At 72.4% G+C, this 55377-nt stretch carries 52 protein-coding genes and 4 pseudogenes (2 of these 56 cut by a window edge); 21 read left to right on the forward strand and 35 right to left on the reverse strand.

Annotation, left to right across the window (positions count from 1 at the left end; genetic code table 11):
• From G3I77_RS30910 to G3I77_RS30925, 4 genes and pseudogenes are all read right to left on the reverse strand, one after another.
• Positions 1-684, reverse strand: a pseudogene (locus tag G3I77_RS30910) (D-alanyl-D-alanine carboxypeptidase family protein); its annotated part reaches 153 nt to the left of the window's first position; the annotation flags it as partial.
• A 97-nt stretch (positions 685-781) separates the two neighbouring features.
• Positions 782-1924 carry a transcription termination factor Rho gene (rho, locus tag G3I77_RS30915; RefSeq protein ID WP_248508814.1) on the reverse strand — a complete coding sequence of 381 codons (1143 nt, stop codon included), beginning with the start codon at positions 1922-1924 and terminating at the stop codon, positions 782-784.
• A gap of 251 nt (positions 1925-2175) precedes the next feature.
• The gene (locus G3I77_RS30920; protein WP_248508816.1) at positions 2176-3003 is read right to left on the reverse strand and encodes a class I SAM-dependent methyltransferase; all 828 of its coding nucleotides are present in this window, start codon (positions 3001-3003) and stop codon (positions 2176-2178) included.
• Positions 3004-3073: 70 nt separating this feature from the next.
• Entirely contained in the window at positions 3074-3472 is a 399-nt protein-coding gene (locus tag G3I77_RS30925; protein ID WP_248508818.1) for a nuclear transport factor 2 family protein, read from the reverse strand.
• Between the two features lie 69 nt (positions 3473-3541).
• Here G3I77_RS30925 and G3I77_RS30930 point away from each other — a divergent pair, with 69 nt between their 5' ends.
• From G3I77_RS30930 to G3I77_RS30940, 3 genes are all read left to right on the forward strand, one after another.
• Entirely contained in the window at positions 3542-4105 is a 564-nt protein-coding gene (locus tag G3I77_RS30930; protein ID WP_248508820.1) for a PadR family transcriptional regulator, read from the forward strand.
• A 4-nt stretch (positions 4106-4109) separates the two neighbouring features.
• A complete protein-coding gene (locus G3I77_RS30935; protein ID WP_248508822.1) occupies positions 4110-4835 on the forward strand; it encodes a class I SAM-dependent methyltransferase in 726 nt (241 codons plus the stop codon).
• Positions 4836-5190: 355 nt separating this feature from the next.
• Positions 5191-6108 carry a MerR family transcriptional regulator gene (locus G3I77_RS30940; RefSeq protein ID WP_248508956.1) on the forward strand — a complete coding sequence of 306 codons (918 nt, stop codon included), beginning with the start codon at positions 5191-5193 and terminating at the stop codon, positions 6106-6108.
• Positions 6109-6135: 27 nt separating this feature from the next.
• Here the strand turns inward: G3I77_RS30940 and G3I77_RS30945 are convergent, their stop codons facing one another.
• The 8 genes and pseudogenes from G3I77_RS30945 to G3I77_RS30980 form a co-directional block, all read right to left on the reverse strand.
• On the reverse strand, positions 6136-6957 hold the full coding sequence (locus G3I77_RS30945; protein WP_248508823.1) for an alpha/beta fold hydrolase: 822 nt from the start codon (positions 6955-6957) through the stop codon (positions 6136-6138).
• 55 nt (positions 6958-7012) lie between these two features.
• Positions 7013-7854 (reverse strand): annotated as a pseudogene (locus G3I77_RS30950) (GntR family transcriptional regulator).
• 42 nt (positions 7855-7896) lie between these two features.
• Positions 7897-9063 carry a serine hydrolase domain-containing protein gene (locus G3I77_RS30955; protein ID WP_248508826.1) on the reverse strand — a complete coding sequence of 389 codons (1167 nt, stop codon included), beginning with the start codon at positions 9061-9063 and terminating at the stop codon, positions 7897-7899.
• 111 nt (positions 9064-9174) lie between these two features.
• On the reverse strand, positions 9175-10143 hold the full coding sequence (locus G3I77_RS30960) for an acetylxylan esterase (protein WP_248508828.1): 969 nt from the start codon (positions 10141-10143) through the stop codon (positions 9175-9177).
• A gap of 252 nt (positions 10144-10395) precedes the next feature.
• On the reverse strand, positions 10396-10980 hold the full coding sequence (locus G3I77_RS30965) for a hypothetical protein (protein WP_248508830.1): 585 nt from the start codon (positions 10978-10980) through the stop codon (positions 10396-10398).
• Between the two features lie 93 nt (positions 10981-11073).
• Positions 11074-11829 carry a ferredoxin reductase gene (locus tag G3I77_RS30970; protein ID WP_248508832.1) on the reverse strand — a complete coding sequence of 252 codons (756 nt, stop codon included), beginning with the start codon at positions 11827-11829 and terminating at the stop codon, positions 11074-11076.
• Positions 11822-12427 (reverse strand): sulfite oxidase-like oxidoreductase, encoded by a 606-nt coding sequence (locus G3I77_RS30975; protein ID WP_248508834.1) that lies wholly within the window; start codon positions 12425-12427, stop codon positions 11822-11824. The genes G3I77_RS30970 and G3I77_RS30975 overlap by 8 nt, the downstream gene beginning before the upstream one ends.
• A 52-nt stretch (positions 12428-12479) precedes the next feature.
• Positions 12480-12911 (reverse strand): MarR family winged helix-turn-helix transcriptional regulator, encoded by a 432-nt coding sequence (locus G3I77_RS30980; protein ID WP_282574174.1) that lies wholly within the window; start codon positions 12909-12911, stop codon positions 12480-12482.
• 315 nt (positions 12912-13226) lie between these two features.
• Here G3I77_RS30980 and G3I77_RS30985 point away from each other — a divergent pair, with 315 nt between their 5' ends.
• Positions 13227-14048, forward strand: coding sequence for a putative protein N(5)-glutamine methyltransferase (locus G3I77_RS30985; RefSeq protein WP_248508837.1), 822 nt, complete (start codon positions 13227-13229; stop codon positions 14046-14048).
• Positions 14049-14086: 38 nt separating this feature from the next.
• Here the strand turns inward: G3I77_RS30985 and G3I77_RS30990 are convergent, their stop codons facing one another.
• Complete coding sequence (locus G3I77_RS30990; RefSeq protein ID WP_248508838.1) at positions 14087-16165, reverse strand: SpoIIE family protein phosphatase; 2079 nt, start codon at positions 16163-16165, stop codon at positions 14087-14089.
• A 249-nt stretch (positions 16166-16414) separates the two neighbouring features.
• Between G3I77_RS30990 and G3I77_RS30995 the strand changes: the two genes are divergently transcribed.
• Positions 16415-16783 carry a hypothetical protein gene (locus tag G3I77_RS30995; protein WP_248508957.1) on the forward strand — a complete coding sequence of 123 codons (369 nt, stop codon included), beginning with the start codon at positions 16415-16417 and terminating at the stop codon, positions 16781-16783.
• Between the two features lie 7 nt (positions 16784-16790).
• Here G3I77_RS30995 and G3I77_RS31000 read toward each other — a convergent pair whose 3' ends face one another.
• Positions 16791-17960 carry a M20 family metallopeptidase gene (locus G3I77_RS31000; RefSeq protein ID WP_248508840.1) on the reverse strand — a complete coding sequence of 390 codons (1170 nt, stop codon included), beginning with the start codon at positions 17958-17960 and terminating at the stop codon, positions 16791-16793.
• A 97-nt stretch (positions 17961-18057) separates the two neighbouring features.
• On the opposite strand from G3I77_RS31000, the gene G3I77_RS31005 reads away from it, so the two are divergent.
• On the forward strand, positions 18058-20073 hold the full coding sequence (locus G3I77_RS31005; RefSeq protein WP_248508842.1) for an NADPH-dependent 2,4-dienoyl-CoA reductase: 2016 nt from the start codon (positions 18058-18060) through the stop codon (positions 20071-20073).
• A gap of 28 nt (positions 20074-20101) precedes the next feature.
• The gene (locus G3I77_RS31010) at positions 20102-20662 is read left to right on the forward strand and encodes a PadR family transcriptional regulator (RefSeq protein ID WP_248508844.1); all 561 of its coding nucleotides are present in this window, start codon (positions 20102-20104) and stop codon (positions 20660-20662) included.
• 124 nt (positions 20663-20786) lie between these two features.
• On the opposite strand, the gene G3I77_RS31015 is transcribed toward G3I77_RS31010, so the two are convergent.
• Together G3I77_RS31015 and G3I77_RS31020 are read right to left on the reverse strand one after the other, a co-directional pair.
• Positions 20787-21335 carry a hypothetical protein gene (locus G3I77_RS31015; protein WP_248508846.1) on the reverse strand — a complete coding sequence of 183 codons (549 nt, stop codon included), beginning with the start codon at positions 21333-21335 and terminating at the stop codon, positions 20787-20789.
• A gap of 169 nt (positions 21336-21504) precedes the next feature.
• The gene (locus G3I77_RS31020; RefSeq protein ID WP_248508848.1) at positions 21505-22491 is read right to left on the reverse strand and encodes a fibronectin type III domain-containing protein; all 987 of its coding nucleotides are present in this window, start codon (positions 22489-22491) and stop codon (positions 21505-21507) included.
• Positions 22492-22901: 410 nt separating this feature from the next.
• Here G3I77_RS31020 and G3I77_RS31025 point away from each other — a divergent pair, with 410 nt between their 5' ends.
• Positions 22902-23600, forward strand: a complete 699-nt coding sequence (locus G3I77_RS31025; RefSeq protein WP_248508849.1) for a glycoside hydrolase family 75 protein — start codon at positions 22902-22904, stop codon at positions 23598-23600.
• Between the two features lie 77 nt (positions 23601-23677).
• On the opposite strand, the gene G3I77_RS31030 is transcribed toward G3I77_RS31025, so the two are convergent.
• The 4 genes from G3I77_RS31030 to G3I77_RS31045 form a co-directional block, all read right to left on the reverse strand.
• Positions 23678-24088: a PTS fructose transporter subunit IIA gene (locus G3I77_RS31030; protein ID WP_248508850.1), complete on the reverse strand. Its 411-nt coding sequence runs from the start codon at positions 24086-24088 to the stop codon at positions 23678-23680.
• Positions 24081-24680 carry a dihydroxyacetone kinase subunit DhaL gene (gene dhaL / locus G3I77_RS31035; protein ID WP_248508852.1) on the reverse strand — a complete coding sequence of 200 codons (600 nt, stop codon included), beginning with the start codon at positions 24678-24680 and terminating at the stop codon, positions 24081-24083. The genes G3I77_RS31030 and dhaL overlap by 8 nt, the downstream gene beginning before the upstream one ends.
• A gap of 49 nt (positions 24681-24729) precedes the next feature.
• A complete protein-coding gene (dhaK, locus tag G3I77_RS31040) occupies positions 24730-25722 on the reverse strand; it encodes a dihydroxyacetone kinase subunit DhaK (RefSeq protein WP_248508853.1) in 993 nt (330 codons plus the stop codon).
• 280 nt (positions 25723-26002) lie between these two features.
• The gene (locus tag G3I77_RS31045; RefSeq protein ID WP_248508854.1) at positions 26003-26461 is read right to left on the reverse strand and encodes a pyridoxamine 5'-phosphate oxidase family protein; all 459 of its coding nucleotides are present in this window, start codon (positions 26459-26461) and stop codon (positions 26003-26005) included.
• 282 nt (positions 26462-26743) lie between these two features.
• Between G3I77_RS31045 and G3I77_RS31050 the strand changes: the two genes are divergently transcribed.
• The 4 genes and pseudogenes from G3I77_RS31050 (at position 26744) to G3I77_RS31065 (ending at position 29626) form a co-directional block, all read left to right on the forward strand.
• On the forward strand, positions 26744-27652 hold the full coding sequence (locus G3I77_RS31050) for a universal stress protein (protein WP_248508855.1): 909 nt from the start codon (positions 26744-26746) through the stop codon (positions 27650-27652).
• Positions 27653-27740: 88 nt separating this feature from the next.
• A pseudogene (locus G3I77_RS31055) lies at positions 27741-28034 on the forward strand (HAD-IA family hydrolase); the annotation flags it as partial.
• A 20-nt stretch (positions 28035-28054) separates the two neighbouring features.
• A pseudogene (locus tag G3I77_RS31060) lies at positions 28055-28481 on the forward strand (universal stress protein); the annotation flags it as partial.
• A gap of 119 nt (positions 28482-28600) precedes the next feature.
• On the forward strand, positions 28601-29626 hold the full coding sequence (locus tag G3I77_RS31065; RefSeq protein ID WP_248508856.1) for a 6-phosphofructokinase: 1026 nt from the start codon (positions 28601-28603) through the stop codon (positions 29624-29626).
• A gap of 47 nt (positions 29627-29673) precedes the next feature.
• Here G3I77_RS31065 and G3I77_RS31070 read toward each other — a convergent pair whose 3' ends face one another.
• A complete protein-coding gene (locus G3I77_RS31070; RefSeq protein WP_248508857.1) occupies positions 29674-30564 on the reverse strand; it encodes a universal stress protein in 891 nt (296 codons plus the stop codon).
• A 272-nt stretch (positions 30565-30836) separates the two neighbouring features.
• Between G3I77_RS31070 and G3I77_RS31075 the strand changes: the two genes are divergently transcribed.
• Together G3I77_RS31075 and G3I77_RS31080 are read left to right on the forward strand one after the other, a co-directional pair.
• Positions 30837-31889 carry a class I fructose-bisphosphate aldolase gene (locus G3I77_RS31075; RefSeq protein WP_248508859.1) on the forward strand — a complete coding sequence of 351 codons (1053 nt, stop codon included), beginning with the start codon at positions 30837-30839 and terminating at the stop codon, positions 31887-31889.
• 116 nt (positions 31890-32005) lie between these two features.
• Entirely contained in the window at positions 32006-33148 is a 1143-nt protein-coding gene (locus G3I77_RS31080) for a site-2 protease family protein (RefSeq protein WP_248508861.1), read from the forward strand.
• 83 nt (positions 33149-33231) lie between these two features.
• On the opposite strand, the gene G3I77_RS31085 is transcribed toward G3I77_RS31080, so the two are convergent.
• The 3 genes from G3I77_RS31085 to G3I77_RS31095 are packed head-to-tail and all read right to left on the reverse strand — an operon-like array spanning position 33232 to position 35387.
• Positions 33232-34116, reverse strand: a complete 885-nt coding sequence (locus tag G3I77_RS31085) for a universal stress protein (RefSeq protein WP_248508862.1) — start codon at positions 34114-34116, stop codon at positions 33232-33234.
• Entirely contained in the window at positions 34113-34628 is a 516-nt protein-coding gene (locus G3I77_RS31090) for a flavodoxin domain-containing protein (protein ID WP_248508863.1), read from the reverse strand. Before G3I77_RS31090 ends, G3I77_RS31085 begins: the two co-directional genes overlap by 4 nt.
• 15 nt (positions 34629-34643) lie before the next feature.
• Positions 34644-35387, reverse strand: a complete 744-nt coding sequence (locus tag G3I77_RS31095; RefSeq protein WP_248508959.1) for a CBS domain-containing protein — start codon at positions 35385-35387, stop codon at positions 34644-34646.
• A 486-nt stretch (positions 35388-35873) separates the two neighbouring features.
• Here G3I77_RS31095 and ppdK point away from each other — a divergent pair, with 486 nt between their 5' ends.
• A complete protein-coding gene (ppdK, locus tag G3I77_RS31100; RefSeq protein WP_248508865.1) occupies positions 35874-38558 on the forward strand; it encodes a pyruvate, phosphate dikinase in 2685 nt (894 codons plus the stop codon).
• Between the two features lie 19 nt (positions 38559-38577).
• Here the strand turns inward: ppdK and G3I77_RS31105 are convergent, their stop codons facing one another.
• The 10 genes from G3I77_RS31105 to G3I77_RS31150 all read right to left on the reverse strand — a co-directional run bounded on the left by G3I77_RS31105 (position 38578) and on the right by G3I77_RS31150 (position 50262).
• Positions 38578-39597 carry a nitroreductase family protein gene (locus G3I77_RS31105; protein ID WP_248508867.1) on the reverse strand — a complete coding sequence of 340 codons (1020 nt, stop codon included), beginning with the start codon at positions 39595-39597 and terminating at the stop codon, positions 38578-38580.
• 22 nt (positions 39598-39619) lie between these two features.
• Entirely contained in the window at positions 39620-39865 is a 246-nt protein-coding gene (locus G3I77_RS31110) for a phosphopantetheine-binding protein (protein WP_248508869.1), read from the reverse strand.
• Complete coding sequence (locus G3I77_RS31115) at positions 39862-41265, reverse strand: 2-oxo acid dehydrogenase subunit E2 (RefSeq protein WP_248508871.1); 1404 nt, start codon at positions 41263-41265, stop codon at positions 39862-39864. The genes G3I77_RS31110 and G3I77_RS31115 overlap by 4 nt, the downstream gene beginning before the upstream one ends.
• 2 nt (positions 41266-41267) lie before the next feature.
• Positions 41268-42263: an alpha-ketoacid dehydrogenase subunit beta gene (locus G3I77_RS31120; protein ID WP_248508873.1), complete on the reverse strand. Its 996-nt coding sequence runs from the start codon at positions 42261-42263 to the stop codon at positions 41268-41270.
• A gap of 7 nt (positions 42264-42270) precedes the next feature.
• The gene (gene pdhA, locus G3I77_RS31125) at positions 42271-43218 is read right to left on the reverse strand and encodes a pyruvate dehydrogenase (acetyl-transferring) E1 component subunit alpha (RefSeq protein ID WP_248508875.1); all 948 of its coding nucleotides are present in this window, start codon (positions 43216-43218) and stop codon (positions 42271-42273) included.
• A 137-nt stretch (positions 43219-43355) separates the two neighbouring features.
• Positions 43356-45146 carry an acetate--CoA ligase gene (acsA, locus tag G3I77_RS31130; RefSeq protein WP_248508876.1) on the reverse strand — a complete coding sequence of 597 codons (1791 nt, stop codon included), beginning with the start codon at positions 45144-45146 and terminating at the stop codon, positions 43356-43358.
• Positions 45147-45475: 329 nt separating this feature from the next.
• Complete coding sequence (locus G3I77_RS31135; protein ID WP_248508877.1) at positions 45476-47080, reverse strand: FAD-dependent monooxygenase; 1605 nt, start codon at positions 47078-47080, stop codon at positions 45476-45478.
• Positions 47077-47652: a hypothetical protein gene (locus tag G3I77_RS31140; protein WP_248508878.1), complete on the reverse strand. Its 576-nt coding sequence runs from the start codon at positions 47650-47652 to the stop codon at positions 47077-47079. The genes G3I77_RS31135 and G3I77_RS31140 overlap by 4 nt, the downstream gene beginning before the upstream one ends.
• A 179-nt stretch (positions 47653-47831) precedes the next feature.
• The gene (locus G3I77_RS31145; protein ID WP_248508967.1) at positions 47832-49307 is read right to left on the reverse strand and encodes a bifunctional aminoglycoside phosphotransferase/ATP-binding protein; all 1476 of its coding nucleotides are present in this window, start codon (positions 49305-49307) and stop codon (positions 47832-47834) included.
• Positions 49308-49386: 79 nt separating this feature from the next.
• Complete coding sequence (locus G3I77_RS31150) at positions 49387-50262, reverse strand: universal stress protein (protein WP_248508879.1); 876 nt, start codon at positions 50260-50262, stop codon at positions 49387-49389.
• Positions 50263-50444: 182 nt separating this feature from the next.
• Between G3I77_RS31150 and G3I77_RS31155 the strand changes: the two genes are divergently transcribed.
• From G3I77_RS31155 to G3I77_RS31175, 5 genes are all read left to right on the forward strand, one after another.
• The gene (locus G3I77_RS31155) at positions 50445-51263 is read left to right on the forward strand and encodes a universal stress protein (protein ID WP_248508880.1); all 819 of its coding nucleotides are present in this window, start codon (positions 50445-50447) and stop codon (positions 51261-51263) included.
• A gap of 232 nt (positions 51264-51495) precedes the next feature.
• Entirely contained in the window at positions 51496-52032 is a 537-nt protein-coding gene (locus G3I77_RS31160) for a hypothetical protein (protein WP_248508881.1), read from the forward strand.
• A gap of 51 nt (positions 52033-52083) precedes the next feature.
• Positions 52084-53481, forward strand: a complete 1398-nt coding sequence (locus tag G3I77_RS31165; RefSeq protein WP_248508883.1) for a nicotinate phosphoribosyltransferase — start codon at positions 52084-52086, stop codon at positions 53479-53481.
• 11 nt (positions 53482-53492) lie between these two features.
• Positions 53493-53804, forward strand: coding sequence for a DUF1876 domain-containing protein (locus tag G3I77_RS31170; RefSeq protein WP_248508885.1), 312 nt, complete (start codon positions 53493-53495; stop codon positions 53802-53804).
• 3 nt (positions 53805-53807) lie between these two features.
• Complete coding sequence (locus G3I77_RS31175) at positions 53808-54266, forward strand: Hsp20/alpha crystallin family protein (RefSeq protein WP_248508887.1); 459 nt, start codon at positions 53808-53810, stop codon at positions 54264-54266.
• Between the two features lie 50 nt (positions 54267-54316).
• Here G3I77_RS31175 and G3I77_RS31180 read toward each other — a convergent pair whose 3' ends face one another.
• Positions 54317-54988, reverse strand: coding sequence for a CBS domain-containing protein (locus tag G3I77_RS31180; RefSeq protein WP_248508891.1), 672 nt, complete (start codon positions 54986-54988; stop codon positions 54317-54319).
• An 85-nt stretch (positions 54989-55073) separates the two neighbouring features.
• On the opposite strand from G3I77_RS31180, the gene G3I77_RS31185 reads away from it, so the two are divergent.
• Positions 55074-55377: the 5' end (the start) of a DUF1918 domain-containing protein gene (locus G3I77_RS31185; RefSeq protein ID WP_248508892.1), read on the forward strand. 626 nt of this gene lie beyond the right edge of the window; only the first 304 of its 930 coding nucleotides appear in the window; it begins with the start codon at positions 55074-55076; the stop codon falls past the right edge of the window.

A 55377-nucleotide genomic window follows, 5' to 3' on the forward strand; every position in this document is an offset into this window, starting at 1 on the left:
CCGGGCGAAGTCGGGGTTGCGCAGTCCCACCCGGCCGAACACCGCCAGGTCGTACGCCGACGACACCTGGCCGGGCGCGTCGTAGCCGTCGGGCGACACCACGCGGGTGTCGAGGGCGCCGAGGGCCCGGGCTGTGGCCTGCATCCGCTGGGCCGTGACCCGCCAGCCGCCGTTGAGCTCGGCCAGGACGTGCACGGCGTCGTTGCCCGAGTTGAGGAAGACACCGCGCCACAGGTCGGCGATCCGGTAGGTACGGCCCTCGGCGACCCCGACCAGGCTGCTGCCGGCACCGATGCCCCGGAGCTCCCGCTCGCGGACCGTGTGCCGGATGCCCGCCGGCAGTGCGGGCAGCACGGTGAGGGCGAACAGGGTCTTCAGGGTGCTGGCCGGGGGCAGCTTGCGGTGCGCGTTGTGGGCGGCGAGCACCTCGCCGGTACGGGCGTCGGCCACCACCCAGGACAGCGCGGAAACCTCCGGGACGCGAGGCACCCCGGCGCGCGGGCGGACCTGGGTGCCGGAACGGTAGAGCAGCGAGGGGTGCGGTGCCGCGGCCCTCGGCCCGCCCGGCGGAGTGGGCTCCGCCCCGCCGGGGTCGGCCGCCGCCGCGGGCATCAGCGCCAGGAGCCCCGCACAACAGAGCGCACCGGCCGACACGGCCACCCGGGAAGAGAATCCGTTGATCATATGATCAACGTAGGAACGGACCTGCTCCGCGCGGCGACGACGGGGCCGCACTCCACGCGCTGGCACCCGGATGGATGATCCCCTTGTGACCGACGCGTCAGCCCTGCGGCAGGGTCGGCTGGATGCGCCGCAGGAACGTCGCGTTGTCCGGTGTCTCGCGCATCCGCTCCAGGAGGGTCTCCAGACCGCCCTGCCCGTCCCGGCCCTGCAGCACGCGCCGCAGCCCCTGGACGGCCGCCACCTCGGCCGTATTCAGCAGGAGTTCCTCGCGGCGGGTGCCCGAGGGAGTGATGTCGACGGCCGGGAACACGCGGCGGGAGGCCGGGTCCCGGCTCAGGCGGAGCTCCATGTTGCCGGTGCTCTTCAGCTCCTCGAAGTAGAAGTCGTCGGCCCGGGAACCGGTTTCCACCAGGGCGGTCGCGAGGATCGTGAGGGAACCGCCCTCCTCGGCCGACCGGGCGGCGCCGAAGAACCGCTTGGGGCCGGTCAGCGCGGACGCGTCGACGCCCCCGGTGAGGATGCGGCCACCTGAAGCGGCCGCGTTGTTGTGCGCCCGGCACAGCCGGGTCAGCGAGTCGAGCAGGACCACGACGTCCTCGCCGGCCTCGACGCGCCGCTTGGCGCGCTCGATCACGAGGTCGGCGAGCGCGACGTGCTGCTTGGCGCTGCGGTCGAAGGTCGAGGCGTACACCTCGCCCCGCACGCAGCGCTGCATGTCGGTGACCTCCTCGGGCCGCTCGTCGAGCAGCAGCATCATCAGCCGGCTCTCGGGATGGTTGCCGGTGACGGCGGCGGCGAACTGCTGGAGGAGGACGGTCTTGCCGGTCTTGGGCGGGGCCACGATGAGCCCGCGCTGGCCCTTGCCCACCGGCGCGATCAGGTCGACGACGCGTCCGGCCAGTCCGGCGGCCGGGTGCTCGAGCCGCAGCCGCTCGTGCGGATGCAGCGGCGTCAGGTCCCGGAAGTGGCGCCGGTCGCGCAGGTTCCCGGGCGTACGGCCGTCGATGCGTACGACGTCGGTGAGGCCGCTCCGGTCGCCGCGCACGCCCTGGACGAGGTCGCCCTTGCGCAGGCCGTACCGGCGGATCAGCGCGGGGGAGACCGCGGCGTCGGCGGGCGAGGGCAGGCAGTTCCCGGCGCGCAGGTGCCCCTTCCCGCTCGCGTCGATGTCGAGGACACCGGCCACGGTCCGGGCCGGGGACTGCTGCCGGACGGGTGGGTTTTCGAGTGTGGTGGTCATGGTGGTGTGTGTCCTTTCACGGACGGCAGGCATGGGACATGCGAAGGGAGGGGGAGAGGGCCGCGAAGGGAGGGCCTGTGGCACGACTCCGGGCGGCGGGGGAACAGCACCTCGGATACGACGGAACGCGTCGTGGTGCTGGAAATGAAGGAGAGAGAGGATGAACTGGCACCGGCGCCCGCAAAGAGGGGCGTGCACGAATGCTGCTCGCACTTTACCACCGATGGCGGTGGATGGGGGCCGACTCTACCTCAGCGAGTGGCCAGCAGCCCGTACAACAGCGGGATCCGCGGCTCGGGCAGCCGCCACCAGCCGGACTCCGTACGGACCATCTGAGGCCAGCGCGGCCAGGGAAGTTCGTCGCCTTCCCGCAGTCGCCGCACGGCGAGTCCCGCGTCCGTCAACGCGTTGACGACCTCGCCCATTCCGTGCATCCACTCGTAACTGTCCGTGGTGCCCTCGACGGCGGGCCCGTCCGTGTAGGTGTGGGTCCCGTTGCGGTGCACCGGGCCGGCGCCGCCCAGGTAGTCGTGGCGCAGGAGCAGCTCCGGTCCCTCGCCCGGGGCGGGCTTGGGGCCGAGCGAGTTGAGCAGGGGATGGAACTCGACGACGTACAACCGGCCGCCGGGACGCAGGAGCCGGCCGACGATCTCCGCCCACCGGTGCAGGTCGGGGAGGTAGCACAGGGCGCCCTTGCCGGTGTAGACGACGTCGAACCGCCGCCCGTCCAGGGCCTCGACGGCGTCGTACACGTTCGCCCGTACGTACGTCACGTCCGCGCCGGCCTGCGCCGCGATGTCCTGGGCGGCCGCCACGGACGCCGCGGAGAAATCCAGGCCGACGGCCCGGGCGCCGCGCCGCGCGAAGGCGATCGTCTCCGTGCCGAGATGACACTGGAGATGCAGCACCTCACGCCCGGCCAGCTCGCCGAGGTCCTCCCACTCGAACGGGGCGAACCAGCGCTCGGGGTCGAGGTCCTGGTCGAGACCGTAGAAGCGGCTGGCGAGATGGACGGGCGTGCGGGCGTCCCAGTTCGCCTGGTTGGCCCGCATCAGCCGGTCGTGCTCGGCGGACGTCATGAGGACATCCAACCGTCAACCGGCCGTGGGTGCCGGGAGAACGCGCGAAACGGATCTCCGGACGTGTCGCTCAGACCGAGCGGGCCCGCGCCTCCTCGGCGATCCGCTCGAACTGCTCGCCCATGGCCGCCGCGAGGGCCTGGGCCCCCGACAACGGGCGCACCATCACCGTGAATTCGTCGATGAGCCCGTCCTCGTCGAGGTGGATGAAGTCGCAGCCGTTGATCTCCCGGTCGCCCACACGCGCGGTGAAGACCAGGGCGTGGTCGCGGCCGTTCACGTCGTTGATCTCGCGCACGTAGCGGAAGTCCTGGAAGACCCCGGAGACGGCGCGCAGGATCGCGGCCGTGATCGCCTTTCCGGCGTACGGCTTGAACACGACCGGGCTGGTGAAGACGACGTCCGGCGCCAGCAGCGCCTCGGCGGCGTCGAGGTCGAGCTTCTCGACCGCCTCACGGAATGCACGCATCGAACCCGCCTTAGTCAATTTGTTGAGTAGGTGCGGAATAGATTAGTCAACCGTTGATACGGTGTCCACATGTCTCTCAAGTACGCCGTTCTGGCGGCGCTCCTGGAGGGCGAGGCCTCGGGGTACGAGCTGTCGAAGGTGTTCGACGTGTCGCTGGCCAACTTCTGGGCCTCGACCCCGCAGCAGCTCTACCGGGAACTGGAACGCCTCGCCCGGGACGGACTGATCGAGGCCAGGATGGTGCGCCAGGAACGGCGTCCCGACAAGCGCATGTTCACGCTGACCGAGGCCGGCCGCCAGGACCTGCACGCGTTCGCCGCCACGCCGCCCCGGCGGCCCACCGCCATCCGCGACGAACTCCTCATCAAGATCCAGGCCATGGACGGCGCGGAACCGGGTGCGACCCGTGCGCTGGTCGAGGAGCGCGAGGCGTGGGCCCGCGGCAAGCTCGCCCGCTACCGGCGCGTGCGCGAGCGCCTCCTGGCCGGCCGCGGCGAGGAGGAGTACCTCCGGGAGGCCGACCGCGTCGGCCCGTACCTCACCCTGATGGGAGGCATCGCCTTCGAGGAGGAGAACGTCCGCTGGTGCGAGCGCGTACTCGCCGTCCTGAAGCAACGCGCTCCCCTAGGCTGAGCCGATGTTCAGCCCCGAAGGCCCCAGTCTGCGCGAGCTCGCCGTCCAGGCGTTGTCGTCCGTCGAGCGCGGCTACGACCTCCTCGCGCCGAAGTTCGACCACACGCCCTTCCGGACACCCGACGCGGTCCTCGACGCCGTCGGCTCGGCACTGCGGCGGACGGGGCCCTTCGGCGCCGGACTCGACCTGTGCTGCGGCACCGGAGCGGGCATCGGGGTGCTGGCGGGGGTGTGCCGGGAGCGGGTCACCGGCGTCGACTTCAGCGCGGGCATGCTCGACGTCGCTCGGGAGCAGGTCAGGCCGAAGGGCCCGCCGGTCTCCTGGGTCCGGGCCGACGCCCGCGCCCTGCCCTTCGCGCCCGCCTTCGACCTGGTGGTGAGCTTCGGCGCCTTCGGGCACTTCCTGCCCCGCGAACTGCCCGGGCTGTTCGCGCAGGTCCGGTCCGTGCTGCGGCCGGGCGGCTGCTTCGCGTTCCCACTGGTCGCCCCGCCCCGCCCGGGCTCGCTCGGCTACTGGATGCTGCTCGGCTTCGACACTGTGATGCGGGTGCGCAACGCGCTCTGGCGGCCTCCGTTCGTCATGTACTACCGCGCGTTCCGCCTCGGGGACGTGCAGCGCGAACTCGCGGAGGCCGGCTTCCGGGTGGAGCTCCACCCGCTCCCGGAGTTCGGGCGGCGACCGGACGGCAGCCCCCGGGTGCGGCTCGTCATGGCCCGGCTGCCGGGCTAGGTGTATTGAGTCGCAGCAGTGGTCGGTGCCGGAGTCGTTGCTGCCTGCGGTGGGCATAAGTCGCGGGTGGCCTGGCTGTCGGCGGCTGATAGACGGTGTGCGGTGGCGGGTTCGGACCGGAGTTCCGTGGCGGGACCTGCCGTACGGTTCAGGTCGCGGCGGTTCATCAGTGGCTGTGAACCCTCAGCCTGCCGTCGTACGGATGCCGCAGCAGGAAGGGACGGCCCTGCGGTCGTTACGGAGGAAGGGCGCATTTCTTGGCATCGGGCGGAGCGGTGTGTGGGGTTGCACCTTCCGTAGCGGCATGTGGTCCGGTGGACTTACGTCCCGATGCCTTGAGGAAAGGTCCCTGCTCATGCATTCGTCTTTCATGCCACCCCGCCAGGTCAAGATCGGTGACGCGGCGGCCTTCGCCGGCAGCACGCCACGGGCGATTCGCCATTACCACGAGATCGGGCTGCTCCCCGAGCCTGAGCGGGGCGGCGATGACCGCCGCCGCTACGGGTACGAGGACATGATCCGCCTGCTGTGGATTCGCAAGATGGCCGATGCCGGGATCGCCCTGGACGACATCCGTGACGCCTTTACCACCGGCACGGCTTCCGCCGGTGCGGACAGCGGAGAAGGTATCGAGGGCATCCTGGAGCGGTTGGAGGAAACCCTCGCCGAGCAGGAGGCGGAATTGCGGCGGCAACGGACCGCCGTGCAGCGGATGCGCACCGAAGGCAGCCGGATGGGCCTGCTCTCCGACTTCGTCACCGAACGCCTCAAGAGCCTGCCCGAGGGCTCCCTGCGTCAGGCGGACCTGGACAGTCTGCTGGTCACTGAGCGGATCTTCGGCCCGCTCGGGGCGGCCGTCCAGGCCACCCGCTTCGTCGTCCTGGCCACGCATCCCACTCTGCGGGAGGAATCCGACCGCATCGATGACGCCGAGGAGGCACTCGATGACAGTGTCGCCGTCGATGATCCACGGGTGGCTCAAGTGGCCGTCGAGCGGCACGCCTTCGAAAGCGCCCTGCAGGCCGTCATCGAGGAGTCCGGCCTGGGTAAGGACGACGATGACCTCTTCGACGCCTGGGACACTTTGCACCCTGCCACCGCCGATGACGTCGAGGGCGAGGGCGAGGGCGACCTCAGCTCTGGCAGGCGGGAGGCTGACTCCATGAGCGAGTTCGAAGCCACCGGCAAGATGCCCTACGACTTCTCCCCAGCCCGCCTGCGCTGTATGGAACTGGCCGAAGAACTCTCCGCCCAAGACTCACCCGCTACCTGAAACACGGCCCTGGCGCCGGGGCACTGGTCAGCCGTGCAGGAAGTTCAGCAGATCGTCGTTGAACGCCTTCTCGAAGTCACCGACCAGGCCGTGCGGGGCGCCCGGATACACCTTCAGCGTCGCGTCCTTGACGAGCTGGGAGGTCCGGTGGGCCGAGGCGGCGATCGGCACGATCTGGTCGTCGTCCCCGTGCGCGACGAGCGTCGGCACGTCGATGCGCCGCAGGTCCTCCGTGAAGTCGGTCTCCGAGAACTGTGCGACGCAGTCGTAGGCGCCCTTCAGCCCGGCCTGCATGCTCCACATCCAGAAGGCCCGCCGTACGCCCTCCGACACGGCGGCGCCGGGCCGGTTGAAACCGTAGAAGCTCTCGCTCAGCTCCCAGTAGAACCGCGAACGGTCCGCCGCGACGCCGGCGCGGATCCCGTCGAAGGCGTCCTTCGGCGTGCCCTCCGGGTTGGCCTCCGTCCGCAGCATCAGTGGCGGCACCGCACCCAGCAGCACGGCCTTCGCGACCCGCGCGGTCCCGTGCCGCCCGATGTAGCGGGCCACCTCGCCGCCGCCGGTCGAATGGCCCACCAGGACCGCGTCACGGAGGTCCAGCGCCTCGATCAGCTCGGCCAGGTCGTCGGCGTACCGGTCCATGTGGTTGCCCTGCCATGGCTGGCCCGAGCGGCCGTGGCCGCGGCGGTCGTGTGCGATCGCCCGGAAACCGTGCTCGGCGACCAGCCGGGCCTGCCCGTCCCACGCGTCCGCGTTGAGGGGCCAGCCGTGGCTGAACACCACGGGCTGCCCGTCGCCCCAGTCCTTGTAGTAGAGCTCGGTTCCGTCGGAGGTCGTGAACGTGGTCATGGGGATCCTCTCGGGGGTCGCCTGGGGCAGCCGTGCCGTGTCTCGATGATCTCCGTCATCTCCGGGAGCCCGCGTCAGAAGTCCGCCGAACGAGTGACCGACGGCCGTCGGCCCGCGCCTGGGGGCTCCCCGCGGCGGCGGGCGGTACAGCCCGGCCCGGAAGGATGAACTCGTAGACGAGGGCGTCCTGTCGGGCGTCCACGACGAGGTCGGTGATCTCCAGCGGGCGCGCGTACTGGTCGTGCACCCGCCGGGTGACCCGCACCGACGGGGTGCTCGCGAGACGGGTGATGGCGTCGCGGTGGTGCAGGGTCAGGCCGGGCCCGGCGCATCCAGTCGTAGCCCGCCGCAGCTGGGCGGCGCCGGTACCGTCGGCCCGGTCGCGGATGGGGCACCTCCCACGCCGTTCAGGCAGTGGGGGAGGGCCGGCTCCTCCACCTCCGCCGGCGCCACGGCGGAGAACGAGGTCACGGCGGTCCGCAGGCCCTGCCCCTCAGCGGTCGCGTACAGGTGGCGGTGGATCAGGGCCGGGCGGCCGGGGCCCGGCCCCAGGGCCTCGGCGTGCGGCCGGGGGTGTCTCCCGGGTGACGGTGGCGCGGGCGACGCTGCCCGGTGTCGCGGCCCGGGCGCCGACCGGGAAGGTGAGCGACGCCGGGGTCTCGACCGGCAGGCCGGGCAGGGTGGCGTGGCTGCCGCGCCGGTCGGTGGCGACGAGACCGTCGTGGCGCAACAGCTCCAGCGCCTGCCGTACGGCCCCCGGCTGATCCCGAAGTGCCCGGCCAACCGCCGTTGCCCCGGCTGCCGTTCACCGGGCGGGATCGTGCCGTCGCGCAGCTCGCCGAGCAACTCCGTCGCGATCCGCCGGTACAGGGGCTCGCTGGCATTGGTCTCAACCAACGGGAAGGGCTGCCGGACGGTTCGGCCGAAACCGGCCCGCCCTCACAGCGCGCCGTACAGGGCGTCGATCAGGGCCATCTTCCGCGGGTCGTTGGCGATACGGGGCCCCATCCGGTTCATCACATAGCCCAGGGACACCCCCGCCTCCGGGTCGGCGAGCCCGCAGGAGCCGCCGAAGCCGTCGTGTCCGAAAGCGCGCGGGTCGGGTCCGTACGACCCGTCGGGTCCGCTGAGCCAGAGCCCGAGCCCCACCTCCGTCTCGTGCTCGAAGCCGGCGCCGAGTACCAGGTCCCGGCAACTGCCCTGCCCCTCGCGCACCCGCTCGGCCGACTCGGGGGACAGCAGGCGGTGGCCCCCGAACGACCCGCGACCCGCGAAGACGCCGTACAGCGCGGCGACGGCACGCGCGGTGCCGTGCCCGTTCGCCGCGGGGATCTCGGCGGCCCGCCACCCGGGGGTGTTGGCCCCGGCGGCGGACACCGCCGGGTTGGTCAGTGCGGCGATCGCCGCGGGCGCCAACTGGGCGAAGACCGCTGCCTGTTCACTGCTCGCCGTGACCGCCGGCTGGACCAGCTCGGCCGCCCGGCCGAAGTCCCGCACCGGCAGACCGATACGGAAATCGATGCCGAGCGGCCCCGTCACCTCCCGCGCCAGGAAGGCCCCCGGCCGCAGCCCCGACACCCGCCGCACGACCTCGCCGACCAGATGGCCGTAGGTCAGCGCGTGATAGCCGGACCGGGTGCCCGGCTCCCACCAGGGTTCGGTCGCCGCGAGCCGCTGCGTGGTCAGCTCCCAGTCGCAGAGCTGCTCCAGCGAGTGCGGCTCACGCAGGCCGGCCAGTCCGGCGCGGTGGGACAGCAGATGCCGTACGAGGACCTTCTCCTTGCCCGCGGCGGCGAACTCGGGCCAGTACGCGGCCACCGGCGCGTCCAGGTCCAGCAGCCCCCGGTCGGCGAGGATGTGCGCGCACAGTGCCACCGGTCCCTTGGTCGTGGACCACACGTTGACCAGCGTGTCCCGCTCCCACGGCCGGGAGCGCGCCGCGTCCGCCCAGCCGCCCCACAGATCCACCACGGTCCTGCCGCCGACGGTGACGGCCACCGCGGCGCCCAGTTCGCCCCGCTCCCGGAAGTTCTCCTCGAACGCCGCGCGTATCGCCGTGAAGCGCGCGTCGCAGTGACCGCGCACCTGAGTCTCGTTCTCGGACATGAGCCCCTCCGCCGACCGTCCCGGGCCCGGCACGCCGCGTCGCGGCCCGGGCGCGATGAACATACCGACTGGTCGGACCGGGGGGAAGTCCGCCGGAGGGGAACGGCCGGATCAGATGTACGAACCCATCCAGCGCAGCTTGGCCGCCTGCTGGTAGGGGCCGCCGCCCTCGTGGTCGTTGAAGTCGTAGACCTCGATGGTCTTGTCCTCGTGGCTCCAGGCGTTGAAGGCCGCGAACACGGTCGAGGGCGGGCAGGTCTGGTCCTCCAGGGCGGCCGAGAAGAGCGCGGGGGCCCGGCCGCGGGAGGCGAAGTGGACACCGTCGAAGTAGGACACCGTGCGCAGCGCGTCCTCGGTGCGGCCGCGGTGGGTCTTGAGGAAGAGGCCGATCTCCCGGTACGGGTGCCGGTCCGTGATCGTCGCCGCGCGCGGGAAGTCGCACAGGAAGGGCACGTCCGGCGCGATGCCGGCCAGGTCCGGGACCAGGCCGCCGACCGCGATCGTGATGCCGCCGCCCTGGCTGGAGCCGACGGCCACCGTGCGCGCCGGGTCGGTGAGGGGGTGCGAGCGGGCCGCTTCGACGGCACGCACCGCGTCCGTGTAGACCCGGCGGTAGTAGTAGTTCTCCGGGGCGTCGATGCCGCGCGTCATGAAACCGGGGAACGCGGGCGCACCGCCCACCGGGTCCGCCGTGCCGCCGCCCCCGCCCCAGGCGCTGCCCTGCCCGCGGGTGTCCATCACGAAGTGCGCCCGGCCCGAGGACGCCCACAGCAGGTGCTCGTGGGGGAGGCCGCGCCCGCCGCCGTAGCCGATGAACTCCACGACCAGCGGCAGCGGTCCGTCCGCCCCGGCCGGGAGCGTCAGCCAGCCCTTGACCGGGTGACCGCCGAAACCGGCGAACGTCACGTCGAGCACCTGCACGGTGGACAGGCCCGTGTCGACCGGTTCGAAGCGGGCGTCCAGATCGTGAAGGCGCGCCTCCTGCAGGGTCTTGGACCAGAACGCGTCGAAGTCCTCGGGCTCGGTGGCCGCACTGCGGTACTCGCGGAGTTCGTCGAGAGGAAGGTCGAACAGGGCCATGCAGGACCGCCTTGGGTGAGAAGCCGCTACGGGGCAGTGCAGATGATCACACTACGTGAGTGGTCGGAGGACTGGCCAGGCTTTTGTTCCGGTCCGTCTCCGGGCCGCTGTCGCTCGGGGCGGGTGATGTGCTGGTCACGGACGTGAGAGTGCGATCGGGGTGATGGCCCCGGGGAGAGCGTCACGCGCAGGTGGTCGGGTCACCTGGGGTTCAGGGGTGCCTGCGGTCCTCCGGGCGACCGCCGGCGGGTCTCACGCGTGGCGGTGCGTCCACTCCGGTTCCGTACGGGCCCATGCCCGGTCCCACTCGGCCATCCGCCGGCGCAGCGCCACCCGGCGTACGAGGGAATGGCCGAAGAGCACCACGAGCACCGCACCGCCCGCGGCGCAGGTACCGATCGTGAGGGTGTGCTGCCAGACCGCCGACTCGTCCACCGGCGGCGTCACACTCCGCCCCTGGCTGTCGAACCAGACGTCCACGGTCTCGCCCCGCCGGGTGTCCGAGGGAACCCGGGCCGTCGCGGTGCGCGTGCCTTGCCCCGGTTCCGTCCAGCGCACGGTCGCCCGGTACACGTGCTGCCCGCCGGCCTGCACCGACGGCAGCGAGTCGCCCTTCCTGCCGACCACCTCGGCCCGGACGCGATGCCGCTCGGCCCGCTGCTCCAGCGACACCGAGTTGGCCTCGCCATGGGCCCACCGGGCGGCGGCCGCCCCCGCCAGGGGCGCACCCACCAGGATGAGGACGGCGGCCACCAGTACCGTCCACGCCTCGACGACATCCGACCGGCGCCGCAGCGGACTGCGCCGCCAACGCCAGCCGCGCACCCGGGTTCGCATGTCCACCTCCTCGCCGTCACCGCGGCCGAGGGCCGGAGCGGCCCGCCGAAATCCTCCGGCTGGGTGCCCGGCGCGACCGCGGTGAAACCGGGGTCAGCCGAAACGCTCGATGCGGATCCGGTCCACCGGCTGACCGGCCGTCACGAGGAGCCGGGAGGCATGCTCGGCAAAGGAGTTGGAGCCGCACACATAGGCCTCCCACCCACCGGAAGGCTGCTCGGCGAGGAGTGGCACCACATGTGCGGCGGCCATACGTCCGACCGCCACACCCTCCGGCGCGGACCGGGTGAAGACGGGTGTTGTCTCCGCACCCAACTCACGGGCGTAGATGAGCTCCTCGGGGCTGCGCGCGGACACCACCAGCCGCAGCGGCACGGACAGGTTCCGTGCCCGGTGGTGCCGGATCATCGACATCAGCGGTACGACGCCGGAGCCGGCGCCGACGAGCAGCGCGGGCCGGTCGCCCGGCCAGGCGAAGAAGCCGCTCACCGGGCCCCGCACCTCGACGCGGTCGCCGGGCCGGGCGACCGTGTGGAACCAGCCCGAGACCTCGCCGCCCTCGACGTGATCCAGGGTCAGCTCGACCTGCCCGGAGTCGTCCGGCGCGGACGCGATCGAGTAGTGCCGCTGGGCCGCGTAGCCGTCCTCGGCGGTCAGCCGCACCATCAGGTGCTGGCCGGGCAGATGCCCCGGCCAGCCGGGCACGGCGAGCCGGAAGGTGGCGACGCGCGGGGTCTCGAGGCGGATCTCGGTGACCGTCGCGGTCTGCCACTCGGACGCGGCCTGCTCGCTCACGGCGATGCGCCCGGGCACGGCGAGCCGTGTCGGGGGCACGAAGGTCTCAGTCACCGGAGTACCTCTGCTCCTCCCACGGGTTGCCCCGCTCGTGATAGCCGTTGCGCTCCCAGAAGCCGGGCTCGTCGTGGTCGAGGATCCTCAGCCCCGCGATCCACTTGGCGCTCTTCCAGAAGTACAGGTGCGGCACGAGCAGTCGCGCCGGGCCGCCGTGCTCGGGGGCGAGGGGTTTTCCGTCGTACTCCCAGGCGATCCAGGCGCGCCCGCCGGTCAGGTCGGCGAGCGGGAGGTTGGCGGTGTAGCCGGTGTGCGAGTAGGCGACGGCATGGGTGGCCGACCCATGGGGGCGGACCACATCCAGGAACGCGTCCAGGGAGACGCCCGCGAACCGCACCCCGAACTTCGACCAGCTCGTCACGCAGTGGATGGCGCCCTCGTACGCCGATGGCGGCAGCCGGTGCGCCTCCTCCCAGTCCCAGGTGCGGGGCTCGGCCACCAGCCCGTCGACGCGGAAGGTCCAGTCGGCGGGCGCCAGCTCGGGAGTGACCTCGGCGGACAGGACGGGCCAGTCGTCGCCCGCGTCGTACTGGCCGGGCGGCAGACCGGGGTCGTCGACGCGTGGGCGTCCGGTGAAGCCTCGGGTGATGTGCATGCGGGGGTGCCTCCGGGCCGGCCCGACGGTGCCCGCCGGACCGGGTGATCAGTTATTGCCTATTCAACGGTACGTGCAGTGCGGCCCGGTCCTGCCGGCCGGGGCCGCGCCAGGCGTTGTAGCGCTCGAGGTACTCGGCGAACCGCGTCAGGTCCTCCGCCGGCCAGTGCGCCAGGCGCTCCCGGAACGCCGCCCGGCGGCTCTCGGTGACCTGGGCCAGGATGTGCCGCCCGGCCTGCGTCAGATGCAGCACGTGGACGCGCTGGTCCGCCGCGTCGGGGCGGCGCTCGATGAGACCGTCGCGCTCCAGGGCGGCCACCTGGCGGCTGACGGTGGACTTGTCCAGGGCGTAGTGGGCGGCCAGGTCGGTGGCCCGGCACCCGCCGCTCTCCTCCAGATGCCCCAGCAGCGTGTACGACACCAGCGACAGCTCGGGGTGCATCCGGCCCGCCGCGGCCCGGGCACGGCGGGCGAAGACCGTCATCTCCCGCTGGATGGTCTCCACGGCGTCGGCGGTGTGCACGGGACCTCCCTCACCACGATGCTGCTCGGCTCCCCCTCCATGGTTGCATAGCCCAACCACTCGACCCGAGGGCGGTCACGATCGCCGTACCGGCCGGCCGGGCCGTCGGGTAGGGTTGCCGTCCGGTCGGGGAGGGACCCGGCCGCCGGAAGCCGAGGAGGTGAGACCCATTACCGCTATGTCAGTTCGGGTGCTCTCCTCTCGATGTCGCGCGGATCGCCGGTCGTAGGCGATCGCCGGAGCGCCCTTCGGTTTTCCGAAAGGCTCTGGGCTTCCATGCCGTCTGTGTCTGCCGTCCCTTCTTCCACGCCGTCGTCCCGTGACTCCGTCGTCGCCGCCCTGCGCTCCGCGGGGTGCGTCTTCGCCGAGGACGAGGCCGCCTTGATCCTCGCCACCGCGCGCACCCCGGCCGAGGCCGCGGCCATGGTCGAGCGCCGCGTCGCGGGCCTGCCCCTCGAACTCGTCGTCGGCTGGGCCGAGTTCCGTGGCCTGCGCATCGCCGTCGCCCCAGGCGTCTTCGTACCCCGCCGGCGCACCGAGTTCCTGGTGGATCAGGCCCTGGAGCGGGCGCCCCGGGCCACCGTCGTCGTGGATCTGTGCTGCGGCTCGGGTGCCGTGGGAGCGGCGCTGGCCGCGGCACTCGGCCGCGTCGAACTGCACGCCGCCGACATCGATCCGGCCGCCGTGCGGTGCGCCCGCGGCAACATCGCCGCCGTCGGAGGCCAGGTCCACCAGGGCGACCTGTTCGAGGCGCTGCCCGCCGCGCTGCGCGGCCGCGTCGGCATCCTCGCGGCCAACGTGCCGTACGTGCCGAGCGACGAGATCGGCCTGCTGCCCCAGGAGGCCCGTGACCACGAGCCGCTGGTCGCCCTCGACGGCGGCACGGACGGACTGGACGTCCTGCGCCGGGTCGCGGCAGAGGCGCCCGGCTGGCTCGCCCCCGGCGGCTGCGTCCTGGTGGAGACGAGCCGGCATCAGGCCCCGACCGCCGTCGACGCCTTCGAACGCAACGGCCTGGCGACACGGCTGGCCGTGTCGGAGGAGCTGTACGCCCACGTGGTGGTCGGCGTCGGGCGCCCTGGGCCGGACACGGCCTAGGGTCCCTCAGGCCCTCAGGCCCTCAGGCCCTCAGGCCCTCAGTCTGGCACCGTCGCCCGCGCGATGAGCAGCGCCACGTCGTCGAAGTTGTCCGGCTCGTGCAGCGTGCGCAGCAGCAGGTCGCAGACGTCCTCCAGCGGCCGGTCGGGTCCCTCGAGCAGCGACAGCAGCGTGTCGAGCCGCTCGTCGAGCGGGTCGCGCCGCGTCTCGACCAGGCCGTCGGTGTAGAACACCAGCCGGTCGCCGGGCTCGAGGTCGACGGTGGTGGTGGAGAAGGCGACACCGCCCACGCCGAGCGGCACCCCGGTCGGCAGGTCGAGCAACTCCGGCGGCCGGCCGGCCCGGAGGCGCACCGGCGGCAGATGCCCGGCGTTGGCGATCCGGCACTGCCGCAGATGCGGATCGTGAACGGCGTAGACGCAGGTGGCGATGGCCTGCTCGAGGCCCGCGGTGATCTTGTCGAGGTGCTCCAGGAGCACGTTCGGATCGAGGTCGAGGGAGGCGAGGGTGTTGGTCGCCGTACGCAGCCGCCCCATGGTCGCCGCCGCGGGGATGCCGCTGCCCATCACATCGCCCACGACGAGCGCCGTCTGGCCGCCGTCCAGCGGGATCACGTCGAACCAGTCGCCGCCGACCTCGCTCGTGGCCCCGGCCGGCTGGTAGCGGGAGGCGACCTCCAGCCCTCCCGTCACCGGAGGGTGGCTGGGCAGCAGGCTGCGCTGGAGGGTGAGCGCGGTATCGCGGGCGCTCTGGTACCAGCGCGCGTTGTCGATCTGCACGGCGGCCCGGGCGGCCAGCTCGCGCGCCAGCAGCAGGTCGTCCTCGCCGAACGGCAGCGGATTGCGGGTCCGCTTGAGGTCCAGGGCCCCCAGCACCTCGCCGCGCGCGATCAGCGGCACCGCCAGATAGGAGTGCACCCCGGCCCGGCCCAGCAGCTCGGCCGCCTCCGGAGAGCGGGCGATGTGCGCCAGGTCCTCGTCCTTGACCTCCGGCAGCATCACGGGGCTCGCCGTGCGCACGCATTGCGTGACGAGCCGGTCGGGGGCGTACCGGGCGACCTGCCCGGGCGGGTCGGCCGCCTCCAGCGCCTCGACGGAGTCGTACCCCTGGACCGCCAGCGCGCGGATCACGGCCGACTCGGCGGGGCCCAGGCTGGTGCGCCGGCCCTGCACCACCGCGTCCAGCAGGTCGACGGCCGCGATGTCGGCGAGCTCCGGCACGGCCACCTCGGCCAGCTCACGGGCCGTGCGGTCCAGGTCCAGCGTGGTGCCGATCCGGCCCGAGGCGTCGGCGATCAGAGCCAGCCGCCGCCGCGCGGCCTCGGCCTCGATGCCCGCCCGGTACTGCTCGGTGACGTCGACGATCGAGACGGCCACGCCCAGCACGGTCCCGAAGGCGTTCTCCAGCCGGTACAGCGAGATCGACCAGGCGTGGTCCTGGTGCGGGTCGGCGGGGGTGCGGCCGATCGTGGACTGGTCGACGACCGGCGTGCCCGTCTGCAGCACCCGGCGCGTCGCGGCCTCCAGGGCGTCGACGTCCATCTGCGGCACCACCTCGCGGACCGTGCGGCCCAGGTGTTCCTCGGCCGGTACGCCGTTGATCTCCTCCAGCGCCGCGTTGACCGAGACGTACCGCAGCTCGGTGTCCAGCACGGCCAGCCCGGTCGGGGACTGCGCGATCATCCGCGTCGACAGCGCCACCTCCCGCTCCAGCCGGTGCACGGTCGTCTGGTCGGCGCACAGCCCCAGCGCGTAGACGTCGCCCTGGTCGTCCAGCAGCCGCATGTTGCGGAACTCCACGAGGCGGGTGCCGCCGTCCTTGCGGCGGACCGGGAAGGCCCCCGCCCAGCTCTGCCCGGTGTCCATGACGTCGGCGAACAGCTTGACCACGAGGTCGACGTGCTGCTCGTGGACCATGATCCGGGCGGCGTACTCCCCGAGCGCCTCCCGCGCCTCGTACCCGAACAGTTCCTCGGCCTGCGGGCTCCACAGCACGATGCGGCCCTCGGCGTCCAGGACCACCGAGGCCACGCGCAGCACGTCGAGAAGCCCGCTGGGGCGCGCCGACCCGCGCACCGGACCGTCGCCCTCGGACTCGGGAGACCCGGCTGCACTCATCCCACGCCCCGCCTTCGCCGTCCTCGCGGCACGCCGTCGTGTGCCGACACCCCATCTTCTACCGCGCGGAGCCGTTCCCGAAGGCCCCTTCCGTCACCTTCCACCATCTCCCAACACGGGGCGGTCCGCCCCGCAAACCCGTCACCGGGAGAAGGACACCGCCGGTAGTGCTCACCGGAAGGTGGTGCTTTGCTGGGGTAGGGGCGGATACGGCATCCGGTGGCCACGAGAGGAGCGCTCACGATGGTGATGAACCAGGAGCGACCGCACCCCCACTCCGTCTCGGTGGAGATCAGCGGGTGCAGCAAGCAGGACGCCCGGATCGTGTTCGACGCACTGTGCTCCTGCTTCGAGTCCGACCGGTGCGCCGACGACGTGCCCGAGGAACTGCACGCGACGCGCCCGACCGTATGGCTCGGCACCTACGACGTCGCCGACGAGCACGAGGGCGCCCGGCCGGTGCACCTGTCGTCCTCCGTCGACGCCGACCTGCACGGCGGCTACTGGGCGATCGAACGGCTGCGCACCACCCTGGATGAGCTGTTCGACGTGCACGACCTGAGTACGGTCTCCGGCGACCAGGAGAAGGAACTGCACGTGCGTCTGGAGAGCCGGTGACCGCCCTTCACCCCGTCAGCAAATCGAGGACGGCCCGCCGGTAGACGGTGTGCACCACGGGCAGGTCCGCCAGGTGCACGAGTTCGTCCACGCCGTGCAGCCCCTCGTACGGCAGGCCGAAGCCGGCCGTGGCCGGGATGCCCTCGGCCGCCAGGAGGTTGCCGATGTTCGACGGGCCCGCCGTCTTGGCCCGTACCCGCAGCCCCTGCCCGGCAGCGGCGCCCAGCAGGGCCGCCGCCGGCTGCTCGCCCTCCGCCAGCCGGTAGGGCGGCCAGGACGCCACGGCCGTGACCTCGGTCGGCCGCGGGGCGGGCAGCGCCGCGTCCAGCCCGGTCACCGCCGCCCGGACCAGGTCCTCGGCGGCGCGGGCGCCGAAGCCCGGCGTGGTGCGCACGTCCACGCCGATCTCGCACCGGTCGGGGACGACGGAGAAGCCCTCACCGCCGTGGCAGTACGTCACCGTCAGCTTCGGCGGCAGCGGGAACTCCCCGCTCACCCCGGGCAGCGGGCCCGTGTCCAGCAGCCGTACGAGATGCGCCGCCCGCGACACCGCACCGACCACCGTCCGGCGCGACCCGGAGTGCCCTGACGTCCCGTGCACGGAGATCCTGGCCCGCCACAGCCCGCGCCCGCCGACCACGACCTCGTCGAGACCCGGGTAGCCGATCATCATCCCGGCCGGGCGGACCGCGTCCGGGTCGGCGAGATACGCCCGGGCACCCCCGAAGCCGCCCGTGTGCTCATCGGCGTCGAGCAGCACCGCGAGCCCGCCGCGCAGCTCGCCCGCCCGGCCGTGCAGCTCGGCCGCGATGTGGCAGAACAGGGCGGCGGCGAGCTTGGAGTCGGCCGCGCCCCGGCCCCGGAGCCGGCCGTCGACGACGTCCCCGGCGGCGGGCGGGAAGGACCAGGCCGACTCGTCACCGTACGGCGCGGTGTCCACGCAGGCGTCCAGCGCCCACCAGGGCCCGGGCCGGCCGCCGGCGATCTCCACCAGCAGCGCGACCGGGCGGCGGGCGTCGTCGTGCTGCCGGCGGTACGGCAGCCCGCGGCCGGTGAGCCAGTCCTCCAGAACCCCCAGCACGGGCTCGTGGTCGTCGAGGCCGGCCCGGCTCGGGCAGCGGATCAGTGCACCCGCGAGGTCCACCACGGCGGAGAGCCGCCCAAGGTCCCTGGTCATGGCCCTACTGTGCCCTCCATCACCTTGTGCAACTAGTTGCATAAACCCTCGGTAGTCCTCTACAACTACAGGCACGACACCGCGCACGGAGGGCCCGATGAGCCGTTACCCGCACCTGCTGACCCCCCTCGACCTGGGCTTCACGACCCTGCCCAACCGGGTCCTCATGGGCTCCATGCACGTCGGCCTGGAGGAGGCCGAGGGCGGCTTCGCGCGCATGGCCGCCTTCTACGCCGCCCGCGCCCGCGGGGGAGTGGGCCTGATCGTCACCGGCGGCATCGCCCCCAACGACGAGGGGCGGCCCTACGAGGGCGGCGCCAAGCTCACCACCGAGGCGGAGGCCGGGCAGCACCGGGTCATCACCGACGCCGTGCACCGCGAGGGTGGCAGGATCGCGATGCAGATCCTGCACTTCGGCCGGTACGCCTACCACCGGGACCTCGTCGCGCCCAGCCCGATCCAGGCGCCGATCAGCCCCTTCCCGCCCCGCGAGCTCACCGACGCCGACATCGAGCGGACGATCGACGACTACGCCCGCGCCGCCCGCCTCGCCCGGCAGGCCGGCTACGACGGCGTCGAGATCATGGGCTCCGAGGGCTACCTCATCAACGAGTTCATCGCCCAGCAGACCAACCGGCGCACCGACCGCTGGGGCGGCGCGTACGAGAACCGCACTCGGTTCCCGCTGGAGATCGTGCGCCGGGTGCGCGAGGCGGTCGGCGAGGACTTCATCGTCATCTACCGGCTGTCCATGCTCGACCTCGTCCCGGGCGGCTCGACGCTCGACGAGGTCATCACCCTCGCCAAGGCCGTCGAGGCCGCCGGGGCGACGATCATCAACACCGGCATCGGCTGGCACGAGGCCCGTATCCCCACCATCGCGACCTCCGTGCCGCGCGGCGCGTACACCTGGGTGACCAAGCGGCTCATGGGCGAGGTGTCCGTCCCGCTCGTCACCACCAACCGCATCAACACCCCCGAACTCGCCGAGGAACTGCTCGCCGAGGGCGCCGCCGACATGGTGTCGATGGCCCGCCCGATGCTCGCCGACCCCGACTTCGTCACCAAGGCCGCCGCCGGCCGGCCCGAGGCGATCAACACCTGCATCGGCTGCAACCAGGCCTGCCTGGACCACACCTTCAGCGGCCTGATCACCTCCTGCCTGGTCAACCCGCGCGCCTGCCACGAGACCGAGCTCGTGCTCTCCCCGACCCGGCTGCGCAAGCGCGTCGCGGTCGTGGGTGCCGGCCCGGCCGGACTCGCCTGCGCGGTCTCCGCCGCCGAACGCGGGCACGACGTGACGCTGTTCGACGCGGCGAGCGAGATCGGCGGCCAGCTCAACGTCGCCCGCAAGGTCCCCGGCAAGCAGGAGTTCGACGAGACGCTCCGCTACTTCCGCACCCAGCTCGACTGGCACGGCGTCGACATCCGGCTGAACACGCCCGTGACGGTCGCGGACGTCGACGGCTACGACGAGGTCGTCGTCGCCACCGGCGTCACCCCGCGCACCCCCGAGATCCCCGGTGTCGACCACCCGAGCGTCGTCGGCTACCTCGACGTCCTGCGCGACGGCGCCCCCGTCGGCGACCGGGTCGCGATCCTCGGCGCGGGCGGCATCGGCTTCGACGTCGCCGAGTTCCTCACCGACGGCGGCGACAAGGCCCACGAGGACCCGCAGACGTACTTCCGTCAGTGGGGCGTCGACATGGACTACCGCGGCCCCGGAGGCCTCGCCGCGCCCGAACGGCCCGCTCCGCCGCGCACCGTCCACCTGCTCCAGCGCAAGACGTCCAAGGTCGGCGCCGGACTCGGCAAGACCACCGGCTGGATCCACCGCACCGAACTCAAGCACCGCGGCGTCACCATGGTCCCGGGCGTGAGCTACGACCGGATCGACGACGCCGGACTGCACATCACCGTCGGCGACGAGAGCACCGTCCTGGAGGTCGACACGATCGTGCTGTGCACGGGCCAGGAGCCGCGCCGCGGCCTGTACGAGGAGCTGCTCGCCGCCGGGTGCAGCGCGCACCTCATCGGCGGTGCCGACGTGGCGGCCGAACTGGACGCCAAGCGCGCCATCAAGCAGGGCACGGAGCTGGCGGCCGCCCTGTAGTGCGCGAACGCGTCCCTAGGATGAGGCCATGTCACTCCCGCACGCGATCCTCACCGCCCTGCTCGAGAAGCCGTCGTCGGGCCTGGATCTGACCCGCCGGTTCGACCGGTCGATCGGCTACTTCTGGTCGGCGACGCACCAGCAGATCTATCGCGAGCTCGGGAAACTGGAGGCCGACGGCCTCATCAGGGAACTGCCGTCCGAGCAGCCGGCCCGCGGCCAGAAGAAGAGCTACGAGGTCCTGCCCGCGGGCCGCGCCGAACTGGCCCGCTGGACCTCCGCCTCCCAGGACCCCAAGCCGCACCGCGACGCGCTGCTGCTGCGGCTCAGGGCGGCGGCCGTGGTCGGCACGGCGGGCCTGGAGGCCGATCTGCGACGCCATCTGGAGCTGCACGAACGGCAGCTGGCGGAGTACGAGGAGATCGAGAAGCGCGACTTCCCGCCCGGCCGGGACGGCACCGAGGACCGGCTGCGCCATCTCGTGCTGCAGGCCGGCATCGACCTGGAGACCTTCTGGACCCAGTGGCTCAAGCGCGCCCTGGCGGACTTCGCCGAACTCCCCGACGGCGGGCCGGCCGGGCCGGCTTGACCGGGGTGTCGCGGTGACCAGGAGCGCCTGAGGGGGGACGACTGCCCGTCCGGCGCGATCATGACGTGACGGCGGCCCGCCCGCCCGGAGCGCTTCGGGAGAGCGGGCCGCCGTCCGTACCGGGTCAGAGCCGGTACGGCCTGTTGCGCCGGCGCAGGTACCAGGCCGTCGCGAGGACGCCGGATCCGACCAGCGTGCCGCCCGCCACCAGCGTGACGGTTCCGTAGTCCGTCGTGCTGCCGCCGACCCCGCCCATCACGCCGCGCGACGGCGACGCCGAGGGGGACGCGGACCGCGAGGGGGAGGGAGAGGGGGCCGTGGAGACCACGACGGACTGGGTGCCCGCGGTGGTGCCGTCCGAGCAGACGACGATGACCGTGTAGGTGCCCGGGGTGACGCTCGACCAGGCGGCGGACTGGTTCGTGGACGTCCCCGACAGCGTCACCTGGCGGCCCTGGGCGAAGCTGCCCTGGCTGCTGGTGAGGAGCGAGGCGGTGCCCCAACTGCCGTTGATCTGGGTGCACGAGCTGGTTGTGACCGACACCGTGGACCCCGTGGTGCTCACGGAGATGCCCGGGCCCGCGACAGCGGGCACCGAGGCCAGGGCGAGGGGCAGCGCGGCAGCGGCTGCCACGGTCAGGCCGGAGCGGAGAACTGGCGATGAGTTGCGCATGTGGACTGCCCTCCGGCGGCACGGTTGGCGGTACATCCTTGCGCCGCCGAGGGTCGGGGAACGCCCGTGCTGCCTCAGGGTCAGCCAAAGGGCTCCCGGCCCGGGCCGCACTCCGAGCACCCCCGTGCAGGTGACGGGTTGCCGCTCCCGGCCGGTACCGGGGAGGACGTCAGCGCCCCGCGCCCGTCGTCACCGCCCGCTCCGCGGAGAAGCCTCCCCAGGTGCCGTCCGGCAGCATCGCGCGGATCCGGACCCGGTGGGTGACCCCGGCTTTCCGCCCGGCGTAGAAGCTGTACGTGGCCCGCTCGCGCGGGGCGCTGCCGCCGTAGACGAGGGACGTGGCCGGTCGGCCGTCCAGCTCGATCTGGTACTCGGTGACCTCACCGTCCACGCGGGGCGGCACCCAGCTCAGGTCGACGTGGTACGCCCCGTCCTCGCGGTGGCTCGTCGCCCGGAAGCCCGTCGGGGCGGTGGCGCGGCCGTCGTCCGTGCCCGGGGTGGTGAGGCGGACGGTGGGACTGGCGGGGGAGACGTTGCCGGCCGCGTCCCGGGCCCGGACGGTGAAGGCGTAGTCCGTGCCGGGCCGCAGCCCCGTGAGCACGGTGGCCGTCTGTCCCCCGCCCACACTGTGGATCTTCGTGCCGTGCTGGTGGATGTCGTACGACACCACGCCCCGGTCGTCCGTCGAGGCGGACCAGGACAGCTGGACCGCCCGGCTTCCGGCCGCCCGTCCGCCGGGCGCCGACGGGCGGGTCGGTGCCCGGCGGTCGTCCGCGACGGCCGCGGGCGTCTTCGCCCGGACCTCGCGGCTCGGCGGCCCGACGCGCCCGTCGGTGTCCCGAGCCCGTACGGAGAAGGCGTACGGCGTCGAGGGCCGGAGCCCGGTGACATCCACCATGTGCTGCGAACCCGGCACCTCCTTGACCTTGGTGGTGCCGCGATACACCTCGTAGGCATCGACCCGGGCGGTCGCGTTCCACATGACATGCACGCTGGTCGCGCTGCCCGCCGCGGCGGTGACACCCGTGGGCGCGCCGGGCACACCCCCGCCGTTCCCTTCCTCCGCACCGGGCCGGCCGCAGGCGGCGAGCAGCGCGAGAGTCCCGCAGAGCGCCAGGTGGCGGAGGAGGGACGAGGGAGCGAAGCGGCCTGGCACGACACTGCCTCCCGGGGGTGGCACACGGGAATGGTCCGGACCAATATGACGCCGTTGGCGCGACCACATCAAGAGGGCGGCCGGGTCGAACACCGGAGGCCGCTTCCCGGAGGGCGTCACCCCCCGGCCGTGCGTGACCACCCGGGAGAGTTACGTATGCTGAAGACCTCACGGCCGAACTCCTGCTGGAAATCGCGGAGTTCGGGTCTGTCGCGCGGAACGCTGTCGTCGCAGATCCCGCGCCGGCGCGGGTGGCCGGGCGGCCGGGGTCTTACGCGGACTCAGGCCCCCGGCCCCTGCCGGAGGTTGGGGACGTGCACCGTCCGGCCCCCCAACGGTGGCCGGATGATCCCCTCGGGGCCAGATTGGGCTGAGTGCCCGTCAGGTCCCCCACGAGAGGCTCCCGTATCGTGCGTGTCCAGTCGCTCACTCTGGCCGCGGCCAGCGCCGCCCTGCTCGCCCCGACTACACCCCCCGCCGCCTCGCCCCACCCCGCGGTGTGGCGCGAGAGCACCGTGAGCGCCGCCGATCTGCTCGCCAAGGTGCGGGACTGCACTCCCGTCTCCCGTGGCCGCTACCGCAGCGACAACGGCGCGCCCGCGAACATCCCCGTCTGCGGCACCCGCGACGCCGTGTTCTGGAAGGCCGACATGGACATCGACTGCGACGGCCTCCCCGGACCCCGCTGCAACCGCAGCACCGACCCGTACTTCGCCGCGAGCACGGCCTACGCCCAGTCCGACGGCCGCCCGTTGAGCGCCGAACGCCTGCCCTTCATCGTCGTGCCCGCGCCCAGCGGCCTCTGGGACTACCGGGATCACGGCATCGGGGGTGGTTCGGTGGTGGCCGTCGTCTACCGCGACCGGGTGCAGTACGCGGTCGTCGGCGACACGGGCCCGCAGGGCATCATCGGGGAGGCGTCCTACGCGACCGCCAAAGCCCTCGGTATCCGCGCCGATCCGCACGGCGGCGGCGCGCCCTCCGGCGTCACCTACATCGTCTTCAAGAACACCAAGGTGTCGCCCATCGAGGACCACGCGGCGGCCGTGGCCGAGGGGGAGCGGGTGGCGAGGCGGTTCGCCGACGGGAGCCGGGCAGAGGGAAGCTGAGCGGCTGACGGCGCGTCACGGACACGGCTGCGGCCGGGCACACCGCCGATCCGGCGTGCCCGGCCGCAGCAAGTCGCTCACACCTTCCGGTAGGTGTACGCCTCCGTGGCGGCCGCCTCCACCGCTGCCAGGTCCGCCCCGGTGGACGCCGTGACGACCGCGGCCACGGCTCCCTCCACGAAGGGGGCGTCCACCAGGCGCGTCCCTTCCGGGAGTTCGTCGCCCTCCGCGAGCAGCGCCTTCACCGTGAGCACCGCGCTGCCCAGGTCGGTCAGGACGGCCACTCCCGCACCGCGGTCGACGGACACGGCCGCCGCGGCGATCAGTTCGGAGCTCGTACCGAGCCCGCCGCCCTCGGTACCGCCCGCCGGAGCGACGGGCACCACCGGGCCACCGCCCGCGAGCCCCTTCGCCAGCTCGGCGACCGACGCGGCCACCGCCGCGCTGTGCGACACCAGCACGATTCCCACCAGCTGCTCGTCACTCACCGGCGGCCTCCACGAGTGCGGCGATCAGCAGCGCCGAAGAGGTGGCGCCCGGGTCCTGGTGCCCGATGCTGCGCTCGCCCACATAGCTCGCCCGGCCCTTGCGGGCCTGCAGGGGCGTCGTCGCCACGGCGCCCTCCTCGGCGGCGGTCCGGGCCGCAGTGAACGAGTCGCCGAGCGCGTCCACCGCGGGCACCAGCGCATCGATCATGGTCGCGTCGCCCGGGGCGGCACCGCCGAGCGTCATCACCGCGTCCACCCCGGTCCGCAGCGCCTCGGTCAGCTGCTCCGCACTGACCTCGCCGGCATCGCCGAGCGCCTTGCCGGTACGGCGCAGCAGCGTCCCGTACAGCGGCCCCGAGGCGCCGCCGACCGTCGAGATCAGCTGGCGTCCGGCCAGTGTCAGGACCCCGCCGGGCGTGTCGGGGGCCTCCTTCTCCAAGACGGCCACGACGGCCGTGAACCCGCGCTGGAGGTTGGTGCCGTGATCGGCGTCCCCGATGGGGGAGTCGAGGGCGGTGAGCCGTTCCGCCTCGCGGTCGACGGACGCGGCGGTCGCCGTCATCCAACGGCGGAAGAAATCGGCGTCGAGCACTGGATCTCCTTGCCTGGTAGGTACGTGGTGATCCTCTACCCTCTGCGTGTCACACGCCCCAGCGCAGGCCCGGGGTCTTCACCGGCGCGTCGTACAGCCGCAGCAGTTCCTCGTCGACCTGGCACAGGGTGAGCGAGGCGCCCGCCATGTCCAGCGAGGTGACGTAGTTGCCCACGAGGACGCGGGCCACGGGGACGCCGCGCTGGGCGAGCACCCGGTGCACCTCGGCGTTGAAGCCGTACAGCTCGAGCAGCGGCGTCGCGCCCATGCCGTTGACGAGGACCAGCACCGGATTGCGCGGCTGGAGGTCCTCCACCACCGCCTCTACGGCGGCCTCGGCGATCTCGCCGGAGGTCATCATGGCGCGCCGCTCCCGGCCGGGCTCGCCGTGGATGCCGATGCCCAACTCCAGCTCGCCGGGCGGCAGATCGAAGGTGGGGCTGCCCTTGGCCGGCGTGCTGCAGGCGCTCAGCGCGATCCCGAAACTGCGGGAGTTCTCGTTCACCTGCCGGGCGATGGCCTCGACCTGCTCCAGAGGCATGCCCTCGGCGGCGGCGGCGCCCGCGATCTTCTCCACGAACAGGGTCGCGCCCGTACCGCGCCGCCCCGCGGTGTACAGGCTGTCGGTCACCGCCACGTCATCGTTGACCAGCACCTTCGCGACCTGGATGCCCTCGTCCTCGGCCATCTCCGCGGCCATGTCGAAGTTGAGCACGTCACCGGTGTAGTTCTTCACGATGAACAGCACGCCGGCACCGCTGTCCACGGCGGCGGCAGCGCGCAGCATCTGATCGGGTACGGGGGAGGTGAACACCTCGCCGGGGCAGGCCGCCGACAGCATGCCGGGACCGACGAAACCGCCGTGCAACGGCTCGTGCCCGGAGCCTCCGCCCGAGACCAGCCCCACCTGCCCGGAGACGGGAGCGTCCCGCCGTACGATCACCCGGTTCTCCACGTCCACGGTCAGCTCCGGGTGGGCAGCCGCCAGGCCGCGCAGCGCATCTGCGACCACGGTCTCCGGGACGTTGATCAGCATCTTCACGGGAACCTCCTGATGAGACTAGCATCTGGGCCTCTGACCTTCATCTTCGCAGGTCAGGTTAGGGTCGACCAGTTTGTGACTGGCCATCAGGAAAGGATGGCCGTCCCTTCTGAGCCGGCTGGTGATCCTCTGATGGGCAGTATCGACCTTGCGGAAGCGAAGGTCACGCTCCCGGTGCCCACACCGTCGCCGGATGGGGCGTCAACTCCGCCCTGCGTGACGGCCGGTGCCGATTCGAGTTCCGGCATGACCGCCGAATCGGCGCAGGCACACTCATGCGTTACAGGGCCGCGCCCGCACCGGTGAGCAGCACGCCGGCCACCAGGTCGGGGCGGATCCGCACCGTGTCGTGCACCGCGTGTTGCACCCAGGGGCGCAGCATCTCCTGGTAACGGGCCAGCTGGCGCGGATCGGTCACGAGGTCGGCGTAACCGGTGACGACGACGCTCCAGCCGAGGTGCGTGTCGGGATCGATGGAGTCGGCTTCGTACGCGACGACCACGCCCCGGCCGTCGGCTCGGCGGCTACGTGCGGTCAGTACCGCTCCCTCGTGTGTGCGGAGGACGATCTCGCCGTCGTCCAGGACGTGGTTGACCGGACGGATCTGCGGGAGCGCGTACTGAGTGAAGACGATCCGGCCCAGGGACACACTGCCGAGCAGCCGCAGTGCCTCGGCGCTGTCCAGCTCCGTGCTCTGCCGCGGCTCGGCGGGGAAGGGCTGTGCGTTCTCGGTGGTCATGACGGTCTTCCGCTTGGTCCGACATGTTGATGGAACGCCCGGTGACCGCGTATGGCAAGGGCCGTTCGGCCCCGGCCGCTGCCCGTCCGGCCCACCGGGTGTGGCGGAGAATCCCCGTGGAGGCTGGTGAAGATCTCCGGCTGGTACGACAATGAGTGGGGTACGCCGCAGGACCACCGGTGGGAAGCTCCGAGGACTCCCCGGAAGCCCTGGTGCGGCTGCCGCGCAGCCGGGCTGGACGAACTCCCGGGAGTCGCAGCCCGACGGAAGGCGGTGGGGACGATGGAGCTTCCCTTGGTCGTTGGCGTCGACGGATCGCAAGCGAGCCTCCTGGCGGTCGACTGGGCGGTGGACGAAGCCGCGCGGAGCGGCTTCCCGCTGCGGCTGGTGTACGCCTCCTTGTGGGAACGCTATGAGGGCGCCCTGCTGCCGGGGAGCGTGGAGCGCTCGTCCGAGCGCGTGATGGTGGAGAACATCCTCGGAACCGCGACGGAGCGCGCCCGACGACGCAACCCGGATGTGAGGGCGACCGCCGACGTCTCGGCCGCGGAAGCCGTGTCCGCCCTGCTGGACGCGGGGGACAACGCCAGGGCACTGGTGACGGGCTGCCGCGGCCGCGGAGAGCTGAAAGGGATGCTTCTCGGCTCGGTGAGCCTGGCCGTGGCAGCCCGGGCCCACTGCCCGGTGATCGTCGTTCGGGGCGACGAGGCCGGTTTGGCCGGCACGCACGAACGCATCATGCTCGGAGCGGGGGAGCCCGGGGCGAGCGAGGAGGCCGTGCGGTTCGCCTTCGACGAGGCCGAGGCGCGCGCGTGCGTCCTCGACGTCGTACGCGCCTGGCGCCGCCCCGCGTACGGGACCGTCGACCGTCCCGTGCCGGCCGGAGAACCGGCTCGCCGGCACGAAGCGCAGGCCTCCGCCCTCCTCGATGCTCTGCTCCGTGATGCGGCAGCCGACCACCCCCGTGTCCGGGTACGCCGCGCGACGGTTGAGGGATCGGCCCGCAAGGTGCTGCTGGACCGTTCCGCGGCAGCGGACCTTCTGATCATCGGCGCCGGGCGAAGACACGACCATTACGGCTTCCAGCTGGGCCGAGTGGCACACACGGTGCTGCATCACGCGGCCTGCCCTGTGGTGGTCGTGCCCAGCGGTGCGACCCCCTCGCGTTCCCCCGCAGGCGAACGGCCGTGATCCGGCACCGACGGGGCCGCGGCCTTCCTCGCCTCGCGCGGTGTCGACCCGACCCCCCAGCGGGTCACGTCCGTCGCCGCGTACAGGCCTCTTGGACGCCCTCGTGGACGGTGGCGAGGCGGCCCGTCTGGATCTTCCGGGCAAGCCTCGGCCCGACCTTTTCCCGGAGGCGGCGCGACGGCTCGGTGCCCCTGCCGGCCGCACCGCCGTCGTGGAGGACGCGCTTGCGGGGGTGGAGGCCGGCCTCCGGGGCGGTTTCGGCCTGGTCGTCGATGTGGATCGGGCGGCCGGTACGGGCACCCGGGACGAGTTGCCGCGGCACGGCGCGGACATCGTCGTAGGGGACCCGGACGACCTGCTGAACCAAGAGGCACCACCGTGATGGTGCGGACACGGTCTGGGGAACCGTGGGTGCTCGGGTCGCGCGGTCTGAGCGGAGTGGGAGGCTTCCTGGTGGGGTCCGTGGGCCCGGCCGTTGTCGCGCACACCGACGCCCCGTGGTCCTGGTCCGGGCCGGCGAGCGGGCCGCCGGCGAACACACCATGGATCCGGCCGGCATTCCGTCCGCCGCCACCTCCTTCCGCCCCGTCGTCCCGGGGCTCGACACCGGCAGCCCGACGACTCGGTGATCGCCTTCGCCTTCGAGGAGGCGGCCCGTCGCGCCACCGCCCTGAGGGTCGTGCACGGCTGGTACCAGCCGACCTACTTCGCCTATGGGCTGCCCTCCGACCTCAGGGTCAACGCCGAGCTGGGCAGGCGGGAGGCCGCCGCACTGGCCGAGGCCCTGCGCCCGTGGCGGCAGAAGTACCCGGCCGCCGCGGGCGTCGAGTGGCCACTGCGGACCGAACGGGGGGACGCTGGAGGGGAGGCGACCCGCGTCCCCCGGCAGCGGATTCGACCGCCGAGCAGGCTGCCACCAGGTGGGTGAGCAGTCGATGGGAGGAAGCCATGAGGGTTGGAGTGCTGACGGGCGGCGGTGACTGCCCCGGCCTCAACGCCGTGATCCGCAGCATCGTCCGCAAAGGCGTCCAGGAGTACGCCTTTGACTTCGTCGGACTGCGAGACGGCTGGCTCGGCGCGCTCAAGGGCCATGTGGTGCCGCTCGACATCTCCAGCGTGCGCGGAATCCTCCCGCGGGGCGGGACCATCCTCGGCTCCTCCCGCACCAACCCGTTCAAGCACGAGGACGGGCTGCGACGCGTGCGGGACACCCTCTCGGCTCACGACGTGGACGCGCTCATCGTGATCGGCGGCGAGGACACGCTCGGTGCGGCCACCGAGCTGAGCCGTCAGGGGATCAATCTGGTCGGCGTACCGAAGACCATCGACAACGACGTGTCGGGCACGGACTTCACCTTCGGCTTCGACACCGCCGTCGGCATCGCGACCGAGGCCATCGACCGTCTCCACACCACCGCCGAGTCGCACATGCGCACGCTGGTGGTCGAAGTGATGGGACGGCACTCGGGGTGGATCGCGATCCATGCCGGCGTCGCGGGCGGCGCCAACGCGATCCTCATCCCGGAGCGGCCGTTCGACATCGAGCAGGTCTGCGGGTGGGTGCGGAGCCGATTCAAGATCAACTACGCCCCGATCGTCGTGGTGGCCGAAGGGGCCGTCCCTCATGAGGGACAGATGATCCTCAAGGACCAGACGCTGGACGAGTTCGGCCACGTGCGACTGTCCGGCATCGGCGAATGGCTGGCCCAGGAAATCTCCGAACGGACCGGCACGGATGCCCGCACCACGGTCCTGGGGCACATCCAGCGCGGCGGCACGCCGAGCGCCTTCGACCGGTGGCTGGCCACGCGCTTCGGACTGCACGCCGTCGACGCGGTCAAGGACGGTGACTTCGGCACGATGGTGGCGCTGCACGGCACGGACATCGTCCGCGTCCCCCTCGCCGATGCCACGGGGAAGACCAAGCGGGTCGACCGGTCGCTGTACGACGAGTTCGAGGTGTTCTTCGGCTGACTGCCCCGGTCACCTGCCGGATCGCCGCCGGACTCGCGGACCGGCCGTCACCGGGTGTGCGCCACGACCGCCACCGGGCAGCGGGCGTGGTGCAGCACGGCGTGGGTGATGGGGCCCATTCTGCCCTCGACCGCCCGCGCATCGGTACGGCGGCCCACGACGAGCAGCTCCGCGCCGCCGGACGTGTTCAGGAGCGCTTCCGCGGGGTGGAGCAGCATGACATCGGGACGGACCGTCACCCGCGGATACTTCTCCTGCCACGCGCGCAGCGCGTCGGAGAGCTGCAGGGCCTCCTGATCCTCCCAGGTGGCGCGGTCCTCCTCGGTCACCGCCAGGGTCCGGGGAGACACGGAGTCGGCGGGCAAGGCCCAGGCCTGGATCACCCGCAGATCCGCTCCCCGTGCCTCAGCTGCCGCGAACGCGAAGTCCGCCACCTCACCGACCGGGTGATGTGCGTTGAACCCCACCACTACCCGGGCAGCGCCGCGCGCCGTGTGCGCGCCCTCGCCGAAGACCTGGGCATGCCCTGGGGGCACCAGCACGACGGGGCAAGGGGCCGCCATGGCCATCCGCAGGGCCACCGAGCCGACCGCGAGTCCGTCGAAGCCGCCCGTCCCGCGCGTGCCCACGACGAGGAGACCGGCCGCACGCGCCGCCTCGAGGAGTGCCGAGGCCGGGGTGTCATCGGCGTGTTCGCCCCGGAGGTCGAGGTCCGGGTAGCGGTCGCTGAGGTCGGTGACCGCCCGTTGAAGCATCCGCTCACCCATGTGGCGCAACCTGTCCACGGCCGGGGCCGGCACGGCGCTGCCCGGAAGGGGTGGGGAGGCGTGGATCAGGCGCAGGGGAACGCCCCGCAGAGCGGCCTCTCGCGCTGCCCAGTCCGCCGCCGCCGAACTGTGCGCGGACCCGTCGATACCCGCCAGCACAGGGTGACGCATCGTGTCCTCCTTCGCCGGAGCACCTCAGCAGGATCCGCACGGTCCGTGCCGCCTCTGTTCCACTGTTCCACGGCAGGACCGCTACGGCCCCCGCACCGGACGGGGATCCCCCCCCGGCGCACGGCGGGCCCCGTCACAGCGGGCCCGCGGAACGGTCACGCCGCGTCGGACATCGGCCGAAACGGCGCGCGCGGAGTCACATGAAGCCTGGCGGTTGCGGGAACCCGGGGGCTGTCTCTCGGTACTCCCGAACGACCGGAGGCGCGAAGCCGATGACCGACATCCGAGGCTTGCTGGGCGACGAGGCCGACGACCTGCTGACCCACAGCGCCCACGGGATCCCGAAGGAAGACCTGGTACTCCCGGGCCACGATTTCGTCGACCGGACCATGGCCGGGAGCGACCGATCGCCCCGAGTGCTGCGCAATGTGCAGTCCCTCATCGACCACGGCCGTCTGGCCGGCACGGGGCACGTGTCGATCCTGCCGGTCGACCAGGGCATCGAGCACTCCGCGGCGTCGGCGTTCGCCAGGAACCCCCGCTACCTGGACCCGGAGAGCATCGTCGAACTCGCCATCGAGGGCGGCTGCAACGCGGTCGCCAGCACGCTCGGTGTGCTCGGGGCCGTGTCGCGGCGCTACGCGCACCGGATCCCGTTCATCGTGAAGCTCAACCACAACGAGCTCCTGACCTACCCGAACCATTACGACCAGATCATGTTCGGCAACGTCGAGCAGTGCTTCGAACTCGGCGCGGCCGGTGTGGGCGCCACTGTCTACTTCGGCTCGGAGCAGTCGGACCGCCAGCTGCGGGAAGCCAGTGAGGTCTTCGCGCGTGCTCATGAACTGGGCATGTTCACCGTGCTGTGGTGCTACCTGCGCAACTCCGCGTTCAAGAAGGACGGCGTGGACTACTCGGTGTCGGCCGACCTCACCGGGCAGGCCAACCACCTCGGTGTGACCATCGAGGCCGACATCGTCAAGCAGAAGCAGCCGGAGAACAACGGCGGCTACCCCGCGCTGGAATTCGGCAGGACCGACAAGCTCCTGTACGACAGGCTCACCACCGGTCACCCGATCGACCTCACCCGCTGGCAGGTGGCCAACTGCTACATGGGCCGGGTCGCACTCATCAACAGCGGCGGCGCGTCGGCCGGCCAAGGGGACCTCGCGCAGGCCGTACGGACGGCGGTGATCAACAAGCGGGCGGGCGGCACCGGGCTCATCACCGGCCGCAAGGCCTTCCAGCGGCCCACCGCAGAGGGCATAGAACTTCTCCACGCCGTCCAGGACGTCTACCTGGACGACACCATCACGGTGGCCTGACGGGGGTCGGCCGAGGCCGCGACCCCGGTCCGTCCCGTCGTCCGAGGCCAGGAGACGGGCGGTGGTCGCCGCCGGACGGCTGTCCTCGGGTGAGGGTACGAACAAGGGAGAGGGCAGTGAGGGCGACGTTCGTGCTGGGACGGATCGCCGGTGTCCGGGTCGGTGTGCACTGGAGCGTGCTGTTCATCTTCGGCATCATCGCCCTCGGCCTGTCTCAGGGCCGCCTGCCGGAGACGTATCCCGGCCGTGCCTGGGCGGTGTACTGGGCTGCTGGCCTCTGCACCGCCGTGGTCTTCTTCGCCTCGCTCCTCGCACATGAGCTGGCGCATGCCGTCGTGGCGCGGCGCAACGCGGTCGAGGTGGACGACATCGTGCTGTGGCTCCTCGGCGGAGCGGCCCGGCTGAAGTCCGAGGCGTCCAGCCCGGGGGCGGAGCTGAGGATCGCAGGGGTCGGCCCGCTCGTCAGCCTCCTCCTGGGCGGGCTTTTCGCGCTCGGCGCCTGGCTGCTCGACCTGGTGTCCGCGTCCGGGATCATGGTGGAGATGGCGGCGTGGCTGGCAGGCATCAATGTGCTGCTCGCGGTCTTCAACGCCGTCCCGGCCGCCCCGCTCGACGGCGGCAGGCTGCTGCGCGCGTTCCTGTGGTGGCGCACGGGAGACCGGCTGCGGGCGACCGCCGGCGCGACCGCGGCCGGGCGGGTCTTCGGGTGGCTGCTCGTGGCGCTCGGACTGATCGCGTTCATCACGCGCGGCGCGTTCGGCGGTCTCTGGCTGGCGCTGATCGGCTGGTTCCTCATCGGGGCCGCCACGGTCGAGGGACGGCAGGCCCATCTGCGCGGTGTGCTGGCCGGTGTCCCGGTGCGGGCCGCCATGACGCCCGAACCCCTCACGGTGCCGGCGGACACCACGGTCACGGGCTTCCTCACGGATGTGCGCTACCGCTACCGGCATTCGGCGTTCCCGGTGACCGACGACGGCTCACCGGTCGGGCTGGTGACCCTCGACGGCGCCAGACGGGTGCCGCAGGACGAGGCCCGGGCCGTGATGGTGAGGGAGGTGATGGTGCCACTGTCGCAGACCATCGTGGTCGGGCCGGACAGCCCGCTGGCGGATCTGCTGCCGCGCATGGAGCCGGGCGCCGAGCACCGGGTCCTGGTCGTGGAGCACGGCAGGCTCGTCGGGATCGTCTCGTTGTCGGACGTCAGCCGCACGGTGACGTGGCTGATGAACACCGCCTCCGGGCGGCGCGACGGTCGGTGACCGGGGCCCGGCGGCGGGCACGCCTCCTGCGAGCCCCGTGAAACGCCCGCAGCATGCGACGAAATGATCCGGAGACCCGCGGCCTACCGGTCGTGCGCGAGCGGGACGGTGATGACCGGGCAGTGTGCGTGGTGCAGTACGCCGTGGCTGACGGAGCCCAGCAGCATGCCGGCGAAGCCGCCGTGGCCGCGGGTACCCACGACCAGGCCGAGGGCGTGTTCGGACGCCTTGACGAGGACCTGAACCGGGTGGCCCCGCACGACCTCGTGGTGCAGTTCCACCTCCGGATGGGCGGCGGTACGTCCGGCCACCGTCTCCGACAGAAGCCGGCGGCACTCCTGGACGGCCGCGTCCTCGTCCAGGACGCCGAGGGGCGGCGCGTGCCACACGTACAGGGCGCGCAGGACCGCGCCGCGCAGGGAGGCCTCCTCGAAGGCGAAGTCGACCGCGGCGGCGGACCGAGGGCTGCCGTCGACCCCGACCACGAAGTACGGCGGCTGCTGGGTGATGTGCTCCGACTCCGGTACGACCACCACGGGGCAGGGTGCGTGGGCGACGAGCGGCAGGGCGACGGCGGCGGAGGTGAACATCTCCTGGAGAGCACTCAGATGCCAGGAACCGAGCACGATCTCCGTGGCGCGCTGGGCCTGCTCGCGCAGCACCCACGCCGGATGCCCCTCCGCCAGCAGCCCGGACACCCGCACCCGCGGATGCCGGGACTCGACGAAGGCCACCGCCTCCTTCAGCACGCGGTCCCCCGTCGCATGCAGCGCTTCGTTCCACTCCTCCCACGACGGCCGCCCGCCCGTCGGCCGGTATCCACGCGTCGGTACGTTCTGCGCGAGGACCAGCAGCAGGGGCAGGCGGCGCCGGTCCGCCTCGTCGGCGGCCCAGGCGAGCGCCATGCGTCTCCCCGGGTCGGGGTCGACACCGGCCACGATCGGGTTGCCTGCTCGTGTGTGCGTCATGGCCGACTCCCGGGTTGTTCTCTCGACAGCTCCCCGGCCACCGTCGTCGCCCAGGCGGCGATCTGCTCGAAGTCGCGGAAGTCGCCGCCCTTTCCGGAGTTGACGATCATCCGGGCGATGCGTCCCTTGACCTTTCCCTCCAGGCGTCCGCCGAAGGTGATGTGACCGCGGGCATCGAGACGGTCCGCGACCCGCCGCACGCCGGGCGCCGGCGGAATCTCCCGCTCGGACGCCGAGGGGTCCAGAGGCCCGCTGCTGAACAGCCACACGGGACGCTCCGTCAGGGCCCTGCGGTGATGCCGGGCGAAGCGGCGGGCGTCGCGCTGCCAGCGGCCCCCGTACAGTCCGCCGCCGAGTACGACGGCATCGTACGGCGTGACGTCCGGGACGCTGGCCGCCGAACGCACCGCCACCGTCAGCCCCTCCTCGGTCAGCACCTCACCGATGCGCTCGGCGATCTCGGCCGTCGAGCCGTTGGTCGATCCGTAAGCGACCAGCACTGTCTCCGTCATGGTCGGTGTACCTCCTCACGGCCTGCGCGGCCAGGTGTCGGCAATCCCGTGCAAGGCCCGCTCGTCCGGCCGCAGCCTGGAGTCGTCGAAGCGATGGGTGAGGTGGTCGACGACCGCGACCACACCGTCCATCTCACGGCACATGAGCACGGCCGACCTGGCCTCGCTGCGCCGCTCCAGCCGGCCGGTCAGCGTCACCACGCCCTCATGGACGTCCACGTCGACGGTGCGTGGTGTCAGCGACAGAGCCCGCCCCAGCACCTCGTCCACGACGGCGGTGCGGATCTCCGCATCGGGGCGCAGGAAGACCCGGAGCAGGTCGCGGCGCGTGACGATGCCGACGAGCCGTTCCTCGTCGTCCACGACGGGCAGCCGTTCCACCCCGTGGCGTGCCATGACCCGGGCCGCCTCGACGACGGGCGCGTCGCTGTGGACGGTGACGGCCGGGTGGGACATCAGCCCTCCGGCCGTCCGGGCCCGGGATCGGGCCCGGGATCGGGCCCGGCGGGCGCGGGCGCCCAGGCCCGGGCGCGGCCGGCGGAAGCGTCGATCCCGCTCCAGCGGGTCGGGAGTCTCGGCTTGCCGGACCATCAGGTCGGTCTCTGAGATCACTCCGATGACCTTCTCGTCGTCGTCCACCACGGGCAGGCCGCTGATCCGGTACTCGGCGAGCAGCCGGGCGACCTCCTTGAACGGTGTGCCGTATGCGGCGCTGACGACGTCGCTCGTCATCAGCGCACCGACCTTGCTGTGTTTCATCATCCTCCGCCTTCCCTCAGGAGCGCGCGGGCGCGTGCCGACTCGGCGGAACCCGCGCAGACAGGGGCCGTGGGCCTTTCGCCGGCAGGTCGTACGTTCAGCGTCCGCCTCGCAAGCGCCTGATTCGATGGGCCGGCCGGGCACGCCAGGGGCCGGGTGGTCCCGGGTTTCCGGGGCGCACGCGGGCTGTCCGTGATCATCGAGAGGTCGGGGCTCCCGGGCCGGAAGTTCCTCCCGGCGGGCCGAGCGGCCTGTGCCGGCGACGGCCCCATGCCACCCCACCCGTGCAGGGGCCGGATGGGCCCGGACGAGGGCCCGGTGGCCCCTCTGCGCGCGGAGGGGCCGCGCGCGACCCTGGGAGGGAGAAGCACGCCGAGCGCAGGGAGTGCATCGGATCTTCGCTGTCCTCGCTCCTTGCCGGAGTCGCCGGGTCCGCGGACGGCCCCGGTGCTGTCGTTCCTGCGCGACTGAGAGGCCGGAGCCGAGATGAGCACCCCGACGACCTATGTGTACGAGTTCGCCGACGGCAACCGCGAGATGACCGGACTGCTCGGCGGAAAGGGCGCGGGCCTGGCCGAGATGACCCGGCTCGGCCTGCCGGTACCCCCCGGCTTCACCGTCACCACCGAGGCCTGCCGGATCTACCTGGAAACCGGCCAGGAGCCACCGGAGCTGGGTGTCGAAGTGGCCCGTGCACTGGCCGGCCTTGAGCGGGCCATGGGACGTGATCTCGGCCGGCCCGACGACCCTCTGCTCGTGTCCGTCCGCTCCGGCGCCCGCTTCTCGATGCCGGGCATGATGGAGACCATCCTCGACATCGGTCTCAACGACGCGTCCGTCGCGGGACTCGCCAAGGCCTCCGGCCAGGAGAGGTTCGCCTGGGACTCCTACCGGAGACTGCTGCAGATGTTCGGCCACACCGTCATGGGTGTCGACGGTGCCCTGTTCGAACAGGCCATCGGCGCGCACAAGGCCGCGCTGTCGGTGACCGACGACCACGCTCTGGACGCGGCCGAACTGGCCGCCCTCGTCGAGGAGTTCCAGGCCATCATCCGCCGCGAGACAGGCGAGGACTTCCCGCAGGACCCCTTCGAGCAGCTCTACCGCGCCGTCCGCGCGGTCTTCGCCTCCTGGAACAGCGAGCGTGCCCGCGTCTACCGCCACCGCGAGCACATCCCCGAGGACCTCGGCACCGCCGTGAACATCCAGACGATGGTCTTCGGCAACCTCGGCCCCGACTCCGGCACCGGCGTCGCCTTCACCCGCGACCCCGCCACCGGGGAGCGCGGCATGTACGGCGACTACCTGCCCGACGCGCAGGGCGAGGACGTCGTCGCCGGTGTGCGGGACGCCGTACCGCTGGCCGAACTGAAGGACCTCGACCCCCGCGCGTACGCCGAACTCGGTGACCACCTGCGCACCCTGGAAGCCCACTACCGTGACCTGTGCGACGTCGAGTTCACCGTCGAGCGCGGCAAGCTGTGGATCCTGCAGACCCGCGTCGGCAAGCGCACCGCGGAAGCCGCCTTCCGGATCGCCCACGACCTGCAGGACGAGGGCACCCTCACCGCGGACGAGAGCCTCGGCCGCGTCGGCGGCACCGAACTGACCCGGCTGATGTTCCCCACCTTCGCCACCCGCCCCGCCGACGTGCCCCTCGCGCACGGCGTGCCCGCGTCTCCGGGCGCCGCCGTCGGCGTCGTGGTCTTCGACTCGGAGGCCGCCGTCCGCCGCGCGGCCGACGGACAGCACACCGTCCTCGTGCGGCGCGAGACCACCCCCGACGACCTGCCCGGCATGATCGCCGCACAGGCGGTCCTGACCAGCCGCGGTGGCAAGACCAGTCACGCCGCCGTCGTCGCCCGCGGCATGGGCAAGGTCTGCGTGTGCGGCACCGAAGCACTGGCCATCGACCCCGCCGCCCGCCTGTTCACCACGCCTGCCGGTGTGGTCGTCCGCGAAGGCGACACCCTCTCCGTCGACGGCACCGCGGGCACCGTGTATCCGGGGGCCCTGCCGCTGGCCCCCTCGGAAGTCGGCCGGTGCCTGGAGACCGGCGAGGACACCGGGCCGCTGACGGAAGCCGTGCTGAGCGCCCTCGCCCACGCCGACTCCGTACGCAGGCTGGAAGTCCGGGCCAACGCGGACACCCCCGAGGACGCCGCGCGCGCCCGCAGGCTCGGAGCCCAGGGCATCGGCCTGTGCCGCACCGAGCACATGTTCCTCGGCGAACGCAGGTCGCTGGTCGAGGCGATGATCCTCGCCCGTGACGACGGCGCACGCGAACAGGCGCTGGCGGCCCTGCTGCCACTGCAGCGGGAGGACTTCACCGGCATCCTGAAGGCGATGGACGGTTTGCCGGTGACGATCCGGCTGCTCGATCCGCCACTGCACGAGTTCCTGCCCGACCGCACGGAACTGGCCGTCCGCATCGCCCGCGCGCCGCATCCCGACGCACACGACCGGGACCTCCTCGGCGCCGTCGAGCGCATGCACGAGGAGAACCCGATGCTCGGACTGCGCGGCGTCCGCCTCGGTCTGGCCGTACCGGGCCTGGTGACGATGCAGGTGCGCGCCGTCGCGGAGGCCGTGGTCCAGCGGCTGCGCGAGGGCGGCCGGCCACGCGCCGAGATCATGATCCCGCTCGTCGGGGCGGTGGAGGAACTGCGCCTGGCACGGGCCGAGGCCGAGCGGGTCCTCGCCGAGGTCGCGGAGGAGACGGGACAGAACCTGGACTGCCCGATCGGCACCATGATCGAGCTGCCCCGGGCCGCGCTGACCGCCGGCCGCATCGCGGCAGCAGCCGACTTCTTCTCCTTCGGCACCAACGACCTGACGCAGACGACGTGGGGCCTGTCCCGCGACGACGCGGAAGCCTCCTTCTTCCCGCTCTACCTGGAGAAGGGCGTCTTCGCCACCTCTCCCTTCGAAACCCTCGACCAGGAGGGCGTCGGCCGGCTCGTGGAACTGGCCGTCGAAGCCGGCCGGGCCGTCAACGCCCGACTGGAGACCGGCGTGTGCGGCGAGCACGGCGGTGATCCGGAGTCCATCCACTTCTTCCACCGGGCGGGTCTGGACTACGTCTCCTGCTCGCCCTTGCGGATTCCGGTGGCTCGTCTGGAGGCGGGGCGCGCGGCGCTCACCGACGTGACGACGAGTGACAGCAGGTGAGCGAGAAGGCGGCCGCCTCTCAGTCGATGTCGAGCACGTCGCGCACGGGGCGTCGCGGCGTCGCGGGACCTTCGGGGCCGTATCCGAGGCGGACCAGGATCTGGACGTAGGCCATCGCCGTCAGGGGGTCCCGTGCCAGCCAGCGCAGGTCGCGTGACTCCAGGGCATGGGAAGTGAGGGACGTGGCCAGGCCGTGCAGGGTGGCCAGGAGCAGGACGCGTTCCAGCGCCTGGCCCGCGCTCAGCCAGTCGGCCGGCTGGTCGTCGGCGGTGCCCAGGAGCGCCAGATGGGGGGTGTGCTCGAAAGCGGCCGTGCCGCGATCGGCCACCGGGCGACGGCCGGCGAAGTCGCGCACGGGGGCTTTGCCGTCCCGCTGACGTGGGCCGAAAGCGTACGCGGGGATGCCGTCGGTCGCGGTATCCGCGGTGGCGGCGTCGATCCGGGTCCAGCGGGCCACGTCCTCGAAGGCGGTGGGGTCCAGGGTTTCGCGTCCCTCTGCGTCGTGGGTGAGATCCAGGAGTGTCTCGACGTGCCACGTGGAAGGGAAGGCGAGCTGCGCCCCTTCCCGGCGGGCGGCGTCACCGAGCTCGGCCTGGATGCCGGCGGGTATCTCCCTTTCGTCGAAGGGAAAGCGGCTGGTGTGACGGCGGTGGATCGCCGGGTACAGCGCGGCGAGCAAGTCGTCGGGACCGGTGGGGCCGGCCAGCCGCACCGACGCGAGCAGCGTCGGGTCCGCGGGCTCGGGCAGCAGGCGGGTCGTCGGTTCCCAGCCCGCGTGGGCCGCGGCCACGCGCAGGTTGAACAGGGCGGCACCGCAGCCGAGGTGGAGCGCGCGGTTCGTGGGATCCGACCGAGGCATGGCGCGGTCGAGGTCCGCGCGCAGGTGGAAGGTGCGGGCACCGGACAGGAAGCGGAACTTCCACGGCTGCGCGTTGTGCATGGACGGAGCGGCTGCGGCGTCCTCGACGAGGGCGGTCACGGTCTCGGCGTCGAGCGTGGGCTCTTGCACCTGGCGCCTCCCTTCGGAGTCGAGGACCATTCCGACTGCGGTACGGGCCTGCTCACTTCGTGTGGGCGAGGAGAAACTCGGTGCTCGAGGACAGCGTGGTCAGCTGTGGGGTGTCCTCGTCGTCGATGCGGATGCCGGTGCGCTTGCTGAGTGTCTCGATGAAGCCGAGGAAGTCCAGCGAGTCCATTTCGAGGGTGTCGCGGAACGGGACGTCGGGCCCGATGCCGGTGAAATCGGCGTCGGGGACGACGCGGGTGATCGATTCCTTGACGATGTCCTGTGCTTCGGTACGGTTCACAGCTCCTCCGGGTGGTGCAGGAGGCGGTCGACCACGGTCAGGTAGCGGGCTCCGACGGCGCCGTCGGTCGCCCGGTGGTCCGCGGACAGGGTGGCGGTGACGACGGGGCGTACGCCGAGGAGGCCGTCCACGGCACACGGCCGGTCCGTGACGCGTCCGAAGCCGACCAGGGCCACCTGGGGCGGGTAGATGACACCGAAGACGGCTTCCACGCCCTGATCACCGAGATCGGTGACCGTGAGGGTCGAGCCGGACACCTCCGAGCTGCGGAGCCTGCCGGTGCGGGCGCGGGTGACCAGGTCCTTCAGAGAGGCCATCAGCTGGGGGAGCGGGAGCGTGTCGGCGTCGCGCAGGGCGGGGGCGACGAGCCCGCCGCCCCGCAGCGACACGGCCACGCCGAGATGGACGCCGTCGCCCGCCTCGAAGCGGTCGTCGGTCCAGAAGCCGTTGAGCTCGGGGACCTCCCGGGCCGCGAGGGCCGCGGCCTTCAGGAGCAGGGCCGCGGGCAGCAACCGCTCGCCGACCGGGCTCTGCCGGTTGTGCTCGTGCAGCCATTCCATGGCGTCGGCCAGGTCGACGGTCGTGGACAGGTAGTAGTGCGGGATGTCCCGGTTGGCGCGGGCCATCAGTCCGGCGATCGCCCGGCGCATCGTGTCCGTGTGGTCCGCCGAGGGCCGCACCGGGGCGGTGACCTGCGGCTCGGGCGCGGCCGTGGGTGCCGGTCGCGAGGCCGCTTCGCGCACGTCAGTGGCGCGGACAGCGCCGTCCTTGCCGGTCCCCGTCACCTCGGTCAGGTCGACGTCCAGTTCGCCGGCGAGCCGGCGGGCGAGCGGGGAGGCTCGTCGCCGTGAGGGCCGAGCGGCAGCGGCTGCCCGTTCGATGTCGGTCCGAGTGACGCGCCCTCCGGGCCCCGACCCTTCGAGCCTCTCCAGTTCGATGCCGCTGTATTCGGCGAGGTGCCGGAGCAGGGGGCCCGCTTCGACGTGCCCACGCTCAGGGGCAGCCGGCGGCCCGGCGGTGGGTTCCGGCCGGGCGGGAGCGGGCGCGCGGTGTGACGCCCGCGGGGCCGGTTGCTTCGCCTCGGCCTCTTCGGGCAGGCGGAGTTTCTCTCGCTTCCCGGGCTTCTCCGCCTTCCGGGGCCCCTCCGCTGTGCGGGGCTTCTCCGCAGCCGGCTCGATCAGCGCGAGCGCCGTGCCGACCGGCACCGTCGTACCGGGCTCGACCAGCAGCTTCCCGATCGTCCCGGTCTCGAAGCACTCCACCTCGATCGTGGCCTTGGCGGTCTCCACGACGGCGACCGGATCGCCCTTGTGGACCTGGTCGCCGGGGTGGATCAGCCATTCCTGGAGCATGCCCTCGTCCATGTCGGCGCCCAGGGACGGCATGGTGAACTCGGCCATGGTCAGCCCACCGCCCGGTGCGCCGCCGCGACGATGTCGGCGGTCTGGGGCAGGGCGGCCTCCTCCAGCCGCCGGGCGTACGGGATGGGAACCTCCGCACTGCACACCCGCTCCACCGGGGCGTCCAGTTCGTAGAAGGACTCCTCGGCGATGCGTGCGGAGATCTCCGCGGCGAGGCTGCCGGTGCGCCAGGCTTCGTCGATGACCACGGCGCGGTGCGTGCCGGCCACGGTGGCGGTGATGGCGTCGTTGTCGAGAGGGCGCAGGGTGCGCAGGTCGACGACCTCGGCGCTGATGCCCTCGGTGGACAGCTCGTCCGCTGCCGCGAGCGCTTTCGGGAGTGAACCGCCGTAGGTGATCAGGGAGATGTCCGTGCCGGGCCGGCGGACCGCGGCGTGATCGATGTCCCCGGGCGCGGCGGGCGCGGAGAGTTCACCGGAGGCGTTGTAGAGACTTCCGTGCTCGAAGACCAGTACCGGGTCGGGGTCGGCGAGTGCCGGGGCGAGCATGTGGCGGGCGTCCTCGACGGTCGCCGGCGCGAGGACGCGGATGCCCGGGATGTGTGCGTACCAGCCCTCCAGGCTGTGGGAGTGCTGGGCGGCGAGCTGCCGCCCCGCGCCCGTGGTCATACGGATCACCAGGGGGACGGGGAGCTGACCGCCCGACATGTGCAGCAGGGTGGCGGCGTTGTTGAGGATCTGGTCGAGGGCGAGCAGGCTGAAGTTGACGGTCATGATCTCGACGATCGGCCGCATCCCGGCGAGGGCGGCGCCGATGCCCGCGCCCACGAACGCGGACTCCGACAGCGGTGTGTCGCGGACCCGTTCGGGCCCGAACTCCTCCAGCAGGCCGAGGCTGACGCCGAAGCATCCGCCGTAGCGGCCCACGTCCTCGCCCATCAGGAAGACGCGGTCGTCGGCGCTCAGGGCGTCTCTCAACGCCTCGCGCATCGCCTCCCGATAGGTCGTCTTCGCCGTCTGAGGCTGCGCTGTGCTCATGGTCGCCTCACCCCGCCGGGGCGCTGGTGACGTGGCGGAGCAGGTCCTCGACCGGCTCCTCCGGTGCCTGTTCAGCCGCTTCGACGGCGTCGTCGATCTCGTGGGTGGCGCGCTGCTCGATCCCGGCGAGTTCTTCGTCGCCCAGTTCACCGTTCTCGCGCAAGCGGGCCATGAGCTGGTCGATCGGGTCCCGGGCCTTCCACCGGTCGATCTCCGCCTTGTCCCGGTAGCGGTCGGGGTCGTACATGGAGTGGGCGCGGAAGCGGTAGGTGCGCGCTTCGACGAAGTGCGGGCCCGCCCCGGCCCGGATGGCTTCGGTGGCCCGGCGGGCGGCGTGCTCGACGGCCTCGACGTCCATGCCGTCGACGGCCCAGGCGACCATGCCGTACGAGGCGGCGCGCAGCGCGAGGTCGGTCTGAGCCTCATGCCGTTCGAGAGCTGTGCCCATGGCGTAGAGGTTGTTCTCGCAGATGAGCAGGAGCGGCAGGTTCCACAGGACGGCGAGGTTGGCCGTCTCGTGGAACTCGCCCTCGGCGAAGGCGCCGTCACCGAAGAAGCAGCAGGTGACGCGGTGCTGTCCGCGCATGCGGTCGGCGAGGGCCAGTCCGGCGGCCAGGGGGAGACCACCGGCGACGATCGCGTTGCCACCGTAGAAGCGGTGGCTGGCGTCGAACAGGTGCATGGAGCCGCCGCGGCCCCCGCTGCACCCGGTCGTCCTGCCGAACATCTCGGCCATGACGGCCTCGGCGGGGATGCCCCGAGCGAGTGCGTGACCGTGCTCGCGGTACGTGGAGACCACCGCGTCCTCGGGGGTCAGGGCTTCGTTGACGCCGACGGCGACGGCCTCCTCTCCGATGTAGAGGTGGACGAAGCCGCGGATCCGCGCCGCGCTGTACAGCTCGACGCATCGCTCCTCGAAGCGGCGGATGCGCAGCATGGACTCCAGCAGGTCCATCCTGTGCAGGGCGGGTTCGGCAGCAGGACCTGCTGCCCGCCCGCCCCTCGCTTGCCTCGGCGTGGCCTTTTTCGCGTTCTTCCCGGGAGGCTTCGGGGTTCCTGGGGCCTTCTTGGTGCGGGTGTTGCGGGCCACGCTCATGAGGATCCCTCCAACGTCGACAAGTCGCCGGTGGGCAGGCCGAGTTCACGTGCACGCAGCAGGCGGCGCATGACCTTGCCGCTGCGGGTCTTGGGCAGGTGCTGGTCGAAGGCGATCTCACGGGGCGCGACGGCCGGGCCCAGCCGGCGACGGGTGAAGGCCAGCAGTTCCCGCTCCAGGTCCGGGGCGGCATCGATGCCGGGCCGCAGCGATACGAACGCCTTGACGACGCTCCCGGCGACAGGGTCGGGCCGGCCGATCACTCCGGCCTCCGCGACCGCCGGGTGTTCCATCAGCGCGCTCTCCACCTCGAACGGGCCGATGAGGTGCCCTGCCGACTTGATGACGTCGTCGGCGCGCCCCACGAACCAGTACCAGCCGTCCGCGTCCCGCCTGACCAGGTCGCCGGTCAGATACCAGCCGTCGGTGAACGCGGCCTCGTAGCGCTTCTTGTCGTGCAGATAGCCGCGGAACATGGACGGCCAGCCCGGCCGCAGCGCCAACTCGCCCTCCACGTCCGGTCTGTCCACCTCCGTCACCCTGCCGTCGGTGATCAGCGCCCGGCCGTCCTCGCCCTGCTTCAGCACGGTCGCCTCGACACCCGGCAGCGGCCGCCCCATGGAGCCGGGCCGGATCTCGCAGGCCGCGAAGTTCGCGATCATGATGCAGCCGGTCTCGGTCTGCCACCAGTTGTCGTGGACCGGCAGGCCGAGCACGTCCCGGCCCCACACCACGGCCTCGGGGTTGAGGGGCTCGCCGACGGAGGCGATGAACCGCAGGGCCGACAGGTCGTAGGAGCGCGGCAGGTCGTACGGGCCCTGCCGGGGGGTGGCGCGCATCAGCATCCGCAGGGCCGTGGGCGCGGTGTACCAGACGCTCACCCGCTGCTCGCCGAGGATCCGGTACCAGCGTCGGGCGTCGTAGTCGCCTTCGTCGACGACGACCGTCACGCCGTGGACGAGTGGGGCGACGATGCCGTACGACATGCCGGTGACCCAGCCGGGGTCGGCGGTGCACCAGTACACGTCATCGGCGTGCAGGTCGAGCGCGTACGCGGCCGTGGCGTAGTGGGCCACGACCGCCTCGTGGACATGGACCGCGCCCTTGGGGGTGCCGGTGGTTCCGCTGGTGAAGTGCAGCAGCGCCATGTCCTCCGGGGAGGTCGGCGGGACGGTGAACCCGTCCGGGGCGGCGGACATCAGTTCGTCGAAGGAGAGCGTGCCGGGGAGCTCCTCGGCTCCTGGCCCGACGATGATGACGTGTGCGAGGAGGGGGAGCGACGTCCGCCGCTCGGCGACCTTGCGCCGGTACAGGGGCGCGGTGGTCACCAGCACGCGGGCGTCGCCCAGGCTCAGGCGCTGCTCGACCGGGTCGGGGCCGAAGGCGGAGAAGAGCGGGCACAGCACGCTGGTGCTCTTCAGCGTGCCGAGCACCGCCGTGTAGAGCTCGGGGCAGCGGCCGAGCAGCGTGAACACCCCGTCCCCGTGGCCCATGCCGAGTGAGCGCAGGACGTTCGCGAAGCGGGCCGTACGGCGGGCCAGCTCGGCGTACGTGACGGTCGAGAGGACGTTGTCGCGGGACAGGCACCGCAGCGCGACCTTGTCGCCCAGGCCCGCAGCCACATGGCGGTCGATCGCCTCGTGCGCGATGTTCAGCCCACCGCCGGGCAATCCGGTCAGAGCGGTGTGGGCCCGCGCCCAGGTGAAGTCGGCCCGGGCGCGGTCGTAGTCGGTGAGATTCGGCGGAACGGCCGGTGTGGTGTCCTTGGAGATCTTCTCCCAGCGCATGGGCGTTCCTTCCGACGCCTGCCCCACTCCAGAGTCCCCCAGCCCGGGCCGGGTCGCACCGCGGGCCCATGCCGCCCGGGCACAGGTCGGGACTTTTCGGGTCGGCATCCACGGGTGGAGCCGAGGGCCGCCCGCTTCTCGCGGATCCGGATTGCGTGGTGCGCGGTTTCTCTCCGCTTCGCCGCATCCCATTTCAGATGCCCTCGGCTCACTTCCATAGCACCACGACCCGCCGATGTGCAGTAGGGCCGAACGGCCCAGGCCGCGCAGCCGACTGGGCCATTCGTTGCAGCACACCCGGGACGCCCGGACGCCCGGACGCGCAACCGTCACCCGGCGTCGTCCGGGCGCCGCGGCCGGCCCGGTGGCTGTTCCGCGGCGCAGATCAGTGACAGCCAGCCGCTCAGCCCGGCCGCGTCGACCTTCCCGCACCGGAAGCCGACATGCCCGTCCGGGCGGACGGCCACCAGGCCGCGGCCGGGACTGTTCGCGAGCCTCAGGGTGGTGACGTGGGGACCGAGCACCTCGGGTGGTGGTGGGGCGGCGTCGCGCTGCAGCAGCAGGTGCACGCCCGGGCGGGCCAGGAGCGCGTGCAGCCGTTGTGGAGGTCCGCCGACGCTGACGGTCGCGTCCGGCAGGCGGTCTCCGGGTCGGGGAGCGCCATGGAGGTGCGGTGTCTCCTCCACCGACAGGGGGCTGCGCCGGTAGGTCACCCGTAGCTGGGAGATGACACGGACCCCCTGGGCGACCAGCCGCCGCCGCTGCAGGACGACCGGCACGAGCAGGGCTGCGCGCGCAGCGGCGGCCGCACGCAGCCACGAGGGGGTCCGGCCGGTCGACGCCTCCGCCCAGAACGCCGTGTGGGTCAGGATCAGCCGTCGGCAGGCGGCCGGCCTGCGCTCCCCGTCGTAGGAGTCGAGCAGCACTTCCGCATCCGGCCCGCCCGTGGAATCGTGCGGGCGGCTCGCCGCGAAGCCGAGCTTCCAGCCCAGATTCACCGCGTCCTGGACGCCGGCGTTCATACCCTGGCCGGTGGCCGGTGAGTAGTTGTGTGCCGCGTCGCCCGCGAGGAAGAGCCGCCCCCGGCGGAACCGCCGGGCGAGGCGGAACTGCAGCGGCACCCGCGCCGACCACGCGAGGCGCTCGATCCGTGCGTGAAGTCCGGCGTCGCCCAGAAGGCGCTGGAGCTCGGTCCTCGGGACGGGGGGTCCGGGCTGGCCGAAGTCCGGCTCGGGCCCGCCGTGAGAAGCCCGCGTGGCCAGGAGCCGCCAGGTGGCCTGCTCGCCCAGCGGGAACAGGAACAGCAGCCCAGGGCGTCCGGCGAACAGCTGGGCACCGGATCCGCCGGGGGTGCCGCTGAGGTCGAGGTCGGCGAGCACCACCTCTTCGGTGTAGGGCCTGCCGTGCCACCCGATGCCGGCGCAGGTCCGCACGGTACTGGCCGGGCCGTCGCAGCCGCCGACGAAGAGGCAGCGGATCTCCTCCGTGCCCCTCGGCGTGCGCAGTACGGCCCGGGCGCCGTACCCGTCATCGCGGACGGCGACCAGTTCGGTGCTTCGCTCCACCGCCACCCCGCGGTCGGCCAGTGCCTGCGCCAGCACCCTCTCGACGTCCATCTGCCGCACGAGCGACAGGTGCGGGAACGCCGTGTCGGGCAGCGCGAGGTCCGCGAGGCTCGCATCGACAGCGCGGGAGCCGAGGTGAAGGGTCGCCGTCGGGGCGGTGTCCGCCTGCTCCAGCAGGGCGTCCGTGACACCGAGGGGGCGCAGGACTTCCAGGGTGCGTGGATGCATGATGAGGGCACGGGAGGGCCGGAACGCCTCGGGGCGTCGCTCGACGATCCGGACCCGTGCTCCGTGGTCGTGGGCCTGGAGAGCCAGGGTGAGGCCGGTCGGACCGGCCCCGACCACGAGGACGTCCACCGCGGTCGTCACGCCGTGCCCTGTATCCGCCACCAGTCCGCGGCGTCGTCGTCCGGTGCCAGGCCGTCGGCCGGGCTGGGTCCCGGGTCGGCGAGGACGTCGTCGCGGCGCAGGCCGGGCAGGACGGTGTAGCGGATCGAACCGGGCACGCTGACCAGCGCCAGCACCCGCCACAGGGAGCGCGCGTAGTGTTCGGCCCGCTCCGGACCGTCCCACTCGTACACCCCGCGGTAGCGGTCGCGCTCGTCGTGGGCCAGCCACAGCTTCGAGGTGAAGCCGGGGAAACCGACGAACAGCGGGGTGTTCAGCAGGCTCTCCGCGCGGAACAGGGCGTGCGCGGGCCCGCGGACCAGGCGCAGCCGGAAGGTGACCACCAGTGTGCACGGGTCCTTGGCCAGACCGCTGCCGAGGCGCGTCTCCCGGTACACCCGGGCCGAGGTGCCGTCGGCGAAGTGGAGCCGCGTCCCTTGCCGTTCCCTCGGCAGACGGACCCGGCGCCCCGCGAGCAGCCCAAAGGTGGAGAGGAAGCAGGCGGCCACGGATCGCCATGCCACGCCAGGGGCGAGTGGCCCTTGTTCACCCATGATGGCCTCCTCCCGAAGAGCCGCAACGGGCGTACGGTGCGCGGCCCTGCCAGGCCTCCTGCGGGGCCGGGATTCCCCCGTACCCACCACCCTGAGGGAAGGCACCGCGTCCCGCGAGACCTGGTGACGCCGGCCGGCAAGCGGCTGCCGCCCGGCTCCGCGCGGGCGCCCCGACTCGCCTAGTCCGGCTCCATGTAGGGGCGACGGAAGACCGGGGCCCCGCTGTCGGCGTGTGGGCGGATCGCTGCCAGGGCCTGGACCACCGCGGCCTCCAGGGAGCCGCTCGTGTCGATCCCGACGGCCTCGGGCCACGGCTGTTCCGTCGCGGCCATGGTGGTCGCCACGTCCACGCCGGCGTCGGACGCGCCGGGCGCGCGCGTGGCGAGGCGGGTCGCGGTCACCTCGCCCGGGACCTGGCAGTGCAGGGCGACGAGGCCCGCGTGGGCGCGTTCGGCCACCCCCAGGGCGGCTTCACGCTGTCCCGCGTCGTGCCACGTGGCGTCCAGGACGACGGACTCACCCTGGGACAGCAGGGTCGACGCGCGGTCGAGGAGGGCCGCGTACGTCTTGCTGGTCCATTCGGGTGAGTACAGACCCTCGCCGTAGGCGGCGCCGGCCGGCTGCTCCGCCGGGATGCCCGCCAGTTCCTTGCGGAGGCGGTCACTGCTGAGCAGAGTGACGCCGAGGCGATCGGCGAGCGCCCCGGAGAGCGTGGACTTGCCGCTGCCCGGGAGCCCGCCGACGAGGGTCAGGCCGACGGCGGAGGCGCGCAGATGCCGCAGGGCGGTGGTGACCAGCCGGCGTGCCGCCGCCTGCGCGCCGGGCGTGCCCTGGCGCGCCTGGATCAGGGAGACCTTGGCCCGGACGAACGCGCGGTACGCGACGTAGTGGTGGCGCAGCGAGGGAGGCGCCGGGTCGCCGGAGTACGCGCCGTACTCGGCGAGGAAGAACGCCGCGGCTCCCGGGGCGCCGAGCTGTTCCAGGTCCATGGCGAGGAAGGCGGCGTCGTCGAGGCCGTCGACGTGGCGGAGGCGGTCGTCGAACTCCAGGCAGTCCAGGACGCGCGGGCCGTCGTCGAGGCAGAAGATGTCCTCGGCGAGCAGGTCTCCGTGGCCGTCGACCACCCGCCCCTGCGCGATCCGCCTGTCGAACAAGGGCTCGCGGCCGGCGAGGTAGCGGCGCACCGAGCGCTCGATCTCCTCCACCCCGTCCGGCGCGGAGCCGTCGTCGGCCAGGGCACGGACCTGGGCGAAGCTCGCCTCCCAGCGCGACGACAGCGCGTCGCGCGTCCCCTGCTCGTCCACCTCCCGGCCGCGGGGTGCGCCCGCGTGGTGGGTGGCGAGCAGCCGGGCGACGGCCCGTAGCACGTCGTCGACGGCGGCGCCTTCCCGCACGAGCCGGGAGAGGCGGCGCTCCTCGGGCATCCGGCGCATCACCACGACGGGCTCGGGCACGTCGGTGTCCGGGCCGCTGAATGCGCCGACGCCGAGGTAGACGTCGGGGGCGAAGCGGCGGTTGAGGAAGACTTCCCGCTCACATGTGGCCCGCCGGGCGGCCACCGTGGTGTGGTCCAGGAACGTCAGGTCGACGGGCTTCTTCACCTTGTAGGCGCGGTCCCCGATGAAGAGCACCACCGCGGTGTGGGTCTCGCGCACCTCGGCGCGCGGAGGGGACGGGGGCCCGGGGGCTTCCACCCGCCGCGCCGACGCCATCGGCCCCCCGGCGTGGTCCGGCTCAGTCATGGGGGACGACGGCGACCGGGCAGGGAGCGTGGTGCGCGGCGGCCTGCGCCACGGGGCCCAGGCGCGGTGTCAGGTGAGGATGGTGCTTGCGTCGGCCGACGACCAGCAACTGGGCGCCCGCGGTCGCCGCCACGACGGCCTTGGCGGGGCTGTCCAGACGGACACTGTCGGACACGGTGACACCCGGGAACTTCTCCCGCCAGGGGCGCAGGACCTGCCGCAGGTCCTGATGCGCCTCATGCCGCTCCTCCTGGGTCACGGTGTGGTCCACGCCCCAGGGCGTGTACGCGTGCAGCGGCATGCTGCGGCCATGGAGCGCGCGCACCGGCACGCCTCGCGCCGCGGCGGTGGTGAAGGCGAAGTCGAGCAGGTCGTCGCAGGGGCCGTGCAGTTTCAGGGCCACCACGACGTCGCCCGGGGCACCGGACAGGGACCTCTGCTCGTCTTCCGGCCGCTCGGCACGCACCAGGACGACGGGCCGCTCGGATCGTGCGACGACGGCCAGGCTGATGTCGCCGAGAAAATAGCTCGTTAGGGCGGCCAGGCCCTGCGAGCCGAGCACGAGCATCTCGGACTCCGAGGCGGCGTGGAGCAGTGCGTCCTGGGCGTCGTCGGCGACCAGGTTGCCGACGACGGTGAGGCCCGGATGCCGCGCCTGAAGTTCCGCCTGGGCGTTGTGCACGAGCCGCTTCGCCCAGTAGTTCTGATCGACTTCCGCGGGGGTGGCGGCCGGTTCGGGCGCGAGCATGGGCCACGCGTGCAGCAGGCGCAGGGTGAGATTGCGCCGCTCGGCTTCGTCGGCGGCCCAGCGGGCCGCGGCAAGGCTCGCGGGTGATCCGTCGAGGCCGACGGTGAGGACTCGTTCCATGGCGACTGCCTCCGTCTCGTACGAAGCTGGAAGGACGGTGAGCGTGGTCACAGTCAGGACTGCCGCACCACAGAACACGGCGCTTCTCCATCGAGGACTACCCCAGATCTCCTCGCGGCGCATGTGGTCCGGCAAGGCGGCGCTCCTACGGGCGCGAAGTCCGGAAGAAGGAGGTGGCGGCGGTGACGGTTCCCCTGGTGGTCGGCATCGACGGGTCAGAGGCGAGCCTGGAGGCGGTGGACTGGGCCGTGGACGAGGCGGTCCGGCACGACGTGCCGCTCCATCTCGTGCACGCGGCCGCGACGGAAGACGAGGCACGCGACCTGGTCGCCGTCGCCTCGGAGCGAGCGATCAGGAGCTCCTCCGCGGTGAAGCTGTCCAGTGAGGTTCTGCACGGGGACGCGACGTCCGTCCTGGTCGACCAAGGGCGCAACGCCTTCGCACTGGTACTCGGTTCGAGAGGTCTGGGAGATCTCGCCGGGCTGCTCCTGGGCTCGGTCAGCCTGTCCGTGGCCGCTCACGCGGACTGCCCGGTCGTCGTCGTGCGCGGCGGCGCGGAACACCGCGCCGGCCGGTTCGCAAGCGTCGTCGTCGGTGTAGAGGACGGGGAGGGCAGCGGAACGGCCGTGCAGTTCGCATTCCGCGAGGCCCACGCGCGGGGCTGTGGTCTGGTCGCGGTGCACGCCTGGAGCGTCCCGGTCGGAACCCCGGGGCCCCCGGGCCTGTCCGGATACGCCCTCCAGGCCATGCAACGCCCACCGGCCCAGGTGCTCGATGACGCGGTGCGCGGCCCTGCGGAGCGGTATCAGGACGTGCCGGTGAGCAGCGAGGTGGTCGAGGGCTCGGCACGGCAGGCCCTCTTGGCGGCCGCGGCCGATGCCGACCTGCTCGTCGTCGGGGCCCGCAGGCGCCACGGACATGTGGGGCTGCAACTGGGTTTGGTCAATCACGCGGTGCTGCATCACGCGCCGTGTCCGGTCGTGGTCGTGCCCCAGATCTGACCGGGGACGGCCGACGGGGCGAGGAGCCCGGTGGGTCGAGTGGCCGGTGGACAGGGACCTTCGGCCCCGTGATCGGGCTCCGCCGACGTTGCAAGGTGGTGGGGGAGACAGACGGGGCGGGGACGCACCAGCAACAGCTGGAGGCCAGACCATGAGCACACAGGATCCGCCGCAGGGATCAGGTCCCCACCGACCGCACCGGGAGAAGCACCCGCCGGACGGCGCGAACCCCATGACGCGCAGGTCCGATCGGGTCGAGACCTGGTGCTCCCGTCTCCTGCTGGCCGTGCTCGTCCTCGGACTGCCCGCGGCTTCGGTGAGCGCGGGGACGGCCGTCCACGAGTCGACGATGCGCACCGTTCGAGCCCAGGCCGCAGAGCGGTCCCAGATCACCGCACAGGTGACCTCGGCCCCGGAGGCAGCCCCGGGCAGCGCCGCGGACGAGAGACAGCAGGTCCAGCTCAGGTGGACCGATGAAGACGGCCGGCAGCGGACGGGAACCGCCCAGGTGGCACTGGACGAGACCGCCGGCTCGACCGTACGGATCTGGGTCGACCGCGAAGGAAACGTCACGGTCCCACCCATGTCCGCGAGCAACGCGCAGGTCACCGGCTGGATGATGGGCGGCATGACGGCGGCCGGCGTCTACGCCGGCTTCGTCGCGGCCCGCAGAGGGGTGCGCCTGGCGCTGGACCGCAGAAGGTACGCGCAGTGGGACGCCGAATGGGACCGGGTGGAGCCCCTCTGGTCCGCGCGGTTCCACAGGTGACGGGCGACAGGCAGGCCCCGTCGCCGGGACGTCGACCAGGAAGTGACGCTCATGTCCGATGCGACGACCACCGACCTGTACGAGGTCACGATGGCGATGTCGTACCTGCGGGAGGGGATGACCCACCCGGCGACGTTCAGCCTGTTCGCCCGCGCTATGCCGGCCGACCGCGGCTTCCTGGTGGCCGCCGGGCTGGAGTCGTCCCTGGACTTCCTGTCCGGGTTCCGGGTCGGCCCGGAGGACGTCGACGCCTTCGCCTCGGTCCTGCACCGTTCGGCGCGTGATCTGGAGCCGTTGCTCGGTACGGAGTTCACCGGCCGGGTCCGGGCGGTGCCGGAGGGTCGGATCGTCCTGGCGGGCGAACCGCTGCTGGAGGTGACCGCTCCGCTCCCGCAGGCCCAACTGGTCGAGACGTACGTCCTCAACCACGTCAACCACCAGACGACGATCGCCTCGAAGGCCGCGCGATGCGTCCTGGCCGCGGCGGGACACCCGGTCGTGGACTTCTCACTCCGCCGCACCCACGGCCCCGAAGCCGGCTACCAGGCCGCCCGTCTGAGCGCCATGGTCGGCTTCACCGGAACGAGCAACGTGGCGGCGGCCACCTCCGAAGGGCTGACGGCCGTCGGCACCATGGCCCACTCGTACGTCGAGGCGTTCGGCACCGAGGAGGCGGCCTTCCAGGCCTTCGCCCGGGCCCACCCCGGCCCGGTGACGTTCCTGGTGGACACCTACGACACCGAGGAGGGGGTCCGGGTCGCGGCCCGCGTTCTGCGGGACCTGGACCGCGGGCCCGGCTCGGCCGTACGGCTGGACAGCGGCGACCTGGGAGCCCTGGCCGTGCGGGCACGCGCCCTCCTCGACGCGGGCGGACTGCCGGACGTACGGATCATCGCCAGCGGCGGCCTCGACGAGTACGGCGTGGACGAACTGGTCCGCTCCGGAGCACCGATCGACGTCTACGCCGTCGGCACCCGCGTCGGGGTCTCGGCCGACGCCCCGTTCCTGGACTCCGCGTACAAGCTGGTCGAGTACGACGGCCGGCCGGTGATGAAGCTGTCGTCGGCCAAGGTGACCGCACCCGGGCAGAAGCAGGTGTTCCGCGGCCCCGGATACGCCGACGTGATCGGCCTGCGTGACGAGCGGCCGCCGGGGGAGGGCGTACCGCTGCTGGAGACGGTGATGCGGGACGGGCGGCGCACCGGCGAGCGCCCCACTCTGGACGAGAGCGGGGAGAGGTTCGCCGCCGACCTGGCCGGGCTCCCGCCCGCCGCACGGCGCATCAGGGACCCCGTCGCGCCACAGGCGGGGACCTCGGATCAGCTGACCGCCCTCGCCGACCGGGTCCGGCGTCGCATCGAAGACGCGGTCGGGGCCACATCCGTGGACGCGGACCCGCGCAACCACGAGCGGAGCACCACCGGATCCCGGCGCTCCGTACGGAGATGAGGAGGACCGTGATGCCGCATACCGTGGAATGGAGGGTCCGCCTCCACCTCTTCGAGGAGGAGGGAACGACCAAGGCACATGTGGTGCTGGACACCGGGACCACGGAGCTGTCCGGGCACGGGGACGCGCACCGGAATCCCGTGGACATGGATGTGCCGGAGATCGGTGACGAGCTGGCTGCGGGCAGGGCCCTGCACGACCTCGGCCGGCAACTGGTCGACATCGCCGAACGGGACATCGAGGGCATGAGCACGGCCGCAGCCGGGCGGCGAGCACGTCCGGAGCCCGGCTGGCCGACGCCGGATCAGATGCAAGGAGGATGACCGATGACACAGCCTGCCCGTCGCAGCAGGGGTTCGCTTCCGGTATGGGACCCCTTCCGCGAACTGGAGGAGCTGCACACGCGCATGGACCGGCTCATGCAGTCCGCCTTCCCCGCCGGCGCCGAACTCGGCGGCGCCGGGGTATGGGCGCCGCTGGCCGACATCGAGGACACCGAGGACGCGTACCTGGTGGAGCTGGATCTCCCCGGCGTGGCCAAGGACGACATCACCGTGGAAGTCACCGACTCCGAGATCGATGTCCACGGCGAGATCAAGGAGAAGGAACGCGCCGGTGTGGTGCGGCGCCGCTCCCGCCACGTCGGGGCGTTCGACTACCGCACGAGCCTGCCGCCGAACACCGACACCGCACACGTCAGCGCCGAGCTGACCAACGGAGTTCTCACCGTGCGGGTCCCGAAAGCCGAGAAGGGCACGGCGCAACGCATCGAGATCTCCGGCTGACACAGGGGCGGGGCAGGCCGCGACGGCGCGGGCACGGTCGCTGCCTGCCCTCATCCCCCGGCGGAACCCCCGGAGCCCTCTGCCGGGTACGTGATGTGCCCCGCGACGGAGACCACGCCGTCGACGCTCCGGCACAGACGCTCGATCACCGGGATCAGGTTCCCGTCCTCGACGGATCCACCGAGGCTCACGTGCCCTTCGTGCACCTCGACCGTCACGTCCCAGGCGACCGGCCCCAACGTTCGCCGCAGCACGTCCCCCGCGATCTCGTCGCGGATGGCGTCGTCACGGCGCAGGAAGATCCTCAGCAGGTCACCGCGGCTGACGATGCCCAGCAACCGGTCCGTCTCGTCCACGACGGGCAGTCGCTTGACGTTGTGGGCCGCCATGACGCGGGCCGCCTCGACCACGGTCCATTCCGGACGCGCGCACACAGCGGGCGCCGACATCAGCTCCTCGGCCCTGGCGCCTTCGGCCTTGGCACGCTCCCACGCCTCCGGATGCGGGACCGGCGCCAGCCCGGACGGGTCCGTCTGAGCCGAGGACTTGCGCAGCAGGTCGGCCTCGGACACCACGCCGACGGGGCGATCGAGTTCGTCGACCACGGGCGCGGCGGTGACGTCGCTCTCGGTGAGCAGCCTGACGATCTCCTTGAACTGCGTGTCGCGCCGTGCTCGCACGACGTTCCGGGTCATGAGCTCTTCGACCGTGCGGTGGTGCATGTCGCCTCTCCCTTCCGCCCGTGCGGCGGCACGCCGCCCGTGGGACGTTGGGTTACAGGAGCATTCTGAGGAAACGGCGGCGATCATGCGAGCTCAACTGGGCGATCAACTCGTGGTCGAGAGCCCTGCCACCGGCGTCACCAGGCGGGACGGCGAGATTGTCGGACTCCACCATGAGGATGGCACCCCACCCTATGACGTGCGCTGGTCGGACACGGGCGAGGTGACCCTCGTCTTTCCCGGCCCCGACGCGCACATCCATCACATCGAGCACGGACCCGGCACCCCACACGAGCCCTCCCGGACACGCACCGACCGGGCAGCCGGGCGGACCGGCACCGAGCCCCGCACCACCGCGCCGGGCAGGCCGCCCAACCCCGGTGACATCG

The organism is Streptomyces sp. D2-8 (genome assembly GCF_023184515.1).
Lineage (GTDB): Bacteria > Actinomycetota > Actinomycetes > Streptomycetales > Streptomycetaceae > Streptomyces.

What these genes read in the sequence shown, in the direction of transcription:
- rho (WP_248508814.1), bottom strand. Translation starts at nt 1,924, where the DNA reads ATGACCACCACACTCGAAAACCCACCCGTCCGGCAGCAGTCCCCGGCC.
- G3I77_RS30920 (WP_248508816.1), bottom strand. Translation starts at nt 3,003, where the DNA reads ATGACGTCCGCCGAGCACGACCGGCTGATGCGGGCCAACCAGGCGAAC.
- G3I77_RS30925 (WP_248508818.1), bottom strand. Translation starts at nt 3,472, where the DNA reads ATGCGTGCATTCCGTGAGGCGGTCGAGAAGCTCGACCTCGACGCCGCC.
- G3I77_RS30930 (WP_248508820.1), top strand. Translation starts at nt 3,542, where the DNA reads ATGTCTCTCAAGTACGCCGTTCTGGCGGCGCTCCTGGAGGGCGAGGCC.
- G3I77_RS30935 (WP_248508822.1), top strand. Translation starts at nt 4,110, where the DNA reads ATGTTCAGCCCCGAAGGCCCCAGTCTGCGCGAGCTCGCCGTCCAGGCG.
- G3I77_RS30940 (WP_248508956.1), top strand. Translation starts at nt 5,191, where the DNA reads ATGCATTCGTCTTTCATGCCACCCCGCCAGGTCAAGATCGGTGACGCG.
- G3I77_RS30945 (WP_248508823.1), bottom strand. Translation starts at nt 6,957, where the DNA reads ATGACCACGTTCACGACCTCCGACGGAACCGAGCTCTACTACAAGGAC.
- G3I77_RS30955 (WP_248508826.1), bottom strand. Translation starts at nt 9,063, where the DNA reads ATGTCCGAGAACGAGACTCAGGTGCGCGGTCACTGCGACGCGCGCTTC.
- G3I77_RS30960 (WP_248508828.1), bottom strand. Translation starts at nt 10,143, where the DNA reads ATGGCCCTGTTCGACCTTCCTCTCGACGAACTCCGCGAGTACCGCAGT.
- G3I77_RS30965 (WP_248508830.1), bottom strand. Translation starts at nt 10,980, where the DNA reads ATGCGAACCCGGGTGCGCGGCTGGCGTTGGCGGCGCAGTCCGCTGCGG.
- G3I77_RS30975 (WP_248508834.1), bottom strand. Translation starts at nt 12,427, where the DNA reads ATGCACATCACCCGAGGCTTCACCGGACGCCCACGCGTCGACGACCCC.
- G3I77_RS30980 (WP_282574174.1), bottom strand. Translation starts at nt 12,911, where the DNA reads ATGACGGTCTTCGCCCGCCGTGCCCGGGCCGCGGCGGGCCGGATGCAC.
- G3I77_RS30985 (WP_248508837.1), top strand. Translation starts at nt 13,227, where the DNA reads ATGCCGTCTGTGTCTGCCGTCCCTTCTTCCACGCCGTCGTCCCGTGAC.
- G3I77_RS30990 (WP_248508838.1), bottom strand. Translation starts at nt 16,165, where the DNA reads ATGAGTGCAGCCGGGTCTCCCGAGTCCGAGGGCGACGGTCCGGTGCGC.
- G3I77_RS30995 (WP_248508957.1), top strand. Translation starts at nt 16,415, where the DNA reads ATGAACCAGGAGCGACCGCACCCCCACTCCGTCTCGGTGGAGATCAGC.
- G3I77_RS31000 (WP_248508840.1), bottom strand. Translation starts at nt 17,960, where the DNA reads ATGACCAGGGACCTTGGGCGGCTCTCCGCCGTGGTGGACCTCGCGGGT.
- G3I77_RS31005 (WP_248508842.1), top strand. Translation starts at nt 18,058, where the DNA reads ATGAGCCGTTACCCGCACCTGCTGACCCCCCTCGACCTGGGCTTCACG.
- G3I77_RS31010 (WP_248508844.1), top strand. Translation starts at nt 20,102, where the DNA reads ATGTCACTCCCGCACGCGATCCTCACCGCCCTGCTCGAGAAGCCGTCG.
- G3I77_RS31015 (WP_248508846.1), bottom strand. Translation starts at nt 21,335, where the DNA reads ATGCGCAACTCATCGCCAGTTCTCCGCTCCGGCCTGACCGTGGCAGCC.
- G3I77_RS31045 (WP_248508854.1), bottom strand. Translation starts at nt 26,461, where the DNA reads ATGACCACCGAGAACGCACAGCCCTTCCCCGCCGAGCCGCGGCAGAGC.
- G3I77_RS31050 (WP_248508855.1), top strand. Translation starts at nt 26,744, where the DNA reads ATGGAGCTTCCCTTGGTCGTTGGCGTCGACGGATCGCAAGCGAGCCTC.
- G3I77_RS31065 (WP_248508856.1), top strand. Translation starts at nt 28,601, where the DNA reads ATGAGGGTTGGAGTGCTGACGGGCGGCGGTGACTGCCCCGGCCTCAAC.
- G3I77_RS31070 (WP_248508857.1), bottom strand. Translation starts at nt 30,564, where the DNA reads ATGCGTCACCCTGTGCTGGCGGGTATCGACGGGTCCGCGCACAGTTCG.
- G3I77_RS31075 (WP_248508859.1), top strand. Translation starts at nt 30,837, where the DNA reads ATGACCGACATCCGAGGCTTGCTGGGCGACGAGGCCGACGACCTGCTG.
- G3I77_RS31085 (WP_248508862.1), bottom strand. Translation starts at nt 34,116, where the DNA reads ATGACGCACACACGAGCAGGCAACCCGATCGTGGCCGGTGTCGACCCC.
- G3I77_RS31090 (WP_248508863.1), bottom strand. Translation starts at nt 34,628, where the DNA reads ATGACGGAGACAGTGCTGGTCGCTTACGGATCGACCAACGGCTCGACG.
- G3I77_RS31095 (WP_248508959.1), bottom strand. Translation starts at nt 35,387, where the DNA reads ATGAAACACAGCAAGGTCGGTGCGCTGATGACGAGCGACGTCGTCAGC.
- ppdK (WP_248508865.1), top strand. Translation starts at nt 35,874, where the DNA reads ATGAGCACCCCGACGACCTATGTGTACGAGTTCGCCGACGGCAACCGC.
- G3I77_RS31105 (WP_248508867.1), bottom strand. Translation starts at nt 39,597, where the DNA reads ATGGTCCTCGACTCCGAAGGGAGGCGCCAGGTGCAAGAGCCCACGCTC.
- G3I77_RS31115 (WP_248508871.1), bottom strand. Translation starts at nt 41,265, where the DNA reads ATGGCCGAGTTCACCATGCCGTCCCTGGGCGCCGACATGGACGAGGGC.
- G3I77_RS31120 (WP_248508873.1), bottom strand. Translation starts at nt 42,263, where the DNA reads ATGAGCACAGCGCAGCCTCAGACGGCGAAGACGACCTATCGGGAGGCG.
- pdhA (WP_248508875.1), bottom strand. Translation starts at nt 43,218, where the DNA reads ATGGACCTGCTGGAGTCCATGCTGCGCATCCGCCGCTTCGAGGAGCGA.
- acsA (WP_248508876.1), bottom strand. Translation starts at nt 45,146, where the DNA reads ATGCGCTGGGAGAAGATCTCCAAGGACACCACACCGGCCGTTCCGCCG.
- G3I77_RS31140 (WP_248508878.1), bottom strand. Translation starts at nt 47,652, where the DNA reads ATGGGTGAACAAGGGCCACTCGCCCCTGGCGTGGCATGGCGATCCGTG.
- G3I77_RS31150 (WP_248508879.1), bottom strand. Translation starts at nt 50,262, where the DNA reads ATGGAACGAGTCCTCACCGTCGGCCTCGACGGATCACCCGCGAGCCTT.
- G3I77_RS31160 (WP_248508881.1), top strand. Translation starts at nt 51,496, where the DNA reads ATGACGCGCAGGTCCGATCGGGTCGAGACCTGGTGCTCCCGTCTCCTG.
- G3I77_RS31165 (WP_248508883.1), top strand. Translation starts at nt 52,084, where the DNA reads ATGTCCGATGCGACGACCACCGACCTGTACGAGGTCACGATGGCGATG.
- G3I77_RS31170 (WP_248508885.1), top strand. Translation starts at nt 53,493, where the DNA reads ATGCCGCATACCGTGGAATGGAGGGTCCGCCTCCACCTCTTCGAGGAG.
- G3I77_RS31175 (WP_248508887.1), top strand. Translation starts at nt 53,808, where the DNA reads ATGACACAGCCTGCCCGTCGCAGCAGGGGTTCGCTTCCGGTATGGGAC.
- G3I77_RS31180 (WP_248508891.1), bottom strand. Translation starts at nt 54,988, where the DNA reads ATGCACCACCGCACGGTCGAAGAGCTCATGACCCGGAACGTCGTGCGA.